Raw genomic sequence first — 57,671 nt, 5'->3', positions numbered from 1 at the left:
GTATTAGCATCTGCATTTTATCGTGCAGCGTTATCGCCGGCTAGTTTTTTCTTACGGCTATAGGCATCTGCAATATATTATTTAGAGCCGACTGCAATGGTCGTGCTATGGCTGCATCGCCCCCTGCTTTAGTGGAGCTAACGGACCGAGAGTACCTTATTTGATGGAAAATGGGGCTTTTCCGAAGACTATCGGACTAAGGATCCGTTATTCCTTCCAAAAGACCGCATTTACCTATACAAATCCTAAAATAACGGATCTGGTGTCCGTTATTTTAGTTTATGGTGCTTCATTCGGCAAAATAAGGGCCTTGGTGTCCGTTACATACGCAAGATTAACGAGGAAATGCTTTATGTCCAACCCTCACTGCACAATTCACTACTTCGTATCCAGTGATCGCTTATATGGCACCATCATCGTAAAAACAGATCCCTTCCCAAGCTCGGATTGGACCGTAATCTTCCCTTGATGAATATCGACGATCCGCTTCACGATCGATAATCCAAGCCCGCTGCCACCCGCAGCGCGATTACGCGATTTGTCCGCTTTGTAGAAGCGTTCGAATATATGCAGCTGGTCCGACTCCGACATCCCAACCCCCGTATCCGTCATCGTAACCTCGGCTCCGTCTTCCCCTGCCTTCAGCACGATTGTGATCATACCGCCTTCCTGCGTGAATTTGATGCTGTTGTGCAGCAAGTTGGTCCACACTTGACTCAGCAGATCCTCTGTGGCCTCAATCTCTACCTTAGCGAGATCCAGATCCACCTGAATCCGTTTCGCCAGCCACTGCGGCTCATGCGCCAAGACGACCGCACGCAGCTGCCCGTCGAGCCGGTAACGAGCCCTTTCGAATGCCGGCTGCTCTCCTTCCAGGGATGACAGCTTTAACAGATTGTCACTCAGCTGCGACAAGCGGCGGCTCTCTCCTTCGATGATCTCCAGGTAACGGGCTCTCTTCTCCTCCGTGAGGCGGGGATTTCGGAGCGCCCTTGCAAACCCCCGAATCGAAGTAAGCGGGGATTGAATTTCATGGGACACATTGGAGATGAAATCCTGACGCATGGTCTCCATCCGCCCCAATTCGCCGGCCATGTCGTTAATGCTGCTGGCGATCATCTTGAACTCCCCGCGCCATTCATTTTCGTTCATCTTTACCTTGAAGTCTCCCTGCGATATCCGGCGCATGGCATCCGTAATGGAATTCAGCATGGCCATTTGCCGATGCTTGAAGAACATGCCCACGACCAGCATGCATAGGAAGAAGATGATGACGCCAACAAACAAGTTGATCAGCTGGACGACATAATCCCAACGCGGCGTTCCAGTCCAGGTGTAAATAAACCGCGTCACATAGGTCGCCGCCGTCCATGACGCGCCTAAGACAGCAAAGACCAAGATGGTCTGAAGCGTTTCCCGAACGATCTTCCACCATATTTTGTGCGTTTTCTTCATTAACCTTCACCTGCCTCCAGGCGGTAACCTAGACCGCGCACCGTCCGAATCCTGAACCGGTATTTCTCCTCCGGGAATCGCTCCCGCAGCCGATTCACGTGGACGTCCAGCGTCCGTTCGTTTCCTTCAAAGTCATATCCCCATATATCTTCGATCAGCCTGTCGCGCGGCAACGTGCTCCCCGGATAACTGGCCAGCTTGAAGAGCAGCTCAAACTCCTTCAGCGGCAGGGTAAAAGCCTCATCACCCGCCTTGACTTCATAGGTTCTGCGGTTCATCTGCAGCTTGCCGATGGTCACCGTCTGCGATGCGGCTACCTGATACCGCTTCAGCAGCGCTTTGACGCGCACAACGAGCTCCGCTGGTTCGAAGGGCTTCACCAGATAATCGTCGGTACCCAGCTCAAAACCCTTCACGATCTGCCTCGTTTCCCCTTTTGCCGTCAGCATCAGCACCGGAATACCGGTGTTCCTCCGGATCTCCCGGCATAGCTCCCATCCGTCCATATTCGGCATCATGATATCCATCACGACCAGATCGACGGATGTCTGATCCATGACGGACAAGGCCTCGATGCCATCCGAGGCTTCGAATACCCCTTCCATCCCCGCTTCCTCCAGAAATACCTTTATGAGTTCGCGGATATTCGGGTCGTCGTCCACTACCAATATTTTTGCCATGGTGGCCATCCCTTCTTCCCCAGCATTTCAAGGCGCGCTTAGGCCTCAATCGTTTCATTCATCTGCAGCTGCTGTACGGCAAACTCTCTGTACATGTCATGCTGCTCAATCAATTCATCATGCGTTCCCCGTCCGGTTACCGTTCCTTTTTCAATGAAAATAATCTGATTCGCTCCTACAACCGTGGATAACCGGTGCGCAATAATAATCGTCGTCCGGCCAGCCATCAGGTTCTTGAGCGCCTTCTGTACTTCAATCTCGGAACGGCTGTCCAGACTTGAGGTGGCTTCGTCCAGCATCAGAATCTTCGGATCCCGCAGTAAGGCTCTGGCGATGGCAATCCGCTGCCGCTGACCGCCGGAGAGCTTCACGCCCCGTTCGCCTACATCCGTATCAAAACCATGCGGCAGCTCGTCGATAAATCCATCTGCATAGGCCATTTCTGCCGCTCTTCGGATCTCCCCATCGCTCACTTCCCGGTCCATCCCATAACATAAATTGTCGCGAATGGTTCCCGCGATCATTGGACTATCCTGTGAGACATAACCAATCAGCCCGCGCCATGAGCGTAAAGAGAACGTATCAATCGCCGCCTTGCCCAATCGGATCTGTCCTTTTTGCGGAAGGTAAAAACGCTCCAGCATGGAGAACAGCGTCGTTTTGCCTCCGCCACTCGGTCCAACCACTGCCGTGACCGTGCCCGGCTCCATCTGAAAGCTGATATCATGCAGTACCAGCTCATCCGGTTTGTAACCAAACGACAGATTCTCGATGGACACCCGCTGATTCGCGTTCACCACATCGCTACCTTCCGAAATGGACTCTTCCTCTGCATCCAGTGTTTCCAATATTCGCTCGGTTGCTCCTTTGGCCTTCTGAAATTGGGTAAAAAACGTCGTTAACTGCGTCATCGGCATCACGATCTGAATCAGATACAGGATAAACGCAACCAGCTCGCCGGCGGTCAATGCCCCTGTGGATACCTGAAGTCCGCCATACCCGATGACCACCACCAGCAGCATCATCAGCACGAAAGACATCAGCGGTGCGATCCAGGCGGATACCACGCCTTCCTTGATCCCGAAATTCAGCAGATTGGTGATCCCTTTATGCCCATTCTCATACTCTCTGTCCTCAGCGTTTGATGCTTTCACCAAACGAATCTCCGACAGCACCTGACTGATATTCGCCGTAAACGTAGCCGTCTCATCCTGCATGCCAAGCGAGATTTTATACATTTTCTTGCCAAGCGGCACAAGAATCAGCGCTGCAATCGGAATGACGATAAACATCGTCAGTGTCATCTTCCAGTTTAGATAGAGGAGTACCCCAATGGAACCGACAATAGAAATAATCCCGCTAAAAAATCCGGCCACATGGTCCGATATGAGACTTTTGATCACTCCTGTATCATTCGTCATCCGGCTGACCGATTCCCCTGAACGGTTATGATCGAAGTAGCGGATCGGCAGCACCAGCAGCTTTTTCCACAGCCGTTCCCTAAGGGCGGCCACCATCTTCTGTCCCGTATAACTCAGCAAGAAGATCGAAACCCCGGCGGCTATCGTCTGCACCACAAATGCGATCCCAAGTCCGATGATATGGGAGCGGTTCATATCCGTTAAGGAGAAGCCATCCACCAGGCTCTTCGTAAACATCGGAATGACTAGCCCGACCAGGGTTGATACCACATTCAGCAAGATGGCTCCAATCAGCAGCAGCATCGGCGGTTTCGTTTCTTTTAACAGCCGGAAGAAGGCCTGCGAACCTGCTTTGCTGCTGCCGGCCGGCCTTTCCTGAGCAATTTCCTGTATCGAAGTATGATCCGTTTCTCTCATCGTGTTCTCTTCCCTTCCATCCCTGTTTATTGTCTATAAGGAAAGAATATATCAACAAGTTAAACTGAAGTTAAACGAAGGCTTACTTCTAGGGAAACAACCGAAAATAACCCCACCAAGTGGAACCTAAGCTACATGCTTATTCCAAATACTTTGCGGGGACCCCATTGAAACTTATACATCCAATATGTTGAAAAAGAGCGGATTTCTCCGCCCCTTCTCGAAATCTATTCATATGTACGCACGAAAACCAAGCGAGAATCCAGCAACAGAAGACCTTGATAGCAAAAAAAGCCTTGCAGTAACAAGACTTTTCTTAAACTTCAATCACGGTGATCCTTATTGGTTCTCGAGTTCCTCTTTGCTCACCAAGTTCACGAGTGAAGTAACCGCTTGCTCCGCGTCGGCTCCCTCAGCACTAATGTAAACTTCCGTACCAGAGCTGATCGCAAGGCTCATAATTCCCATGATACTTTTGGCATTAACTTTTTTATCATCTTTTTCAACGAAGATTTCAGATGAGTATTTATTCGCTTCCTGAACGAACAGCGCGGCCGGTCTGGCGTGAAGACCCGTCTTTAACCGAACGACTACCGGGTGCTTTGTCATGAAAATTACCCCCTATCTAATAAATCTGCTGCATTGAAAGCGCGATTGACATTTTATAATATTATACCATTTTACCATACAGGACACTAGAAGAAAAAATTCTTACCCATTCCGAATCTTTTCGGCCAATTCGTCGATTTTGCGCAGGCGGTGATTAACGCCTGATTTGCTGACGGTTCCTTTAAGCAGCTCGCCGACTTCCTTCAGATTCATGTCCGGATGAGCCAGTCGAATTTCCGCCACTTCCCGCAGTTTATCGGGCAAATTCTCAAGACCCATTTCCTTTTGGAGCAGCTTAATGTTCTCAATCTGACGGACGGCAGCGCCGATCGTTTTGTTCAGGTTGGCGGTCTCGCAGTTTACGATCCGGTTCACCGAATTCCGCATATCCCGCATAATCCGGACATCCTCGAACTTGAATAATGCCTGGTGGGCACCGATCAGATTAAGGAACTCGATAATTTTCTCGCCTTCCTTAATGTAGAAGATAAAACCTTTCTTCCGCTCGATGCAGCGTGCGTTCAGATGAAATTCATTCGCCAGATCCACCAGGGACTGGCAGTGTTCTTCATACATTGAGGCAATTTCCAGATGGTATGAAGACCCCTCCGGATTGTTCACGGATCCGCCAGCCATAAAGGCACCGCGCAAATAGGCGCGTTTACAGCAATTTTTGCGAACGATTTGTTCATCAATCCGCGATTGAAACAGAAAGCCCTCGGAAACGATACGCAGTTCATTAAGTATCTCCTGAACCTGGGCGGGAATACGAACGATATATACGTTATTCTTCTTCAAACGCATTTTTTTACGCACCAAAAGTTCGGTATGTGCCTGGAAATGCCTCTTAATTAAGGAATAAATACGTCTTGCAATCGCGGCATTTTCCGTTGAAATATCCAGGATTACCTTTTTGTTCGAAAGCTGAACAGAACCGTTCATCCGAATGAGCGCGGACAGCTCGGCTTTTTCACAGCAGTTCTGGCTTTCGATCATTGTCAGTTCTTTCTTCGTCTGTGCCGCAAAGGACAAGGTACTCACCCCTTTCGTGTAATCCAATCCTGTACCAGCTGAAAAATATGATTGCTCAGCTTGTCAGCGTCATGTCTTAAGTATGTTCTAAATAGCACAAGCTTATCTGCAATGAGTTTGTACCCTCTGCTGGTCACCTCATCACGATCCAGGAACACGGGCTTTGCACCCTTCTGAGCATACTTATCCTGAACCTGCGGCGGGATTTCGCCATCATTTACAATAACATAATCGAACAGATGAAGACCAATATGATCGTAAACGGCCTGTAAATGATCGCTCACCGTATAATTATCGGTTTCTCCAGGCTGCGTCATCACATTGCACACGAACATTTTGATCGCCTCAGAAGATACGATGGCTTCAGCAAGCTTGGGAACAAGCAAATTGGGCAATATACTGGTATATAGGCTTCCCGGACCGATCAGAATCGCATCGGCCTGCTGAATCGCCTCCAGCGCTTCCGGCAGCGGCTCAACATGCTCAGGCTCCAGGAAGATCCGCTTAATGCGGCGCCCAGCCTCCGGGATTTTGGATTCACCGGTCACGATGGAGCCGTCTTCCATCTCTGCATGCAAAATAACGGCTTCACCCGCAGCGGGCAGCACCTGTCCACGAACAACAAAAACCCGGCTCATCTCCTTGACTGCCGTGACAAAATCACCGTGCAAATCCGTCATGGCAGCCAAGATTAAATTGCCGAGGCTGTGCCCGGCCAGTCCCGAGCCATTCTTAAAACGGTATTTCAATATATCGGATAACAGCGGTTCCACATCGGCGAGCGCTGTAAGTACATTTCGAATATCTCCCGGGGGCGGCATCTGCAATTCGCTACGCAGTATGCCGGAGCTTCCCCCATCATCAGCGACGGTAACGATAGCCGTAATATCAAGCGGCTTCTCCTTGAGTCCCCGGAGCATAACGGACAGCCCGGTTCCTCCACCCATCACGACGATGCGGGGACGCTTTCTAGCTTGCACAGCCACATTTATCACTTCCCTTAATTAATGCCGATCCCGATCGGAATCACGGTGACTCACCGATACCGTCTCCGTTTCGCTAACGCCCAGCATTTTGCCAAGGTATTCGGCTATCGCAACGGAGCGATGCTTCCCGCCGGTACAGCCAATGCCGATAATAACCTGGCTTTTGCCTTCCTTCCGATACTGCGGGATCAAGAAATGCAGCATATCGAGCAGTTTGGTTAGAAAGGCCTGCGTCTCCGGCCATTTCATCACGTATTCATACACATCACTGTTCTGGCCGGTATTTGGGCGCAGCTGCTCAACATAGTGCGGGTTGGGCAGAAAGCGCACATCAAACACCAGATCAGCGTCAATCGGAATCCCGTATTTAAACCCAAAGGATGTGATATTTACCGATAACGTGCTGCTCTCCAGATGTGTGAAACGTGAGATAATCTTCTCCTTCAATCGCACAGGCTTCATATTGCTGGTATCGATCACCTGGGTAGCCGAATTCTTCAGCTCATCCAGCATTTTGCGCTCCAACCTTATACCGTCAAGCGGCATGCCTTCCGGAGCGAGCGGATGGCGGCGACGGCTTTCCTTATAACGTTGTACTAGCACGGAATCCGTTGCATCCAGAAATAGAATCTCGCAGTGGATGGTAAAGTGGTCCTTGATGTAACTCAGAGACTCTGATAGAGCCGTAAAAAATTCGCGGCCACGCAGGTCGATGACCAATGCAACCTTGCCGATCTTACCCTTGGATTGATCGATCAGCTCCGCGAATTTGGGAATGAGCACCGGAGGCAGGTTATCGACGCAAAAGAATCCAAGATCCTCCAGACTTTGTACGGCCAAGGTCTTACCTGCTCCCGACATCCCGGTGATGATGATCAGGGTGGCCATGGATGATGTGTTGCTGCCACGGTTGGCTGCTTCCAGCATCAGCTTTCCCTCCCTTATAAGTTTAGATCAGACGATGTATGGTGAATTATGACTACGAACGCAAATGCAGTCCGGCGGCGCCTACAACGCCGGCATCATTGCCGAGCTCAGCCGAAACGATGCGCACACCTCGCTGAAGGGGCTCTGGTGTCAGCTTCGCAAATACAGCGCGGACCTCATCAAACAGAATGTCGCCGGCTTTGGATACGCCGCCGCCGATAATAAAAGCTTCCGGATTCAGCACGGCCGCAACGGCAGCCATAGATTTGCCCAGGTAATAAGCTGCGCGATTCACGATCCGAACGGCAACTTCATCGCCGGCCTTTGCAGCATCAAACACTTCCTTCGCCGCAATGGTCTCTACATGGGCAAGGGAAGTACGGTCCCCACGCTCTACGGCATCCTTCGCCATACGGATAATGCCGGTTGCCGACGAAACCGTCTCCAGGCAGCCCATTTCACCGCATCCGCATTGAATCGCTTCCAAGTCCGGCACAACCGAGATATGTCCAAGCTCGCCAGCCATGCCGCCGAAGCCTTGATAAATTTTGCCGTTAATAATAATACCTCCGCCAACACCGGTACCCAGCGTGTAGCATACGCAGTTCTCAACGCCGCGGCCTGAGCCGCTCCAGGCTTCACCCAATGCAGCCACATTGGCGTCGTTGTCTATTTTGACGGGCTTGCCGAGACGCTCTTCAAGCAGTGCGCGAATCGGTACATCTTTAAATCCTACATTCGGTGCCAGAATAATGATGCCTTCACGAATATTCGTAAAGCCGGCGAATCCAGCTCCCACACCAGCAAGTTGATCCCAGCTGAATGGCGATTCTTCCACAATGTGACGCACATATTTCTCAATGTTGTCAATAACCGTGTCAACGCCTTTGGCTGTTTCCGTCGGCCCCTCATACTTATGCAGAAGATGCCCCTCTTCATTGCAAATTCCAACTTTAATTGCTGTTCCGCCCAGATCGACACCGACGTAGATGTTCTCAGACATGTTTCAAGCCACCTTTTTCCTTCTATATTATAGATTGCTCCTACTGTACCCACTATAATTGAAGGCACTTCTGCGGTCAAGAGAACACCACGTGACAGGAAACCGTAAGCAGTCCTTTAATTTTGATTATGTAAGCGTATCCAAACATCCGCAAAACCTCCCTTGTTTATTCATCATCTAACTCCCCTCTCCCTATGGCAGATCCGACATGACAATTGTCACTCCGAAGTGGTGACATCCTTTACTAACAGGCATTCCTCCGCTTTCGTATGATGAATTCAGATCATTTCGATTACGGAGGAGCGATTCCATGACAAACCCAATTCAAGAACCTATTGCAGAGCTGCGGCAGGTAACCAAGATGTTCGGAAGCAAAAAAGCCGTCAACCAAGTGTCGTTTACGATAGAGAAAGGGTCAATCACAGCCATTCTCGGACCTAATGGAGCAGGGAAATCAACCGCCATCTCCATGATGCTCGGCCTTAAAGACGCGAGCCAGGGTGAAGTTCTTCTGTTCGGACGCAGTCCGAAGGACTTGAAGGTACGTGAGAAGATCGGCGCCATGCTTCAAGAGGTCAGTGTTATGGACGGATTGCGGACGCGCGAAATTATCAATCTCATCCGAGGCTATTATCCGAACCCGCTAACACTGGATGAAATCGCGAGCTTGAGCGGACTTACCGCTGAAGAACTGAATAAATGGGCTGTCAAAATGTCCGGCGGCCAGAAACGCAAGCTCAGCTTTGCGCTGGCGATTGCGGGCAACCCCGAGCTGCTGTTCTTCGATGAACCAACGGTCGGCCTGGATACTTCTGCCCGCCGGTTATTTTGGCAGACGGTACGCAAGCTTGCCGATCAGGGCAAAACGATTCTGTTCACCACGCATTATCTGCAAGAGGCGGACGATATGGCCGACCGCATTCTGCTGTTCCATCAAGGTCAGGTTGCCGCCGATGGCACGCCGGAAGCGATCAAAGCCAAGCTGACACGAAGGTCGGTTTCCTTTATCGTGGATGCGGACCACCAGCAGGTCAAGGAGCTGCTTCATGAAGTACCCGGCGTAACCGATGTGTATGAACACAACGGCCGGCTGAACGCCGTAACCGATGATACGGACACGGCGCTGGCGGCTCTGTTCCGGGCCGGGCTGGCTGTACGCGACATTCGCATTGATCAGGGAAGCCTGGACGAAGCATTCGACCAATTAACGATGGATCAAGGGGAGGCTGTATAACGATGACAACTTGGAAACTGATAACCTTGCAGTGCAAAATGGAATTACTCCGGATGGTACGCAATCCGTATTATATTTTCTGGTCTTTGGCCATGCCAATTCTGTTCTATTTCATCTTTACGCGGGTCGTGAATACGGGGGCCGATGATACCGGACAATGGCAGGCCCACTATCTCATGTCGATGGCGTCCTTCAGTGTCATGGGCACCGCCATCATGTCGCTCGGCATTCGCCTCGTGCAAGAGAGAGTCCAGGGCTGGGCTGTATATATGCGGGTAACGCCGCTTCCTGGCAGCGTGTATTTCTTTGGCAAAATGTTTGTGCAGACGGTTATGCATCTGCTCTGCATCCTCGTCATTTTTGTAGCCGGCTACCTGATTAACGGAGTCTCCCTCACCTACGGACAATGGCTGCTCAGCGGACTGTGGATTCTGATCGCATCCGTCCCGTTTCTTGCCATCGGTACCTTGATTGGATCCATGAAACGGGTCGACACGGCAAGCGGCGTCAGCAACGGCATCTACTTAGGGCTGGCCGTTACGGGCGGGATGTGGTTCCCGATCGAAGCGATGCCTTCCATCATGCAAGCCATCGGCAAGTGGATGCCCTCCTATCATTTTGGCGGAGGTGCCTGGTCAATCGTTCGCGGAGAAGCGCCGGGATTGGATAATTTCATGGTTTTAGCAGGATATTTGGCAGTATCTATGTTACTATCCACCTATATTCGGAAAAAACAACAAGCCGATTAAGGGGATAGGATGATGGCTTCATGAAAAAATTGAAAGACGCGAAATCCGCAGGGTTTGAGGTTTTTCCAACGCAATTGGGGTTTTTCCCCTATCTGTGGCTCATTTATATATCTCTGCCCGTAATCAACATGATGAGCGAAGAAGGCTGGAAGATGGGGATTGGATATACGCTGATTGCCTTGTTTCTCCTCACATACCGCCAGCTTTACTTCGCTGCTGGCACGCCTCGTTTTTTCTGGTGGCTCGGCATTCAGATGTCCATCATTTTCATTCTCTGCATGTGGTACCACCCAACCTATATGTATATGGGGTTCTTCACTGCCAATTTCATCGGCTGGTATACCGACCGGCGCAAATTCACGATATCCCTTGTGACGTTTGCCATCATAGAGGTTGTTCCCTTAATCAAAAACGCAAGCATGCTGGGATGGAAGGATCTGGTCTTTATGATTCCTTTCTTTCTCATCATGCTGTTCTCACCCTTCGGCATCCGCTCTCTAAACCGGCGGCAGCAGCTGGAGAAGGAGCTCGCGCAGGCTAACGAGCAGATCCGCAATCTGATTAAAGGCGAAGAGCGGATGCGTATCGCCAGAGATCTTCACGACACCTTGGGTCATACCCTGTCTCTCATCACGTTGAAGAGCCAGCTTGTGGAGAAGCTGGCGGTAAAGGATCCCGAGAAAGCCCAAATGGAGGCCCGGGAGATTCAGAACACCTCGCGGGCCGCGCTCCGCCAAGTGCGTGAGCTGGTATCCGACATGCGGACCGCCACCTTGGCCGAGGAACTGGTCGAGGCCCAGATCATTCTGGAGAGCGCCGATATCCAGTTTAGCTGTGCCGGCAATCCGAAGCTGGAGGGAATTTCCGACCTGGCCCACAATATTCTGAGCCTCTGCTTGCGGGAAGCCGTAACCAATGTGGTGAAGCACAGTCAGGCGAGCCAGTGCCGGATTGCCATCGAGTCGCTGGGCAATGAGTGGCGGCTTGAGGTGGCCGATGATGGCGTTGGTCTTCATCGCAAGGAAGAAGATCCATCAGCTTCATCCAACAGTAATGGCCTGAAAGGCATGGCTGAGCGGCTGTCCCTCATCGGGGGCACCGTTGAGGCCAGCTCCGAGCAACAAGGCACGATATTAGTAATTCGTGTTCCGATCATCATCAAGAACCGGAAGGAGGACACTTCCCATGAGCATCAAAGTGCTGATCGCCGAGGACCAGAGAATGCTGCGCGGCGCTCTGGCTTCCTTGCTTGATTTTGAAGACGATATTGATGTGATTGGTCAAGCCGGCGACGGGGATGAAGCGCTGTCCCTGATTGCCTTGCATCAACCTGATGTATGCCTGCTCGATATCGAAATGCCTGCGCGCAGCGGTCTCGAAGTGGCAGAGGAAGTAAAGCTGCGCGGTTATCCCAGCCGGGTCATCATCCTGACCACTTTCGCTAGGCCTGGTTATTTCGAACGGGCCGTGCAGGCGGGCGTTCAGGGATACCTGCTTAAGGATGAGCCCAGTGAACGGCTTGCAGAAGCCATCCGCCGAGTCATGGATGGACGGCGGGAGGTCTCCCCTGAGCTCGTATTCGGTACGCTGTCAGGTGCGGGTGCCAATCCGCTGACCGAACGCGAACGGGAAGTGCTGCGATTGGCTGCCGACGGTAACAGTTCTAATGAAATTGCGTCGAAGCTCCACTTATCCTACGGGACTGTCCGCAACTATATGTCCGAGATCTTAAGCAAACTGAGTGCCAAGAACCGGATCGAGGCCATCTCAATGGCAGAGGAGAAGGGCTGGATATAGGCCCCTCACGGCTTGCTCACACACCTCCCCCCGTCTCTTTAAGACGGGGGCTTTTTGTACTTCACATCGAAAACAGGCCTACGTTGGCCTGTTTTTTATTTTTTTGGTTGACACATCTTTCCACTTGGCATTATAGTATGTTACAAGACTAACATACCGACAGGGTGATATCATGAATTCCAGGTTTGACGAAGGACAGCCGATTTTTCAGCAAATCGCAGATATGATTGAGGATGACATATTGAACGGGACATACCAAGCGGATGATCAGATTATCTCGATGTCGCAGTTCGCGAGTACTTTTCAGGTCAATCCCGCTACAGCTGTAAAAGGCATTGCCCTGCTTGTCAATGAAGGGATCTTGTACAAGAAAAGGGGGCTCGGCATGTTTGTTGCAGCAGATGCCAAACAGATCATATTGACCAAGCGGCAGGACCGGTTTTACAACGAACTCGTATTGAAGCTGCTTGATGAAGCGGAAAAGCTTGAATTGACCACCGACGACGTTATAGAAATGATCAAACAGAGAGATAGGAGATGAGCACGATGAACGCAATACTTACCTGTTCCAACCTGAGCAAGAGTTACGGGCGTACGGAAGCGGTCCGAAAGCTGGAGCTCCAGCTTGAAGAGAATACGATCTATGGCCTGTTGGGCCGCAATGGCGCCGGAAAGACCACGCTGCTTAATATGATGACCGGGGGATCTTTTCCCGACTATGGCAGCATCCAGATCTCGGGTGTCAAGCTTAAGCATGGGGAAACTCCGAAAGGGATCTGTTACGTAAGAGAGAAGAATTTGTTCTTCGGCGGTGCCAAGGTGATTGAAGTGCTGCGCTTAGCATCGGTCTTTCACGAGAACTGGGACTGGGATTATGCCCAGAGCCTGCTGAAGACTTTCAAGCTGAACCCGGACAAAAAAATCCGCCAGCTGTCACGAGGAATGGAGTCTTTGGTCGGTAACATTATCGGTCTGGCCAGCCGGGCCCCGATTACCGTATTTGATGAACCGGTGCTGGGATTGGATGTGCTCATGCGAGAGAGATTTTATCGCGTTCTGGTTGAGGATTATGCCAATCATCCCCGGACCATCCTGCTCTCGACCCATCTGATTGATGAGATCGCAACCGTTGTTGAGAAAGTTTACATCATGGATTCCGGCGCTATGTTATTGCATGACGATGTTGACCATATCCGTGCCAATTCTCATCTGTTGACCGGGAACCAGGAGCAAGTCGAACTGTTTACGAAGGATCGCCACGTGATCTATAAAGAATCTTATGGTAAAGGTTCCTTAACCGCGATATATGGAGCTATCCATGAGGCAGACCGTGCACAAGCCAACAAGCTTGGTATCGTTATTGACGGTTTACCGCTGCAAAAGTTTTTCTCCTATTTGATCGAAGGAGGCCAATCCATTGAATAAAACCACTGCGCTCATGAGGGCTTCATTTCTTCAGCTTCGACCTTATCTCCTGGTGATGCTGGGCACTGTTGCGATAAGTATGATTACAAATGTAATCGTAAGCCTGTCTCTTGGAGACAGTACGGAGAATACGCAGGTGTCTGCGGCCAATCTCCTCATCGTGTTCCTTATATTTGTAGGCAGCGTGCTCCCGGCAGGCTTGTTCCGGCGGGTAATGAATTTAGGAGCTACACGAAAAGAATATTATGTTGGCATGCTTCTGGTTTACTCCATATGGTCCGCCATTTTTGCTGTCCTCAATATCGTCTGGTTACAGGTGGAGATCAGCTTTATACGACAATACGAGAATACCTTCAACATCCTTGAAATCTTTGGGTGGACTCAATTTGGAATCGTTGGCATGTTCTTCTATCAATTCGGCGCGTACCTGCTTCTTATTTCACTACTGAATCTGTTGTTTTCCGGTCTGCGTCACATCATGGGCTGGGTGATCTGGGTGGTATTTATTGCGGCAATCCCGATCTTTACCTCCATTCCTTCACTCCGGCATACGCTGGCTGACGGCTTGCTGGCCCTTCTCTTCAACGATTCGCTGCTACAAGGGCTTGGGCTCACGCTGATTATCTCCCTCGTTCTGCTTGCAGGAGGCTGGTGGTTCACGGCCAGACGCACCATCGTTTAAACTTGTTTCTCCTAACAACGTGTTATTGTATCACTCTAGCACGAAAGGAATGATGAATCTTGAAAAAGGATGCTATCCCCTCTGAGGTGTTCCAGTCCTTTCTGTTATGGATCATTGCCATCGGTGCAGGAGTATTCGAGATGACTCTGGCTGTCATCGATTCGATATCCAGCCAAACGGGTGCTGGAATTGTCGGTATTCTCACTCAAGTCGCAGCACGAACCATGATGTTCGCAGTCCTTGTCTACATCATGGTCAGAATGCTTCGTGGTAAGAATTGGGCGCGTATCACACTCGCTTTGTTTTTAGGCGGGTTTGGCATTCTCTCCCTTATCATTGACCCCATCAAATGGCTCATAAATGGCGGTTCCCTTTGGGACGCATTTGCTAATGCAGACAATATTTCCATCCTGTTTGCCTCCAGCCGTATCCTTCATATAATCGCCGTTGTTGCAGCCTTGATGTTTATGTTCCGACCCGCGGCGAATCGGTACTTCAAAGCTGAATCGTAAGTCTCAGCACCCGCTTGATCTTGGAATCGACAAAGCAACAGCCCCTGACCTATTCAAGGCCCGGGGCTGTTTCATATTGATCAGATCACTTCAACCATTCTTCTTCGATGAACTGCATCATTTCAAAAGCACCATCAGCGGCATTGGAAGCCACTACAAGGGTATGACCGGTGGCCGGATAATAAGCAGACCGAAAATTCACCCCCGGATCATAGCCCATGACGTGGTATTTAAACACATTCTCATTTTTCTTGGTAATCCACACGCCAAGCCCATAATGCAGATCACTGCCCGGGACTTGTATATGTGAAGCCAGCAGCTTCTCGGTCATGGATGCGGTGAGCATCGTGTTGTTCATCAGCGATCTCCATAACTTGATCATATCCGGTGCCGTCACATAGGCCCCGCCATCGGCATAACCTTGAATCGGAATGGCATACTGGTTCGTTCTCCACGTGCCGTCTTCCTCATCAATATACCCGTAAGCCGTATTCGCGGGCAGACGATCCAGCGGAAAATATCCCGAATGCTGCATGCCGCACGGCTCCAATACAAACTGCTGGACATAGTCGCGAAACGGCATTCCAGTCTGCTGTTCAACGATCAGGCCAAGCACCACAAATCCTGCGTTGTTGTAATGGAATCTTTCACCGGGCTGAAATTTCATACGCTCATCCTGGAACAGAGGAAGGAAATCCCTTCCGTTACGGAGTGTATACATGGGAATTGTCTTCCACAGATCCTCGAAGTCGTCCATAACCTCTTCATCAAAGTAATCCGGGATACCCGAGCTGTGACTCAACAAATGAGAAACGGTAATCTCCGGGCTAAAATTAGGCAGCGGAATATCCAGACAATCGCTTAGCTTGCTGTCCAGCGACAGCTTGCCCTGTTCGATAAGCTGACAAACCGCAATCGCGGTGAACAGCTTACAGCCTGAGGCAATGCCAAACCGGGTGTCTGCTTGATTCGGGATCTGATCGGCCCGGTTTGAATAACCGAAGGCACCGTTCCATACGATGTTGTCATTTTCGTCGGTTACGAGCACAGCACCCGAAAAACGAATGCTGGCAGCAAATTCTTCTATTATATGTATCATAGCGAACCCCATCCTTTTCTAGTTAGGGGTATTTTACCATGCATCCTGAATGAGAGTCTCGGTACAAGATCAATATAATGAAATAATCCCCCTCATCACTTGATGAACGCTTCAATCAGTCTTCCAGTGGGGGATTTATACCAATGTTGATTCGCTTCGATTCTAATATCTCCACATCATGAGCAGGATCACCGGGACTGCAAAAATAAGCAACCCGGCACCAATCATCGAAGCGACCTGCAGCATGAATCTGTGCTTGGTTGGACCGGGCGTCTGCAGCATTCCGCATTGAGCGCATCTGTTAGAGGCAGGGTATACCTCGCCGCCGCAGCTGACACAATTCCCATTATTCCTCATGAATAACGCTCCTTTACTTGGAAAGACAACATCGACATCTAAACATCGCTACCATTTGTGAATATTATCACATAAATGTGATGACAAGTAAAGGCATAAATGATTCATATTCCACCTCAACCCTTCGCTCCGCCATAGTAAAGTTGCTCCGTGTCAACCTAAAAACAGGAAGCACGCGGCTCCCTGTTTTACATTTTCAAGCTTATTCTTTTCTGCCCATGAATACCGCTACGATAAGCCCCAGCAGCAAGGTTCCTACACTGGTAGCCATCATCCCCGTTCCGGATGGAATACCCGGAAACACGATAACAATAGATCCTAATATCAATCCAATAATCACGGCATACGTCATATATGGGAAACGGTCAAGCAAGTACCGAATCAACCGGCTGCTAACTACAAAGCCAACCACCACTCCCGCACCAATGACAGCTATAATTCCTATATTTAATGAGGAAAGAGCTGAAATGGCAGTAGAATATACGCCTAGAAGGAGAAGTACAAATGACCCGCTAATGCCAGGCAGCAGCATCGCCATGCTGGCTAACCAGCCGGATAAGAACAGTCCGATCCCGTTGGACCAGGTCAGGACCGTTATCGGATCGGATGTGGCATCCGTTCTGAGAAAGGCCGTCGAAGCCAATAAACCGGCTGCTACAATCAACACGACCACATGCACGGCTTTGAATTTGGTTCTTGCCTCCGCTTTACGTAGAATAAGAGGCAACACCCCTAAAATCAATCCGGTAAAGAAAAACTGGGTGGGCTCATAATAGCTTGCCAGCAGGTATTCAATCAAGCGACTCAGCAGCAATAGAGCTGCTCCAATTCCAACGCCAAGCGGAATCAAAAAGCCCAGCTGCTTCTTCCATTCCCTGCTGAAAAATCCGCTGATAGCCGCCAACAAACGATCATAGATACCGAGCACGACAGCAATGGTGCCGCCGCTTATACCTGGTATCAGGTCACTGACTCCCATCAGCACACCCCGATAAAGGTTCTTCCATTCTATCAAAATCATAATCCTCCTGCCTTACAAAGTGAATCTTATCGTGATAGCCCTGCGAAGGAGATTTTACTTGTTCTTGGCATGCAAAACCAAGTTTCCTACTCCACCAATCGCAAACAACAGTGAAACGACTCCAAATCCCCACTGCCAAGAGCTTCGATCCGTAATGAAAACAACCACCAAGAACGCTATCGCAGCCAAAAAATTAAGCAGCGCAACGATCAAAAATTCCTTTTTCTTCATTATTCATCCTCTACATTCCTACAGAATCAAATCGTCCAGTCTATAACCCACTGTGGTGATCATATCATATTTTTGCCGATGAAGGATGACCGTTTATATAAACTTACGGTACAAAAGTAACCGTCTGCTCCGTCCACACTGCTCTATCAAATGCCTTGGCCACTCCCTGCTGATCAATCTTCGCCTTCAGCACATATTTCCACTTCACTGAAGCCGACCATGCCTGTTCGAACAGAAATGGACGCAATTGAATCTCATGCTCGCTTGCCCAGGACGCCATGACCTTTTCCCCATCGATTGACATATCGAAGCCCTCTTTGAACCAAGGATGCTCCTGATCCTTGGGAACACCGGGTGCATTCATGTTTACATAGAGCGAGATATCATCGCACAGCTGCAGCAGGCCAAACTGCCTGTTAACCACATCTTCATCGGGAAATGAAAACTGTTCACGCAGTCTTTTTTGCCGTTCCGTCTCCGAACGGTAGAATTCTACCAGCGGGGCTTCCGCCGCATTTTTCATAAACGACGCAAAATGAAGGCTGCAGAGATACCCTGCATAAGGACTCATCGCTTCGATCTCATCAACACCCTTGGTATACATTAGCATTTTCGGCTGGACCGGATAATCGATAAAAGTATACGGAGTCCGGCTCTCGTCATTCCAAATCGGCGTGTCATCCATCCTAAGCCAAGCGCGATCATGCTCGGTAATAGCCAGCAGTACTTCTTCCAATACAGACTCATCCATAAACAGCTCTCGCCGGAAGCCCCGGGCAACATCGCCCGAGAATCGGCCATGGTCGTCCTGGGTAGTCATCACAAAAGCATCCTCTGTCTCGCGAATGATCATCAGATCGTCTCCCCTCTATTCATTCTCTACCCCAGATATGCCCTTCGCTTCATCACGGCAATGATGTCTCTGGACTGGCCTTGATGCACGCTCGTATCAAAGCACGAGATCAATTCCCAGCCGTCAATTCCGTAGCTGTTCAATAAATCCTCGAATTCCTCCTCGTTCACCTTGCCTCCGAGAAATCCTCCGGTTTTGTATTTCAGCGTTTTGTATTCCCATTGATCCATACGCGGCATCCTCCATCCTCTCATTTGAATTTGGATCACAAACTTGAACACTTTCTATAGATAAAATCAGTTCGTATCGCCAACATAGCAAACCACGGGGCGCGCAGCCTTATCCTGAAGCGGCTTAACCAAGGAGCGAGGGTATACTCTAATGTCATCCAATGCGGGCAGATCGATCCATTCCACACCCACCTGGTATTCATCCGGGTTATGGCCAAGAAAGGTATCCCCTGCATCCGCCAAGTTGCACTCAAAATAAAACTCCACTTGGTGCACATCGGAATCCCATTCCGCAAACTCGTGGTTGGACCCTATGTATTCACGGACGTGCAGCAGATCGCGAACTTCCACCTTACGCCCGATTTCCTCCTGGCACTCTCTGATCACCGCCTGTACCAAGGTTTCCCCTTTCTCTTGTCCGCCGCCAGGGAACAGATAGAAATCCCCCAAATGATCTACGTTTTTCGTTAGAAGAATTTGATGATTCCGCATAATGACGGCCTTGGCCGAGTTTCGTATCGGTTTCATGAGCTGTCTCCTTATCGTATCGGTTTCTAGTTCTGTATTCTATTGTAGCAAATATAAATCCTCCATGAGTCAGCCTGTAATTCGTACAAATACATGAATGTAATAAGCCGGTGTCCTATGAGCATGCTCAAAGAATACCGGCTCTGTTATAAACACATCGTGAATAAGTGCCCAACTCCCGAAGCCATCTAGCGCCTATATGAGCCACTCGCCCGCTTCTTGCGAACAACGGCCGCCACGCACACAATGATCAGCAGGATGAACCCCGCCGCAATCCAATCCTTAATATTCTCCCACGGAACAGCGTGATCAGCGTTATTTTCATTAGCACTCCATGCGATGGAAGTTTGCCATGGTCCACCTCGGATTTCAGAGTCATGTACCTTCATACGTAACGGGAGGCTACTTCACCTGCTTGCTCCTGCCATCGACGATCAACTCGATGCCTGGCTCGTTTATTCCGCCCGAAACACCGTATGAAGCATCGATTTGCTCTGTCGAACCCTCAAAGGTTTCTTCGACCTGCACCACCCCTCGTGGCCGAACCGTAACCACCTTAGGCTCGAAATCAACCATCTTCCCTCCAATATCAAGGCTTAGCGGGCGTACCGTAACCTGCTGCTCGGTACCATAACTGTAAATTTGAATCTGGCAGCGTGCCAGAATAGCCTCGTTCTCTGTACGATAATCGCATTTGCTGTCTTTTTTGGTATAGGCGACGCTGGATATTCCGCTCGAATTATAATTCACAACATACATCACAAACTCTGATATGAATGGGAAAATAACGATCCATGCAACACAGCCAATCATCACCCGGCTCATGATCTTCGGATAATGCGGGCGATAAATGCTCGTTACCCACAGAACGCCGATCGCCAATAAGATAAGACCTGCAATAACGGGCAGATGAAGACCTAAGTTGCCTTGCTTAGTCCATGGCGAGATCCCTGCCCAGCGAAACAGATCATCCCCGAACGAATAGCCCAGATGCTGATTGGAAATAAACAGCAACCCCATGATGATTGCGGAAATGGAGAGGATTTTACCTTTCAGTTATATCTCCCCCTTGGCGAACCCGTTTCCCACATTATAACAAATAAGAGACCCTGTGGTAACCTTAATTAATCCGTCTTGGTTAATGGTTTATTCTCTACAATACCCAGCCTCGTTCCGCTCTTGGCTTCATGCAGCAGCTTCCGGTCACGATGGATGAGACATAACAGCATGTGAAGGAACACAACGCCGTCCAGCAGCAATATCCCCAGCGCGTACATCGCAAGCAGGACATGAGAGCCGGTGACATTAACCGTAATGAACAGGGCATGGAACCCGCCCCATACCACATACAGCAGGCCGTTGCGAACAATCACTTCCTTCAGCTTCAGATGTTCGCCCGCTCCGCGGATCTGAACCCGGACGACCCATTTCCCCAGCGTCTGTCCCTGCATCATATAAGGCAGCACGATATGATATAAAATGACGACAATAAAATACGCACCCCTCACGTTCAGTACGGTCAACACGCCGATGATCGGCAGCACGACCCCTGCATCAATGCCAAAAGCGATCGCCCGGCGCGTATAACTGACCCGTTTCTGCGACAGATCCACCGTCTCGTCCAGTCGATCAAGGCGTGGCAGGTGATTTTTCATCCAATCCGCGAGCAAGAATCCCATCATCCCACCCATGGTATTCAACAGCAGATCGTCCACATCAAACAACCGGTAAGGGTGATCATAGATGCCGTAAATGCCGGTCACCTGGGTCACCTCGAAGAACAGCGAGAGTCCGAATGAGGCCACCAGGCACGTAACCCAGGATGCCCGAGCGTAATAACGCAGGAACATACCGAACGGAACCACGAGAAATACGTTAAACACGACCTGCAAGAAGGCTCTTTCCTTCAACAAATGCAGGTAAGTCGAGGGTACGCCCCATACCACCTTGGTCTCCTTCAATATATCCTGTATAAAATTCAGCGGAATCCACTGCATGACCGAGGCCACATTCATCGGGGCATTATGCCGCGAGGCAGGCAAAGGAAGGAGCACCAGATACACCGCGTTCATCATGTAGAGAAGAAATAGATACAGCAGAAATCCCCGGAATTTATTAAAATAACCATATTTGCGATACTGCACGATCAGAAAGGGAACTGCGCACAGCAAAGCCGCTATGGGAAAGGTTAAAAATGCATAAGATATAGGAAACAGATAGGCTTCCAGCATGCTCTTCGTTCACTCCCTCTGTGATGTTCTACTTATAAGTTACAGGATCAAGTTTAAATGACGGGGATTCCTATGTTTAAAATGCGTTTAAAAAAACGCACACCCGCGTCATAATCGGCCCTGCTGTTAACCCGGGGGTTTCCGGTTATACCCCAAAACCGAATAACCCACACCAGCAGTGTGGGCAGGATCACCGTATGCAAGAAGCATTTGTGTGAATGTCATCGGAAAAGCATGGTCATTGTTCCTACCTTCACGCATTGGTTGACGGGAGCCAGCCCCAGTACAGCTTCCATGAAGTCCCGTTATTTCTTCTGCTTACGCGCATCTTTTCCAAAGCTGATCTTCCTGGGAAGTCCCAGCGTGAACTGCTCACGATGCCCGTTCCACTCTATCTTTAGGGTTAGATCCTTGTTAGGGTTCATCATATCAAGCAGATGCTCCAAATCAAGCTTCCCTTTGGTTTCCTTCACGGCAGCATAGTCGATCCCCACGACGATTCCGCCCTCCATAAAGTGGCCCGCCATATCCTCCAGCCGATAGTCTACTTTGCCATGGTCGAGAGGTTCCTTTCCTAAGTACTGCAGCTTCAGCTTTCCGCCAAGCGAATCCTGAAGCACGGTAAACTTCGCATTGATCTTATCCTGATGGGTAATGGCATAAGTTGCTTTCCACTTCTCACCCTTGCCTGTTAAGGTCATGGTTTTATTTCGATTCACGTGGACACCCCTCCTCACCCAGCACAACCGGTTATCCCGATTAGGCTCATATCATAATAACGAGGATGCACAGGGAATGGTTTTTCAATTTTGCAAATAATCGATAATCTCAAGCAAATCGGTAATCTCCCCATCCTTGGCGAAGTCCGGATCATAGTAGGGATCTCGCTTCCAGATGCCCTTCATGCCGATACGCCGGCTTGCGGTTACGTCGTTGTCCGGATGGTCTCCGACATAAATCGATTCTTCGGCCTTTGATTTAAGACGACTTAATGTATTGGCAAAAATCCTTGGATCGGGCTTGCGTAAACCCTCCCATTCCGAAATCGCGATAAGATCAAAATAAGGCTCGATGCCAAGTCCCTTGATATTGTTATATTGAAATTCGCCGTAACCATTGGAGATCAGTCCGAGTTTTATTCCCTTACCTTTCAAGCTGTCCAACGCTGCATACAGATTGGGGAAACCGACGCAATGATGATGGAACTCGGATATGTAATCGGCCAGGAGGGTATCCCATGGCAGAGGTAGAGCAAACTCCTCGATTAGCTGACGATATACTTGATCCTTCCATACATATCCCCTGCGATCCAGCTCAACAAACCGTCTCACATACACCTCTCTGTCCACTGACGCATCATGGAGCAATAAACGATCATATTGGTCTTGTACGAAGCGAACCAGTGATGTATCGCGGTCAAGCAGGGTCCCGTCCAGATCAAAAACAACGGTAGTAATCATAGCGTCCATCCTTTCTCTGAGAATACAGGTAATAGCTTAAACGATAACCCTGCAAGCTTAGGAGAGTTGCCGCACCATCATCCTGTTATTTAATCCTCCGCTTTCCGGTATACCCGTTCCGGCCTGCCTACCGTGCCATAGGAAATATCCGCCACGAGGACGCCCTTCTCCACGAAGTACTCCAGATATCTTCTCGCCGTCGTTCGGCTAAAGCCTCCACGTTTGCCCAGTTCCTCCGCGGTCCACACGTCCCCGGACTCCTCGATGTAGGATAGGATTTTCTCGCTCGTCAGTTTATCGATGCCTTTTGGAAAATATACTTCCCTGTCCATCCGTTCACCGGCACGCCATAACAGCTGGTCAATGCCCTGTTGATCGATCTGCTTGTTCGCGCCGCCGAGCTGCTTCATCTGCTCGTAATATTTCCGATAAGCTTTCAGCTTCTCCTGGAAACGGTCGAAGACCACCGGCTTGATCATAAAATCGTACACTCCGCCGCGAATCGCCTCCCGCACCGTATCGAATTCCTTGGCTGCCGTTATAATAATAACATCGGTATTCGGATATCCCCGTTGAATATGCTGCAGCAGATCCAATCCCGACATATCGGGGAAATACAAATCCAGCAGCACCAGATCAGGTGCCAGAATATCCAGCTGCTCATGCGCCTGGGCCCGATCCGTTGCAATGCCGACGACCTCGAAGCCCTCTACCTTCTCAACGAACCGTTGATTAATGCTGGCAATACGCACATCATCCTCAATGATTGCTACCCGAATCATGAACATCTCCCCTTGTTTTTGGTATCTTGACCGTGAACACGGCCCCGCCTTCAGGTTGGTTGCGGAATGCAATGGTACCCTGCAGCTGCTGTATGGTCCCGTTGACGATCGATAGGCCAAAACCTCGATTGCGTTCCCCCTTGGTGGAGTAACCCAACTCAAACAGTCGATCCGTTCCAGCCTCGGCAATACCGGTCCCGCTGTCGGATACTTCGATCATTAATTCATTGGCCTGATCGTGTAACTCTATCCTAACCCATCTATTCTCCGATTTGGATCCCATTGCTGCCTCCATGGCGTTGTCGATCAAATTACCGATAATAGTAACGAGCTGGTTTCGGCTAATATGACTGGGAATGTCTTTAAAGGAACTGCTCCGGTCGATCTCAACCTTCACCTTCAACTCGCTTCCGCGATTAAACTTTCCAATAAGAATGCCGCCGATGATGGGATCGGGAATCTCCTGCAGCAGGAATTGAATCAGGTTCTGGTGCACATCGGTCTCATGCGTAATCAGATCCATCGCCTCCTGGTACGATTCCAGCTGAATCAAGCCGTATATCGTATACAGCTTATTGGAATATTCGTGCGTCTGCGCGCGCAGCGCTTCCGTATATCTCTTCACCTGCGTGAGCTCTTCGGTCAAGTGCAGCAGCTCGGATTTGTTTCGAAAGCTGGAGACCGCCCCTACAATCCGATGCTCATGATCATAGATAGGCAGCCGGTTCACCACAACCGCATGATCGTTAATGACCATCTCTTGATCTTTCTCTGCTACCCCGGTTTGCATCACCTCCAGCAGCCTGGTGCCCGGGATAACGTCGTGAATATACTGTCCGGCGATCACCCTGCGCTCCTCCGGATCAATCAGCATCATGGCTGTATGGTTGGCCAAGGTTACGATGCCCTCCCGATTGACAGCGATAATGCCTTCATGAATCGTTTCCAGAATCGCCCGTTTCTCTTGATATAACAAGCCGATTTCCTTGGGCTCCAGCCCGTGAATGGATCGCTTGACGCTGGACGATATCCATATAGCGCCGCCACATCCCAGGATTAACGCAATTCCTGCAAAGAACAGGACACGATTGCGATACGATTGTGCCGATATCTCGATATCCTTCATTAAAATGCCGACCGATACGATACCGATGATTTCATTCTTATCATTGTAGATCGGCGTCTTCCCCCGAAGCGAGGGTCCCATGGAGCCAATCGCCTTCGATGTGATGCTCATGCCCTGTAATACCGGGCCGTTGTCGCCACCGACCATCTCTTTGCCGATCCGATCGGCGAGCGGATGCGCATAACGGATCCCTTCTCGATTACCGATGACGATATATTCCGCGTCTGTCTCCAGCCGAATTTCCTCCACCACAGGTTGAATGATGGCAGACGGGTTCTCTTCCTCGAACGCGTCCTGAATGACGTCCATCTCCGCCACGGCCTTCGCCAGCTTTAATGCCGAAGCGCCAATGCTCTTCTCCAGCGTTGTGACGAGCAGCCGCTCAAAACTGAAGGTCAAGGCGACAATAACAGAAAACAAAAGGGTGCCTATAAGCAGAATCAATCTAGTCTGTAAACGCATTCATATTCCTCCATAAGGATTGTCGCCATAAACGTTGCTCTGATTTCCCTATTGTATTCTAGATCACACCTGTAACAATAGTCTCTGAAAAAAATCGGCCGTGAATTTTATGAACAAAATTAGCGAAATGAAGCTTTTTCAACTTATGTCGCAATTCTATTCAAGCCAGATTCTCGATGATAGTATAGAGGAACCCTATAAGGTAAGCGCTTACAGTAATTACGAGCATTGGTTATCCATAAAGGAGGAACTTATTCATGCTGAAACGAACCGGCTTCAAAATCATAGCTTCTGCACTTGTCCTGGCGATGAGCCTGACAGCCTGCAGTACTTCCGGAAGCAGCACCGGCGATTATCCGAAAAAACCATTTATCGTGACCGCGCCTTCAGGCGCCGGCGGTGGGTGGGACAAAACGGCCCGTTCCCTCACCAAAGTATTAACGGAGACGAAGCTCATCGAACAGACCATGACCGTTGAGAATAAACCCGGCGGCGGCGGGACCGTATTTCTCGCGGAATATGTAGCAAAAGACAACGAAGATCCCTACAAGCTATTCGTGAGTTCTCCGCCAATTCTCATTAACAATCTGAAAAAAGAAGGGAACAGTCCGTTCGGCTACAAAGACGTGACACCGCTCGCCCAAATGACCAAAGACTATGGAGCGATTGCAGTACCGGCAAACTCCAAATTCACCGACCTGCAATCGCTGATCGACGCGATCAAAGCCGATCCCACTTCAGTCACGCTAGCTGGTGGCTCCGCTCCGGGCTCGATGGACCACTTGATCAGCGTTCTGCCTGCATTCAAATCCGGCGTGGATCCGAGAACCGTGAAGTACTTATCCTATGATGGCGGCGGCGAAGCCATCGCGGCCCTCCTCGGCAACAATGCCGACGCGATCGGCACGGACATCTCTTCGCTCGGCAGTTACTTGAAAGCCGGCAAGATCAAAATTCTGGCCGTTACTTCAAGTGAACGCCTGGGCGGAGACTTCGCAGATGTACCGACCCTGAAGGAGCTCGGTCTGGATGCCGAATTTACGATCTGGCGCGGCGTATTCGGTCCGAAGGGACTGACGGAAGAACAGCTGGCCTTCTGGGATAAAACGCTGAAGGCCCTCTCCGAGAACGAAGCATGGCAGAAAGAGCTGGTTGCCAACGACTGGGCAAGCGAATACCGAAACGCTGCTGACTTCAAGGCATTCCTTGAAGAACAGGAGCGAGACGTGCAGGAGCTGCTCACAGCGCTGGGTATGCAGAAGTAAGCCTTGGAGTTGAGGGAGCGGTGCGCTCCCCTCTCCCGTTTCATCCTTGAGGAGGTGTCCACCTTGAACAGAACGTTTGACCGCTACGCCAGCATCGTATTTCTGCTCCTTGGCATCGGCTTTATGTGGCAGAGCGCCAAGATCAGCTCATCCGCGTACGGAAGCACCGTTGGCCCTAACATATTCCCGTTCGGCCTCGGGCTGGCGCTTGTGCTGCTGAGCATTCGTTTGTTTTATGAAGCCCTGAAAGCCAAGCCGACGGAGAATCGTACAGAGAAACTGGACTACAAACGGTTCTTCATGATTTTTGCGGCAGCCTTTCTCTATGCCTATTTCCTGGAATTCATCGGATATATCATCGGTACCTTCCTGTTCCTCCTGTTTGCGTTTCAGACGCTGGAACGAGGCAAGTGGCTGAAATCCATTCTAATCTCCGCGCTGTTCTCCGGCGGCGTGTACGTCATCTTTGTCGTCTTGCTGGAAGGCTCCATGCCGGGCTTCCCGTCTTGGCTATCATGAGCATGGGAGGAATCTACAATGAATGTTCTGGATTATCTGGCGGACGGCTTTATGACCGCCTTGCAGTGGCATAACCTGCTCTTCGCCTTTTTAGGCGTGCTGATCGGCACTTCGGTCGGGGTGCTTCCCGGCATCGGTCCGATGAGCGGCGTCGCGCTTCTGATCCCCGTCACTGCCTCGTTGACTAGCGGCTTGCCGGCGGAAGCGGCAGCAACCAGCTCAATCATTCTGCTGGCAGGCGTTTATTATGGAGCCATGTATGGCGGATCTACAACTTCGATTCTGCTGAACACGCCCGGAGAGTCCTCTTCCGTCGTTACGACGCTGGACGGCTACCAGATGGCGAAGCAAGGCAGGGCAGGCCCCGCCTTGTCCATCGCTGCAATCGGCTCGTTCGCAGCCGGGCTCTTCGCGCTTGTGGCGTTGATCGCACTGGCGGAGCCTTTATCCAATGTAGCGATTAAATTCGGCCCAGCTGATTATTTCTCGCTCATGCTGCTGGGACTCTGTGCAGTAAGCGGGCTTGCAGGCAAATCGATCACCAAGGCACTCATTATGACCGTATTCGGTCTGCTGCTCGCTACCATCGGCATGGATACCGTATCCGGCGTCGCCCGATTCACCTTCGATATCCCCATCCTGTATTCCGGACTGGAATTTCTAACGATTGCCGTCGGTTTGTTTGCCCTTGGCGAAGTGTTTAAATCCATTCTGGAGAGGGACTACGCAGCGGGTCCAACTTCCAAGATCGGCCGCATCCTGCCGACACGCCAAGACTTGAAGGATAGCGCAGGACCGATTGCCCGCGGCTCGATCCTCGGCTTCTTTATCGGCATCCTGCCGGGGGCCGGCGCAACGCTTGCTTCCTTCTTCAGTTATATCGTTGAGAAAAAGGTTAGCAAGCATCCCGAATCCTTCGGCAAAGGCAACATCGCTGGCGTTGCTGCACCCGAGTCAGCCAACAATGCGGCATCCGGAGGCGCTATGATCCCTCTGCTGACACTGGGTATTCCGGGTTCCGGAACAACTGCCATCCTGATGGGGGCACTCATCATGTACAACATCCAGCCAGGCCCGCTGCTGTTCGAGGAGCACCCTCAAGTTGCATGGGGACTGATCGCCAGCATGCTCATCGGTAACCTGCTTCTGCTTGTACTGAACATGCCGCTGGTTAAAGTATTTGCCAAGGTCATTCAGACCCCGGCCAAATATCTCATACCGATCATCATTGCCATCTCCATCTTTGGCGTTTACGCCGTTCAAGCACAGATCTTTGACCTGGTCCTGCTGCTCATCTGCGGCATTGCCGGCTTCCTGCTGGCCCGCAATGACTTTCCGCTCGCGCCGCTGGTGCTCGGGCTCGTGCTGGGTCCCATGATCGAGAACAATATGCGCCGGGCGCTGACCACATCCAACGGCGACTTTATGATCTTCCTGCAGAAGCCGATGTCGCTGGCATTCCTCATCATCGCCTTGCTCTGGATTATCGTTCCGATTCTACTCAAGCGAAGAGGCAAGGAAGTTGTCGTGAACGAAGAAGGCTAACCCATCATACGTATATCGATAAGCCAAGGAGGCAGTCATGAATACCAGCAAACTAGGCGGCAAAAGTGTCATCGCAAGAATCGAAATGCATACGGAAGAAGCAAGCTTCGGCGAAGTAACGGCCGCCATCTTCGAGGCGGGAGGCGATATCGTGGCCATTGACGTTATTCAGACGAGCAAGCATACCACGATTCGCGACGTTACCATCACAGTGATCGACACTATCGACATCGACATTATTGCCGAGCGCATTCGCACCATGTCCGGCGTTCAGCTGCTGCATCTATCTGACCGCACCTTCCTGCTCCATCTTGGAGGAAAGATTGAAACCAAGCTGAAAGCTCCGATCCAGAACCGCGACGACCTCTCCCGCGTCTATACGCCGGATGTTGCTCGCGTATGCATGGCAATCCACGAAGAACCGCGTAAAGCCTTTACGCTCACCGTCAAGCGTAACACCGTAGCTGTCATCTCCGACGGCAGCGCCGTCCTGGGACTTGGCAATATTGGCCCCTATGCGGCCATGCCGGTGATGGAGGGTAAGTCGATGCTCTTCAAGCAGCTAGCGGATGTGGACTCCTTCCCAATCTGTCTGGATACACAGGATACCGAAGGCATCATTACGGCGATCAAAGCGATCGCTCCCGCGTTTGGCGGTATCAATCTGGAGGATATCTCCTCGCCGCGATGCTTTGAGATTGAGCAGCGTCTGCGCGAGGAATTGGACATCCCGGTGTTCCATGACGACCAGCATGGAACCGCCGTCGTCCTGTATGCAGCCTTAATCAATGCGCTGAAGGTCGTCGGTAAATCCGTAGAGAATCTGAAGGTTGTCGTCTGCGGCATTGGCGCCGCCGGCGTTGCCTGCAGCAAAATACTTATGTCGGCGGGCGTGAAGAACATCATCGGCGTCGATCGCCTCGGCGCGCTGACCGCCGATCAGACGTATGACCATCCCATGTGGCAATGGTACGCCAGCAACACCAACCCCGAACGGCGCTCCGGTTCACTTCAAGACGTCATCCAGGGCGCCGACGTATTCATCGGCTTGTCTGCCGGCGGAATCCTGAAGAGAAAGGATGTTCAGACGATGGCAGAGCGCCCGATCGTCTTCGCAATGGCCAATCCGATCCCGGAGATTCTGCCGGAGGAGGCGGAGGATATCGCGGGTGTCATTGCAACAGGCCGCTCGGATTACCCGAACCAGATTAACAACGTGTTATGTTTTCCCGGTATTTTTCGCGGTGCCCTGGACTGCCGAGCCTCCGCCATCAACGAGGAGATGAAACTCGCCGCGGCCGAAGCGATCGCATCGGCGGTCACGGACAAGGAACGGAGCCGGCATTACATCATTCCGAGCGTATTCAACCAGCAAGTCGTCAGCGGCATCCGGGACCTTGTCATCCAGGCAGCCATCCGAACCGGGGTCGCGCGCCGTATTCCAAGGGAATACCGCTAACGGTTACGATTCATGAAACGGGAAGTATTCGCCAAGCACCAGTTGCAGCTGCAGCTCAAAGAGGATGGATCCCTAAGATCTATAGAGCGACCCATCTTAAACCATAGTGATATGAGTATTTAAAGAAAATGCAAAAGAGTACGGTTTCCTCTAGGACCGTACTCTTTTGCTTCCTACCTAAACTGAAAACTCAGCACGTGTAATCTTAGCCGCACCGGCCCATTCCTTTAATGCCCAATCTTTTTACTTTCGCTCTGCCCGATACTCCATAATCCAGCAGTCCCGCAGTTCACCTTCATGCTGTTCATGCTTCTCCAGCAGTCGGACCTTCCGGAAGCCGCACTTCTCGTAACAAGCAATCGCCCGTTCATTCCATGCCTGCGGGTCCATTACGATCCGATCAGCCTGCCTCTGAAACACGAGATACTCCACCATGGAAGTCATGAGCTTCGTACCGATGCCTCGATTCCAATAATCCGGCTCCCCGATGAATTGATCCGTGGCGAAGGTTCTGCAGTCTGCATCACTCTCGTTATATCCATACTCGCCTAACGTCTCTTCATCCAGAAGATAAAACTGAATATATCCGATCGGTTTCCCCTCATGCTCAATGATGCAGCGAGTCTCATCATCATCCACGTAAAAATGCTCCCGCACCCGCTCCACGTCGTGAGGATTGTCCCGTCCCTCATAATACTGCAGCACATCCGGATTGGACAGCCATGAAGCCAAGGATATTTCATCCTGCTCCTCCAGCTCGCGAACCGTAATCGGTCCAGCCTCGTACACCAGCATCGCGATCCCCCCATCTTCCCTTATTAGATCCCCAATTCTCATTCTTCAGATTACATCCGCAAGCATCGTGATAGAGGTTCCGCTCATGCCCACCTCCTGGAATCCGAACCGCTCATATAATTTCATAGCGGCCGTATTCTCCGGAGCGACGCTTAACGATACCTTTTGAATTCCCCGCTCCTTCATTCCTCTGAACAATTCCTTCATCAGGGCCGTTCCGAGCCCTTGCCCGCGGGATTCCGGCAGCAGCGCCATGCCCAGTTCCGGAATGTCGTCACTCACGTAACCGAACCCTTTGTTCCCTTCATCAAAATAACGGATCGTAATTGAGCCTGCCGGCTTCCCTGCGGCATTCACGGCAATATAGCCTAAATCGCCCTCTCGCCCCCAGTCCTCCACATATTTTTTCATGAACGGCTCTTCGAGTATGTCCCGACTGAAAGGCTCCTCTCCCTCGGGCACATACAGGGACTCATACAGCATTTCCCGTAGAAAGGATTCATCCTCCCGGCCAGCGACTCGAATATGATATGAACTCATGTACATCTCCCTTTCCTCCTAGATACGATCCGTCAGTACAGTCCATAACGCCAATCTCTCCGGATCGAAATCGTTTCGGCCGTAATGGTCGAGAAAAATATCCTTGTAGTCATCGTTCCCCAGGTTATATCGCAGCGTCCATATCCCCCAATAGAGGTCGTAGTGAAGGTCTCCGATCCCGCCATAACCCAGATCGATAAAACCTTCAAGCTGGAAATCCCTCATTATCAGATTCGGCAGACAATAATCGCCGTGGAGCAGCACATCATGATCTGCCGTTCCTTGCAGCTTCTTAAGGCTTAATAGAGCCTGTTCTCTTCCGCCCGGAAACCCTTCGATATCTTCCGTTTTGTTCATGAAACTTTCCTGATATTCCTGGAGAAGTTCAGCCGTTCGATTCGGAAATGGACAATCGGCAGCAGATACAGAATGGAGATAACGCAAACTCTCCCCAAACACGGCAGCCAGCCGCTTCGGATCCTTCAGATGGCCTCCGGACACCCCATCATGCCCTTGCAGGGCGACGGTCAGCAGGTAGTCGTTCTCGCCATGCTGCTCATAAGCCAGCACCTTGGGAGCCAGGCCTTTTCCGTGCAGATAATCCGACATCATCCCTTCTCTCTTAAGTTCACCCCGTTTCGTTATCTTCAAAAACATCGGTTGGTTCGCTCCCTCGATGTACAGGGTTTTGGCCTGTTCCGATGAGCTGCTGTCATAGACGGCAGCGGTTTGGATATATGGCTGCAAGCTGGCAGGCAGCGCCTTGATGTCGAATGGAATACGTACTTTTTTCATCGTTCCTCCACACCGACCCCAATCGGTCGGCCTCAGTTCATATAGAATAAAGACGTCCCCATCGGAACGCCTTCGGATCTGTACTGTATGAATTGGCGCTTTGCCGGCCTAATCCTTCCCTACCAGCCGGTAATTTTTCGTTTAAACTATTTTTGATCCCTGTTATCAGAACGGAACTCCCTCGAAGTACACCACCTCGGCCAGACGAATGTGCAGCGCTTTATGATCCCCGACCGTCAATTGAAGATGATCCACCGCAACGCCGGATAAGATCCCATCGACTTTTCCCGCGGTGGTCATAATGACTACCTTGGCTCCTTTATGCCGGAGCAGATGTTCAATAAATACCGGTTCAACCAGCGCTGCGTAGTGGGCTGGCTGCGGAATTGCCGGGGTACGCGGCGCGTAATTCGGCGGTATAGGTTGGGGCGGGGGATAGGCATAGTAACCCGGTGCATAACCCGCAGGCGGGGCTGGATAACCAAAATGATTATGGTTGTTCATGAAAGACCTCCCATGCCAATATTATTCCTACACCCTTATGTATGTCCCGGGAGGGGCCGCTATGTTAACAATCCTCATATTTATATTCGTAAAAGCAAGAAAACCGCCCAACCTCCCTTCCATTACGCCTTCTGCGCAATCAACTTACTCATCGCATGCCGGTGCGGGATACCCGATGAGTTACAATCAAAAATCACCTCCGGGCAGCTGTGAATCAACCAATCGTGATAATGCATCATAAGCTCCCCGGATTTCCAGTCGTAAGCGTACGGCTCATCCTCGGGAGGAGGCGCAATGAACGGCTTTTGTACGAATACATTAAGGCAATGAAGCCCCTCGGCCGACGTGAATTTTTTATAATTAGCAAAGATCTCTTCACGGTACTCGGGTCTGATATAATGCAGAACGCCGCTGGAATACAGCACGTCAAACTCCGAATCCAAACGGTAATCCGAAATATCCGCCTTAAATACGTTCACGTGAACCCCAATATGATCGGCCAAACGCTTCGTTTTCTCAATCCCCGCATCCGAAATGTCGAATGCTGTGACATCATAGCCGTTACGCGCAAAAAACACGGCATCCTTCCCTTCCCCGCAACCGATATCCAGCAGCTTCACCCTTCTTGTGGGAGGGATCATTTCTAGCACCTGATAACAGGCTGCATTCGGCTCCGTGCCCCAATAGTACTCCGGTGTTTTGTACTCCTCTTCATATATGCTGATTGGCTTGCCCGTCACAGAATAACCAAACAACTTATCGATGCTGACATCAAGCAGCAGTGACAGCTCCGGAAGCAGCGCAATATCGGGCATGGTCTGTCCCGTTTCCCACTTGGACACCGCCTGGAACGTCACGCCCAGCTTGTGGGCCAACCCCTCCTGGGTGAGCCCCCGTTCTTTGCGGTATCGATGAATATTTTTGGCTAACATGTCTCTCATATGAATCACGCTCCTATATAACCACATTGTAGGGGCGCTGCGTAAGGCATACAATAACCTGATTATTGAATACCGGAAGAATTCAACCGTCAGTTGAGAAATCATCCAAATCCAGGAATTCGATGGCCCGGCATGTTACAATAAACCTGTTTTTATAATTACTATAGATGATAATGAGGGAGAAACTCGTGAACATTAGAAAGCTGAATACTCATGAAAAACCCCCAATGGACCTGCTGCTGCTTGCAGATCCATCGGTAAGGCTCGTGGAGGACTATGTAAAGCGCGGTCATTGTTATGTCGCTGAAGAGAACACGCATCCCATTGGGGTCTACGTCCTGCTGCCTACAAGGCCTGATACGATCGAGCTCGTTAACGTTGCCGTAAGCGAGAATCTGCACGGCCAGGGATATGGCAAACAGCTTGTGAATCATGCCATCGGGCAGGCCCGAGAGCTCGGATATTCAACCATTGAAGTCGGAACAGGGAGTACGGGCGTCGCGCAGCTGGCGCTGTATCAGAAATGCGGATTTCGGATGACAGGCATCGACCGGGACTTTTTTGTCCGTCATTATGATGAAGAAATCTACGAGAATGGCATGCGGCTGCGCGATATGGTGCGGTTGTCGCTAGATTTGTAAGGTTTAGGTCTGGGCAGATGCACCATTTCTCCATCCGATGAATAGGCTATCGCATATTGATTATGGAGGAGAATCTACTTGAGCATGAGTCAAAATCCGAGGCATCTCGCTTGGCATGAAACGTTGGAGATTCATGAATTAACCGCCTTTCAGGCAAATAACCTGATGGGGTTCAAGATGTCATTGCATGATATCAAGGACCCGGAGCTCCATGGGCTGTATACTGAAGCGATAAATGGAGTAGAACAGAACCTGAGGGAGCTCCTGCCTTATTTTTCACAAGCGCCCACAGGAACCCGCAGTCTTTCCGGTGCCGATTTGTTTGCGTATTACGCAGGCCATCTGCTGGGCTTCGCCAAAACCTCTGTCCGCAGCTACGCCATTGCGATTACCGAAGCCGCAACGCCAAGCGTAAGAGAAACCCTGCAGAAGCAATTGAACAAAGCCATTGAACTGCACGGCAAGGTCTTCTATTTCATGTATGCTCGCGGTCTGTATCCTTCCTACAATTTGAAGCAGCTGCTGGAGAATGACGTGAAGAATGCCAACAAGGCATTAAGCCTGTAACCTCAGCAAAAAAAGCCCCGGGCTACACAAGACAGGTTAGGTACGAGATGTTAGTCTCGCCAAAACCGTCAGCTGTATAGCTCAGAGGCTTTTTCTATTTCACATATCATCCCCTAAAAGTCAGGGATTATTTATTCAGCGTTTCGCTCCAGTCATGCACCATATGGCCTTCGAGATATTTCTCGCAGTCCATAGCGGCCATACAGCCTGTGCCTGCGGCCGTAATCGCTTGGCGGTAACGTGTGTCCTGGACATCGCCGCAAGCGAACACGCCCGGGATGTTCGTCTCTGTCGTTCCCGGTTTAACCAGGATATAGCCTGTCGGATCGGTTGTAATCTGATTGCCAAGGAAGCCCGTATTCGGCGTATGGCCGATCGCCACGAATACGCCTTCCGCTTCAATCAGTTCTTCTTCTCCCGTTTCATTGTTGCGGACCTTCAATCCTTTTACACCAGTTTCGCTGGTAACCACCTCAACCGGCGTACGGTCCAGAGCCCACTGGATCTTCTCGTTCTCGCGCGCGCGATCCTGCATGATCTTGGATGCACGCAGCTCGGTGCGGCGATTCACTACCGTAACGCTGGAAGCAAAACGCGTCAGGAAGCTGGCTTCCTCCATCGCGGAATCGCCGCCGCCGATGACAATGATTTTTTTCCCGCGGAAGAAGAACCCGTCGCAAGTGGCGCATGTGCTTACGCCGCGACCAACGTTCTCCTGCTCTCCCGGAATTCCGAGATACTTCGCGGAAGCTCCCGTCGAGATAATCACGGACTCAGCCAGAAGCTCGCCCATGCCCTCAACATTCACCTTGAACGGACGCTCGGAGAAATCAACGGACTCGACCCAGGCGCTCTTGAACTCCGCACCGAAGCGCTCCGCTTGTTGACGCATATTATCCATCAGCTCGGGGCCCATGATTCCTTGCGGAAATCCGGGGAAGTTCTCAACCTCGGTCGTTGTCGTAAGCTGACCGCCCGGCTGCATTCCTTCGATAACGAGCGGCTTCAAGTTCGCCCGTGCCAAGTAGATGGCTGCCGTCAATCCGGCAGGTCCTGTTCCGATTACGATTGATTTGTACATAGATACGGCCTCCTTTAAGGTGTCGATTTCTGTTACGTGCTACATCCTATTCAGGACTTATGGAATCTTCATGTACCAAGGTCTCCTAAGTATCCGAATATGGGTTCTTACTTAAATGTTTTCCGTAAATGGCCGGAAATTATCATCCGGCTGTGCTTTCGTTTCACATACGCTATCCATTTGACGTGCGTAACGGCTCACCGTTGATGGCGAAATGCCGTAACGGACAGCTACCTGTTCATAGGTCAGAGTTCTTCCACGCTTCTTGGCCGTCAAATATTCCAATGCCGCTGCCCAGCCCTCCACATTCCGAATGTTCGGAATATCAGGGTACAGCCGGCTCAGGAACTCGGACCAGAGATTCTCCATCTCTTTTTTCCAAAAAGCATCTACCCGCATGTCCATAGTCTGCTCTGCCCTCTCCAACACCGCCTTCCAGGAAGGCAGCCAATCCGGCAGCACCTCGCGGGTCTTGCTGCTGGATATATCGCGATCGTCGCGGCGTTCCTTCAGCCGATTGCTTGCGGCCTCCATCTGCTGAAGCACCAGGCGGGCGGCATCCTTCAGCTCCGCATCCTCTCCCGGTTCCTGCAGGAACGATTGCAGCGCGTGCTGCACCTCTTCATCGGCAATCAATTCCAGCGTCCGGATCACCTGCAGCTTGGTATGGGGATCGCCATGTCGGAGCGCCCAGAAGAACGAAGAACGAATCAGCGGATTCTGCTTCGCTTCCTCCGTCAATTTGTCGCCGTCATGCTCCCAGCGTTTGAACTGCTCTTCGAACGGAAGATGATAGTGATAACTCACCTTCATCTGTTCCGTACCGGTCTCTTTACGCTTTTGCAGCTGTGCCAGATAGAAATCCGGAATCACCGAATCCCCATCCAGCTTCAATGCTTGCCGCCAATATTTCTCGGCCCTGTCATAATAACCGCTATTGCATGCCGCAACGGCCGTGTAATGATACAGGCTAGGATCTCCGCTAAACTCCTCATCCTTCAACAACCGGCGAAAATGACCGTAGGCAATTTCGTGCTGCCCCAGTATTCCCATCGTTGTCGCCAGCTTAAACACATGCTCCTGATGGAAAGGAACCGTCACCGTTAGCATGTCCATCAATCGGTCACGCTGCTCCTGATTTCCTTCATGCTGAAAGAAGATAGCCAGATTGCATAGACCGTGCAGATTGCCCGGCTCCTGATCCAACACCTCGCCAATGGTGCGCTTCGCGGTATCAAAGCGTCCCATATAATAATAGGCTAGAGACAGATTGTTGCGCGCAGCCAGAAAATCCGGATTATCCTTGACGATTTCCCCCAACAGCTTGACCGCTTGTGCGAATTTCCCTTCCTCAAGCAGTGCCCGCGCATGCTCATGCTCGACCACGCCTTCACGACTCTTGATCCGGTTCAGCTTGGCTGGACGATTCAGCTCGTAATGAAGCAGCTCCATCATCTCCTCAGCCTCATCCAAAAACTGACCGCTCGGGTCTTCCTCCAGATAGGTAACAAGCGCTTCTTCCGCTTTCTCGAATTGCTCCATATTGGCGTAATTGTTCGCCATATAGAAGTAGCACTCCGTCATCAACGGGTCAACCTGCTCCAGAATGTGAGCCAGCACATCGTTGGAAGCTTTATAATCTCCCGTCTCTGATAATATACCCGCCATATTGCAATGATTCACCGGATTATCCGGTTCATATTCAACAGCTTTGCGAAAATATTTCAGAGCCTTGTCATATTGGAAACGATCAAGCGAACGAACCGCGCGATCGAAGAAGAAATTGGCATTCATCTCGATAGATATAACATTGTGGGGGTCACTGGACCCATATGGATGACCATTCACGAAAAGCAAGGCACCTCCTTTAACTTGCTCCTCTATCCACAACAGTATAACACAAGTTTCAACGTCATTTGCAGAAAAAAGACACCAGTTTACACACCGGCGTCTTTGAACAAAGTGGCGATCGATCCGCCCTCGATAATAATATGGGTTGCCTGGGCCAACATGGGCGCTACGGACAGCACCTTAAGCCGCATTTTGCAGTGATGGTCCGGGAGCACAATGGAGTCTGTGACCACGATTTCCTCGATATGTGCATGGTCGAGACGGTCAAGTGCTTCACCGGAGAAAAGACCATGGGTCGCGCACACAATGGCATCATTGGCTCCCCGATCCTTTAAGCTTTCCACCACTTGCACGATGGTGGTTCCCGTATCAATCAAGTCTTCGATAATAATCGGCGTGCGACCCGCTACATCCCCTATAACATGGGTAATAACCGCTTCGTTATGGGCAGGACGCTGCTTGACCATCATGGCAAACGGCGACCCCAGGCGGCTCGAAAGCTTCTCGGCCGTCTTCGCCCGACCGGCATCGGGAGAAACGATAACCGGATTCTCGATGTTCTTGGACTTCAGATACTCCGTAATCAAATCCAGCGCAGTCAGATGATCCACCGGTATATTGAAGAAGCCCTGAATGGCTGGCGCATGCAGATCGATGGTTATCACGCGGTTGGCACCGGCTGTGGTCAGCACGTCGGCTACCATTTTGGCCGATATCGGTTCACGCGGCGCTGACTTTCGTTCCTGTCTGGCATAACCGTAATAAGGCACAATGATATTGATCGTTCTGGCGGAAGCGCGCTTCGCGGCATCAATCATCACCAATAGCTCCACGAACATTTCATTGATAGGGTGAGAAAAGGACTGCAGCAGGAAAACATCGCAATTGCGGATGCTCTCTTCAAAGTGCACATAAACTTCGCCACTCTGAAAGCGGGAAATCTTGATCTTTCCCGGTTCAACTCCCAACTGCTGACTGATATTTGCGGCAAGCGTCGGATTTGAAGTGCCGGCGAACAATCGTAATGAACGATTCATGAGGACCTCCTGACGAGAGTGGTTGATAATGTCGGCTGATGCAGCGATCTCGTTGAAAGCGCTATCGTCAAATCAGGCCGTTCCCGCCTCCGTCAACCTCTTCGAAGAAGAGTCTCTAGGAGTAGAAAACAGCCGTCTGCAATAAACCTGTTTGCAATTAGTGCTTTTCTTTATTATACATGGTTTCCCTCAACATTCAAAAGCACCATCTCCCGCTTCCGGTTACGGAAGGTCGCAACCTCCCGAACGCCAAGCTCCGATAGCAGTGCCCGGGCCTGATCCAGATGCTCGCCCAGCTTCATCGGCTGGTGGGCATCCGACCCTAAAGTCAACGGAATGCCAAGCTTCATCGCTTCTTCCAGCATGCGGCGGCTTGGAAACATTTCCTCACAGGCCTTCGATAAGCCGGAGGCGTTCAGCTCCATGGCTTTTCCGCTTTGGGCCACGGCCGCAAGCGCTCCTTGCTCCAAAGCGATCACTTCCGGCTTCTGCTCGGGGCCCGGCCCATAACCGAAACGCTTGATCACGTCCAGATGACCCATGATATCATAGAAGCCGGTCGCGGCGGCTTTCTGCACCGCATCATAATATCGTCTATAAACCTCAAGCGGAGCCTTGCCGTCCCAGCCTTGGGTCTGACGGTAATCCGTAATATCCCATTCACCAAGAAAATGAACGGAGCCAATGACATAATCCCATGGATAGTCATTCACAATCCGCTCAATCTGTTCTTCATAACCCTCGATATAATCGCCTTCGAGTCCGATCCGAATGTCAATCTGCCCTTGGTAGCGTTCCTTCAGCAGCAGGCACTCTTCCACATAACGCGGCAGCTCGTCCATCGGCATGGCCATCTCCGGATAGTACGCCTCCGGATCCACGTGTATCAAGGGCATATGATCCGACAAGCCCAATTGATCCATCCCGAGTTCAATGGCGCGCCGTACATACTCCTCCAGCTGCCCCTCGGCATGTCCGCACCGGGCATGGTGGGTATGGTAATCAATATGCATCGGTAAGCCTCCTAATCGCGGCGCGGCCGTTCATGGCGGCGGCTTAGCTCATCCATGATCTCATCCAGCGGGAGCTTCCGCTCCTGGAGAAGTACCAGCAGGTGGTAGATCAGATCGCTGATTTCTAGCTTAAGCTCGGCGTTGTCTTTATTTTTGGCGGCGATGATTGTTTCCGAAGCTTCTTCGCCCACCTTCTTAAGGATTTTGTCTACCCCTTTATCAAAAAGGTAAGTCGTATAGGCTCCTTCAGGCCGCTCCACTTCACGCTGGGCAATGACCTCTTCCAGCTCGGCAAGCACCGCAAACCGCCCGCTCTCTGCAGCTGCATGGTTGTTCACAGGCTCGCTCTTCTGCCCCTGAACCGTAATCTCATTGAAGAAGCAGGTCGTTTGTCCGGTATGACAAGCCGGTCCCTTCGGATTCACCTGCAGCAAGAGGGTGTCTCCATCACAGTCGTACGTCATGGAAACCACGGTTTGAACGTTCCCGGAAGTTGCCCCCTTATGCCACAGTTCCTCGCGCGAACGGCTCCAGAACCAAGTTTCCCCGCTTTCCAGCGTCAAGCGGAGAGACTCCCGATTCATATAAGCCATCATCAGCACCTGCTTGCTCTGTGCATCCTGTACAATCGCCGGCACCAAGCCCGAGGCATCCCAACGGATATGCTCGCTGACCTGCTCCAGGGATAAATCCTTCAACATATCTTCGCTCACCGTATATCCACTCCTTTTTGACTAAGCTGCAACTTCAGATGAGGAATCGAAATCTCTTTATAATGAAAAATCGTTGCGGCAAGACCCGCATCCGCCTTGCCTTTGGTAAACACGTCATAGAAGTGATCCTCTTTGCCGGCGCCGCCGGATGCGATGACCGGGATCTGCACCGTCGAAGATACGGCAGAGGTTAGCGACAGATCGAACCCATCCTTCGTTCCGTCCGCATCCATGCTGGTCAACAAAATCTCGCCCGCACCCAGGCTTTCCGCCTGCTTTACCCAATCCAGCGCTTTGATGCCGGAAGGCGTACGTCCGCCGTGCGTGTACACTTCCCATTCTCCCCACGCTTCGTTGTACTTGGCATCGATGGCCACAACGATGCATTGGGAGCCGAATTTTCGTGCTCCGGCCGAGATGAGCTCCGGCTGCTTGACCGCTGCCGTATTGATCCCGATCTTATCCGCTCCCGCCCGCAGAATCCGCTTCATGTCCTCGACGGACGAGATGCCTCCACCCACGGTAAAAGGGATGGCAATTTCTCCTGCCGTTCTCCGCACGACTTCCTCCATCGTCGCCCGGCCTTCGACCGATGCCGAAATATCCAGAAAGACTAGCTCGTCTGCGCCTTCCCGGTCATAGAGTGCCGCCAGTTCCACGGGATCGCCCGCATCGCGGAGATTCACAAAATTTACGCCCTTCACCACCCGGCCGTCCTTCACGTCCAGGCAAGGTATGATCCGTTTTGCCAGCATGCCTTTCCCCTCTTCCCCTATGAACTCTGTCGATCAATCGCTTATTTGAACGGAACCTTGGTCCGGCCTCACTTGATTCGCGTAATGGCCTCGTTCAGATCAATATTGCCTGTATACAGTGCCTTGCCTACGATTGCTCCGCCTACACCGTCACCGCTGTGCGCGCTGAGCGCCAGCAAATCGTCCAGCTTCGTCACGCCGCCCGAAGCGATGACCGAGCGGCCGCTGGCTTTGGCAAGCGAGACAATCCCCTCCACGTTAGGCCCCTGCATCATCCCGTCACGGGAAATATCGGTAAAGATGAAGGTTTCCGCTCCTTTGGCTGCCAGCTCCTTAGCCAACACCTCGGCTTGAACCTCGGACGTCTCCAGCCAGCCCCTGGTTGCCACGTATCCATTGCGCGCATCGATCCCGATGGCCACCTTATCCCCGTACTTGCCCAGCACCTCTTCCGTGAAGACACGGTCTTCAATCGCCGCCGTACCGATGATCACCCGGCTGACGCCAAGCGACAGCAGCCTCTCCACATCCGCCAGCGTGCGCAGGCCTCCGCCTACCTGAACCGGAACTTGGACGCTGGCTGCGATCTTCCCGATGATATCGTCATTTACCGGATGGCCTGCCTTGGCTCCGTCCAAATCCACGAGATGAATAAAGGTGCCGCCCTGCTCTTCCCATGATTTGGCTACCTCCAGCGGATTATCATTGTATACCGTTTCTTGATTATAATCGCCTTGCACGAGTCTGACGCATTTGCCGCCACGAATATCGATTGCCGGATATATGATAAAAGAGGACATCCCCATTCCCACTTTCCTTCTGGTCTATTTGATCGCCTTACATTACGTTAAAGCCAAGAAATTACGAAGCAGGCTCATCCCAAGCTCCCCGCTCTTCTCGGGATGGAACTGCATGCCGTACACCGAACCGCGGCCCACGATGGCCGTCACTGGCTGACCGTAATCAGTAACCGCCAGCAAATCAGCCTGAACCTCAGGAAGAACATGATACGAATGGACAAAATACACATGACCTTCCTCAAGTCCCGCAAACAGCGGATGCTCCCGCTTCCCGAACTGCAATGAATTCCAGCCCATATGCGGCACCTTGTAGTCACCACCCGTAAACCGAACAACCGATCCGGGCAAAATATCCAGCCCTTCAAACTGGCCATGCTCCTCGCTCCGGCTGAACAGGAGCTGCATGCCGAGGCAAATTCCCAGCAGCGGCTTCCCTGATTCCGCAGCATCCTTCATGACCGAGTCCAGCGAGGTTTCACGCAGCTGCTCCATGGCATCGCCGAACGCGCCGACGCCCGGCAGAATGATGCCATCCGCCGCCAGAATCTCCTCCCGCTTCCCCGTGACGAGCGGCTCATACCCAAGCCGCTCCACTGCTTTGCTCACGCTGTGCAGATTGCCCATGCCATAATCCACGATTGCAATCGCCATCGATTAGAGCACTCCCTTCGTGGAGGGCACGCCGGTCACCCGCGGATCCACGGTAGTCGCCTCATCCAATGCACGGCCGAGCGCCTTAAATACCGCTTCAATCATATGGTGGGTATTGTGTCCGTAATGAACGATGACATGCAGCGTAATACGGGCTTCCAGCGCCAACTTCCACAGAAATTCATGAACAAGCTCGGTATCAAAAGAGCCTACTTGCTGCGAAGGATATTCCGCTCGGTACTCAAAATGCGGGCGATTGCTGATATCTACAATGACTTGAGCAAGCGCTTCATCCATCGGTACAAATACGCTGGCATATCGCTTAATACCCTTTTTATCGCCCAGCGCCTCGCGGAACGTCTGCCCCAGGCAAATCCCGATATCTTCCACCGTGTGGTGGTCATCGATCTCAATATCTCCCTTCGCTTTCACGCGAAGATCAAATTGGCCATGCTTCGTAAACAAATCAAGCATATGATTCAGAAACGGCACATCGGTCTCCAATTCCGAGATCCCGGTTCCATCGACATTGAAATCCAAGGCAATATCGGTTTCATTGGTTTTGCGGCTCACGCCGGCTGATCTTGCTGCTGCATCCAAACTGCTCACGTTGACTGCCTCCTCTATACGTATCTAATATAACGAATCATTGATGCTCCTCTTTATTGATTAACGCTCCTGCTCCAGTCGAATCTCGATCGCCCGGGCATGGCCTTCAAGCCCTTCTCGCCGGGCCAGCTCCATAATCTGCTCTCCGTCGCGCAGCAGCGCTTCCTTGCTATAGTAGATCAAGCTCGATTTCTTAATGAAATCGTCCAGATCCACCGGCGACGCAAACCGTGCCGTCCCATTCGTCGGGATGATATGATTCGGCCCTGCAAAATAATCACCTACCGGCTCCGAGCTATATGGCCCGAGGAAGATTGCGCCTGCGTTCTCGATCTGGCCCACGATGGCCATCGGCTCCGCCGTCACGATCTCCAGATGTTCCGGCGCCAAACGGTTAATAACTTCTATCCCTTCGTTAAGGGATTCCGTGATGATCACCGCGCCGTAAGTGTCCACGGAGGCCCGGGCGATGTCGCGCCGCGGCAGCAGCTCAAGCTGCCGCTCTACTTCGGCGGCAACGGCCTCACCCAGCTTGCGTGAAGGCGTTACGAGAATGGCCGAGGCCATCTCGTCATGCTCTGCTTGGGAGAGTAAATCCGCCGCAATATACGAAGCATCCGCGCTGTCATCGGCTAATACCGCAATCTCGCTCGGACCGGCCAGGCTGTCAATATTGACCGCACCATATACTTCTCGCTTGGCCAGCGCAACGTAAATATTGCCGGGACCGCAAATTTTATCAACGGGGGAAATGGTCTCCGTACCGTAGGCCAACGCCGCAATCGCCTGAGCTCCTCCAACGCGGTAGATCTCCGTAACGCCGGCCTCGGCCGCGGCTACCAGGATATAGGGATTAATCCCATCCTTCCCGCCGGTTGCCGGGGGAGTGACCATGACAATCTCAGGCACGCCTGCCACTTGCGCCGGGATCACGTTCATCAGCACGGACGAAGGGTAGGCTGCCTTTCCTCCGGGCACATATACACCCACGCGTTTCAACGGACGAATGATCTGCCCCAAGATGCTGCCGTCGGCTTGAAGATCCATCCAGGAATTCCGCTTCTGCTTCACATGAAAAGCACGTATGTTATCCGCGGCAGCCTGAATCGCCTTTACAAACGAAGGCTCCACATGATCATAAGCTGCTTTGAGTTCTTCATCCGTTACGCGAAGCTGATCTGCGGTCAGACGGACACGATCCAATTGCTCGGTATGCCGCAGCAAAGCAGCATCTCCTTCGGATCGAACATCCCGCACAATCGCTTTCACAACTTCATTCTGCTCTGGTGTGCCGTAATCATTTTCCCGTTTCAGCTGAAAGTCCCGTGCTGATACAACCTTCACCTTAATCTCCCCCAATCCCGCTGCTTGCATCACATTCTGTTTTCGATATACGCATATCGTTCCTAACTCAATCGATTATCAATCTGTCCGATCACCATGCTCATCCTGTTTGTACCTGTGTTTCTTAGCGCTGTTTATTCGCTCCCTCAGACATAATGACCGTTTGCAGGCGATCGCATAATGCCTGAATTTCATCATTCTTCATCCGATAGCTGACGCGATTGGCAATCAGGCGACTTGTGATCTCAAAGATGCTGGTCATTTCAATAAGTCCGTTCTCCTTGAGCGTTTGGCCTGTTTCCACCATATCCACGATCCGGTCCGCCAACCCGATAAGGGGTGCAAGCTCAATCGAACCGTTCAGCTTAACCACCTCAACCTGCTGGCCTTGTTCACGGAAATACTGCGAAGCGACATTCGGATATTTGGTAGCAACCCGCTGACGAATGCCCGGCTTCCAGTCCGGCAAGCCGATAACCGACATCCGGCACCTTGCGATGCCGAGATCGAGCAGCTCATAAACGTCCTTGTTCTCTTCCATCAGCACATCCTTGCCAACGATGCCAATATCCGCGACACCGTATTCCACATAAGTCGGCACATCCACCGGCTTTGCCAGAATAAATTCCATTCCTGCCTCCGGCAAGGGAATGACCAGCTTGCGCGTCTCATCCACATCGAGGGGAATCGGAAGTCCGGCTGAACGGAACAGCGCGGATGCTTTTTTATATATACGCCCTTTGGGCATCGCTACTTTCAACGTTTCCGCCACGTTCAAATCCTCCTGACCTTGACCTATATAAAATAGGGTGATATATCAACGTTCTATCGAAGGGTAATGATCTCCTGGTAGCCTCTGTTAAGCAGACTGCCGGATACGACGGGCACGCCTTCACCGCGAATATTTGCCGAATCCGGAATGATCGAGGTGATGACGGTATGGCCCTGCGCCCGCAGTTGTGACGCTTTTGCCAAACCTTCTTTGCGATAGGAAGCCGTGTAACGGATCAGTATGGGCAGCTCTTCCGCAATCTCTCCCCCCTGAACCCCATCCAGAATGCGATTGGTCTTAAGCGCAAAGCCGGTTGCCGGAACCGCACGGCCAAACTGCTGCAGCAGCTTGTCATACCGACCGCCGCTCGCTACGGGTGAACCAAGTTCAGCAGCATAGCCTTCAAACGTCATACCGGTGTAATAGGAGAAGTCTCCGAGCATCGTCAGATCAAACAGAACATGCCTGGAGACATCGTATGCCTCCAGCACCTCCCATACTCTGCACAGATGCTCAATAGAAGCTCTTGCGAGATCGTTGCTGCTAATCTCAAGTGCCTGCCCGGCAATCTCCCGGCCCCCGCGCAGCTTCAGGATTCCCTCCAGCTGGTCCTGCTGTGTCTCCGTAAGGAGCAGACTGGCAATGGTGTTACGGTATCCGACATAGTCGCGGTTCAGCAGGTCCTGCTTCAGGCTCTCTTGATCCTCCGTCCGCTCAGGCAGCACTTCCTGGAGCAGGCCATTAAGGTAACCCATATGCCCCATCGCGATTTTGAATTTCTCCACGCCTGCCGCCTTCAGGGATTCGATCGCCAGTGCAATCACTTCGGCATCGGCCTCCGGCGTATCGTCGCCTACAAGCTCTACTCCCGTCTGGAAAAATTCAGCCTCCCGGCCCGCCTCCTCTTCGATTGCGCGAAATACATTCGCATGATAGGACAAGCGCACCGGTAACGGCTCATCCTTCAGCAGCGACGACATGACCCTTGCTATGGGGGCGGTTAGATCGGACCGCAGCACCATGGTCGTTCCGCGCTTATTCAATAATTTAAACAGTTTTTGGTCCGACGTAGAGCTTGCCACGCCTACCGTATCGTAATATTCCATCGTTGGTGTCATAATCTGCCGGTATCCCCAGCGGTCCATACATGCCAGCACTTCACGTTCAATCCGGCGCAGCTTCGTGACCGCATGAGGGAGATAATCACGAACACCTGCCGGTTTCTCGAAGCCTTTCGGTTTAGACATGACGCTCCACCTCAAATTCAGAAAAGTCTTTAATATGGTAAAGTGGTACCTTGCTAATAAATTAAAGGATATTGGCTATATTACCATGAACTCTGCCCGATCGTCAATGCATCGTGGAGGCTTCCTGCTGTGTATCGTTCTCTGTTGTTCTTCACCTTAGCCGCCAAAGAATTCGCTTAACTTCTGGGTATAATTGTAACACAAGAACAAGCTGGAGTGGCTTGCTTGTCTGTGGATTGAATCTCTCATGTCTTTAGCGGCATAAATAAAAATACATTAGATGGTATCGTATGGTTAGGCCACCCCGTAATCTCTAGATCGCTAATCATACAAAAAAGCCGCCCGATTGCCGGACGGCTTTGCTTCATAATGTCTGGTATGAATAAAGAATATGCCTGCTATGATTATAGATCAACTGATTTCTTGCTGTCGCCTGCAACGGTGTCTTTTCTCTGCGATGGCGCTTTTGGAGCTTTGGATGATGGCTTCAATGATCGTGGAACGCTGCCAAGCAGCACCCAGGAGCCTGGAATCCATCGGAACACCGTTTGTACGACCAGCGCACTAACAATCAGCGCAGTTACCATGCCGCCATAAATCCAGATGAGATAATCATCGGTTACCGGATTCAGCTTGAGATCGTACTCCCGATACAGGAACAGCCAGAGAGGATGCACCAGATAGATCGCGAAGGACAACTCGCCAATCCGCGTCAGCACCTTCACGATGAGTCTCCAACCGCTGTTATACAGCCAGCTGGCCAGCTGCATCAGCACAATGGCGGAGAAAACCGTGTGCAGATTCCATAACAGCTCGTACAACAGGGAGTCGTATTTGGCACCGTGCAATCTCTGATTGTACCAAATCTGCACGTGCGTCAGCGCCATCGCGAGCCAGCCCGCCCATAACACGACTGTACCTGCTCTTTGACCTGACGTCTGCTTTTTCCAAGATGACGTAAGCCAGCCCTTGAATTTGTCGTAATTCATCGCCAGATAAGCACCCAGCATATAGTAGGCTAAATACGAGATCGCCAAGCTTCCTTTAAACGTGTAGTGCAGCTCGTATTTATTCCATATGATAAAGCCCCATTGCAGCAGGAACCCGATGGGAACCGCCCACCGTACGAGAAACCGGGACGATTTGAACAGCTTGAGGAAGATCGGAAACAGGATGTAGAACTGCAAGCTAATAAACACAAAGTATAAGTGCGTATAGTTCTGCCCCCGAATCAAGCGTTCAAAGAATATCGGCATCTGTGCCCATAGATCAAATGAGCTGTTGAGCAACCCGTTCTGATACATCCGCACAAAGAAATAGATGATCGAGAACAACACATAAGGCAGCAGAATGTACAAGAGCCGCCGTTTGTAGAAGTTTTTGATCAGATCCTTAGTCAGCGGCCGATCCGCATAGTTATAGAACAGCACAAAGCTGCTTAGGAATATAAACGAGGGTGTGCCGTATTTAAAGAAAATATTCAAAAAATTAATAATATAATAGAATCGCGAATCAATCGCATCGACCGTTGCAAATGAAGTCGCATGAACGTGAAGCACGCCCAGGATGGCCAGCGCGCGATAAATATCGAGCTGCGGGAGCCTTTCCTTTTTGTTCAGCGTTGCACTCATGTCAGGCGTCGCCTCCTTGTTTTTCAAGTTTTTTCATAGAGTCATTGTATAAGGATAGGCGGGCAAAAAAGTCCCTCAAGGCTATCATACCCAGGGGACTATTGAATCGCTTTGTGTCATGTTATCCTCTACTCATTCTACAATAATTCAGGTAGCTTGAGAACCTAACTTGTCACATTACCTCAAATTGACTCACTTTCCGTTGATGTCCTCTTCAGCTCTTGCAATGGATTGCCGCCTACAAAAACACCCGGTGCCACATCTTTATGTACGACAGACCCTGCAGCAACAACCGCTCCATCTCCGATCGTTACACCAGGCAAAATCGTGGTGTTCGCGCCGATGAGTACGTTCTCCCCGATCCGCACTTCACCCAGACGATATTCCTTTATTAAATACTCATGGGCAAGAATCGTTGTATTGTAGCCGATCACCGAATTCTCGCCGATGGATATTTTCTCCGGAAAAAACACATCCACCATGACCATCAATCCAAACGCGGTATGCCTCCCCACCTTCATCCCGAGCATATGGCGGTATATCCAGTTCTTCAAGGGCAGAATAGGACAATAGCGGGCCAACTGGATAAAGATGAAGTTCTTGACGCCCTTGAACGGGCTCACGGTGCGGTAGATTTGCCATAACGCGTTGGGCCCTTCTACAGGATAACGGGTAATCTTTCTGGCCATGCTGCCAAAACTCCTATTCCTCTTGAAGTCCTACGATCTCATACAGGTCTTTCATATCCTTTAAAACATAATCCGGACCATACTCCATCAGCTTCTGCTCACCCTTCAGGGACCAAGCTACAGCTGCGGCCTTCACGCCCGCCGCCTTGGCAGATTGAATGTCGACCGGGCTGTCCCCGATCATCAACGTCGTAGCCGGATTGGCGCCGAGACGCTCGATCGCCGTCAGAACGGGCTCAGGATGCGGTTTCGGATGCTCGACGTCGTTCACTGTCACAATCGCCGACATGAAGCGCTCCAGATCGTACTTCTCCAAAGTCATCATCGTGGAGGGGCGGATCTTCGTGGTTACGATCCCCAGTGAAAGCCCATGACGATGAAGACGCTCCACGACTTCATTTACATGGGGGAATGGTCTAACCATCTCATCATGATGAAGCGTGTTGAAGGAGCGGTATGCTTTGATAAGCGGACTAACGTCATCAACGCCCCCCGAGAAAGCCTGCAGCTGCTGCTCCAGCGTGGTTCCCATATGTGGAATGATCTGCTCCCTGGTTAGCGGTCCTGGGGCCTGAGCCTCAAAGACATGCAGAAACGACGAGATAATCAATTCATTCGTATCAATAATGGTTCCGTCCAAATCAAACAGTACGGTTTCGATCATGCTGCAACTACTCCTTTTTGTCCTCCGTATCTGGTTTTATTGCCGGAGTATCTTCTACTGGGGACGGTTTGACTTCCGTCTCCTGGACTTGGGTTAGAGGGCTTTTGTCAGCCGTCTCTGCTGGCTCTGCTGCCGGTTTGTCCTGCTTAACAGGTGCCTGCGCAGATGACTTCGCGGCTTTATTGGTCTGAAGGTCCGCTTCAGGCGTAGGACCTGCTCCGGTCTTCGTTGACACGATGGGGTCCAAATAACGCACATTGGCGCGACCCGTTACACGGCGCACAATGATCAGTACGATGCCTCCAATGACAATCAATACAGACAGCAGCTGGGAGATCCTAATATTGCCGTAAGCCGGGTCCAGATGGCCCAGTTCAAAGCCCATCCAAGTCATCGGTGCCCATAACGTATTGTTAATGAAGTCGGCAAGTCCGGCTGCGCCTTGGAACGCCAAACTGTCCGTGCGCACCGCTTCAATGAAGAATCGGCCGATGGAATACCAGATGAAATATCCGATGAAGAGCTCGCCTGCGCGCAGGAATTTCTGTCTGCGAAGAATAAGCAGGATGACAATACCGACCAAGTTCCATAAGGATTCATATAGGAAGGTAGGATGATGGAATACGCCTTGTACATTCATTTGATTGACGATGAAATCAGGCAGGTGCAGCTGCCCGCGTAAAAAGGACTCGCTGACAGGACCGCCATAGGCCTCCTGGTTAACGAAATTCCCCCAGCGACCAATGATTTGGCCGGCCAACAGAGACGGAGCACAGATATCAGCAATCCGCCAGAATGAGTAGCCTCTTCTACGTACAAAGATCAAAGCGCAGATAATGGCCCCGATGAGAGCACCAAATATCGCAATCCCGCCATTCCATGTTTTGAACACGTCCAGGAAGTTGTCCTTATAATCTTCCCATTTAAATGCTACATAATAAATACGTGCACCAATAATTGCCGAAGGTACGCCAAGCAATACCAAATCCATAAAGAACTCCTGCGGAATGCCAAAACGCTTCCCCTCGCGAATGGCCAGCAACAGCCCCACCAAAGCACCCAGCCCTAAAATCAAGCCATACCAATGAACACGCAGCGATCCGATGGAGAACACCACCGGATCGATGAGCAATGTTTGCATCACTTATAACCTCCCTAGTCCTAGTCCAAATCGTCCATATCTTCAGCAATCGTAGCTGTCAGTTTGTTCGTAAACTGCAGCGCAGCATTCAGTCCCATTTGTTTCAGTCTGTAGTTCATAGCTGCCACTTCAATAATAACCGCAAGGTTACGTCCTGGACGAACCGGAATGGTGACCAGAGGGATGTCCGTCTCAATAATTCGTGTTGTTTCTTCATCTAACCCCAGACGATCATACTGTTTATCCTGCTGCCAGGCTTCCAATCGCACAACAAGGGTAATCCGTTTATTGTTTCGAACGGCGCCTGCACCGAATAACGTCATTACATTAATAATACCGACTCCGCGAATCTCCAGAAGATGGCGAATGAGCTCCGGCGCCGTACCGTGCAGCTGAAAATCCGATGTCTGACGTATCTCCACCGCATCGTCCGCAATTAATCGGTGTCCGCGTTTGACGAGCTCCAGTGCCGTCTCGCTTTTCCCGATACCGCTTGAGCCTGTTATCAGCATCCCTACGCCATAAACATCGCACAATACCCCGTGGATGGTTGTAGTTGGTGCAAGTTTGCGTTCCAGAAAGCTTGTGAATCGGCTTGTCAGAATGGTTGTTGCCATGCTGCTGCGCAGTACAGGCAAACCTCTCTCATTCCCGAGTTCCACCAGTTCTTCCGGCACCTCCAAGGAACGTGTTACCACGATGCAAGGTGTTTCTTCCGTGCACAGGCTGCGCATACGCTCTTTACGCTCTTCCGGCTTCAGCATTCCGAAGAAAGCCAACTCGGTGCGCCCCATAAGCTGAACCCGTTCCCGCGGATGGTATTCAAAATACCCGGCCATTTCCAATCCCGGGCGATTCAGATCGTCCGTTGTAATCTGACGTTTCAAGCCTTCCTCACCTGCGATGACCTCCAGCTGAAACTGCTGGACCAGCTCGGATACCTTCACTTTCTTGGCCATGGTCTTACCCCTCTTCTTCCATTGTATGTTGACATCACAACGAAACCGTCATATGGCACGGCCCGTCTTGGATGATATATTCCATCATTCAGCTATTCCTAAAGAACACTACTGTACACTTACCTGCGATCTTGGAAATTACCATGAAATATGCTCAACATCCCATATGTTCAATACGTATGTATGCCTTGCTTTGTGCTTATCTTATCGAAAAAAGCCAATGAATGCAATTCTAACCGACTACTCCATTGCGACATTAGGCTTATATAGGGGTGTACTTTAAATAGATTGCTGCCCATGGAATACCTCAATTGGCATCGGCAAAGGATATCCAAACCTTTTCCCAGGGCGTGAATGCTAGCGTGATATTGTCTTTTTCTCCTAAAAAAAACCGCCCCTTGAGGGGGCGGTTTTCAAGAGATCCCGATTGCTGAAGATTAGTCTTCGAGCAATACGTTCAATTCAGACTCTTTATCAAAGATATGAACTTTGTTCATGTCGAGTGCCAATTTCACATTGTCGCCTTCGCGAGTAGTCGAACGTCCGTCTACACGGCCGATAACCGTATCGGTACCCAAGCCGCTCAGGTACAAGAGCATTTCGTGACCAAGGTTCTCGGTTACATCGACTTTTGCAGAGAAGATCGTATTCGGGGAAGCTTCCAGGAAGACTGGCTCTTCATGAATATCTTCCGGACGAACACCCATGATCACTTCTTTACCAATCATGGATTTATTTTTGAGCAATTGTGCTTTACCACCTGGTACTTGAACGTTCAAGCCCTGGGAAGTGAAGTATACGCCACCGTTTTGTTCGGACAATTTACCGTTGATGAAGTTCATGGTTGGGGAACCGATGAAACCAGCAACGAACAGGTTGTTCGGATTGTTGTACAGTTGCTCTGGTGAATCCGCTTGTTGAATGATGCCGTCTTGCATAACAACGATACGATCACCCATCGTCATAGCTTCTGTTTGGTCATGCGTTACGTAGATACAAGTGGTTTCAAGACGCTTAACCAGCTTGGTGATTTCGGCACGCATCTGACCGCGGAGTTTCGCATCCAAGTTGGAAAGCGGCTCATCCATCAAGAAGACTTGTGGATCACGGACAATCGCACGACCCAAGGCAACACGCTGACGCTGACCACCGGACAGAGCTTTTGGCTTACGCTCAAGCAAATGCTCGATATCCAGGATTTTTGCTGCTTCACGTACACGCTTATCGATTTCGTCTTTCTTCACTTTACGGAGTTTCAAACCGAATGCCATGTTCTGATATACGTTCATATGTGGATACAAGGCGTAGGATTGGAATACCATCGCGATGTCACGATCTTTAGGTGCTACATCGTTAACAACACGGTCGCCAATGTAAAGTTTACCCTCAGAAATTTCCTCAAGACCCGCGATCATACGCAGTGTCGTGGACTTACCGCAACCGGAAGGACCTACCAAAACCAAAAATTCTTTATCTTTAATATCCAAATTAACGTCAATTACAGTTGCTTTATCCGAACCTGCATACTTTTTGTAAATATGCTCTAAGCGTACACCAGCCATGTGCATTTGCCCCCTCATATGAATGTTATGAAATCGAATACAATTAATTTATAATCTTATATTACCCCATAGGCACCTGACTTGCTATACACAATCTGCACAAAAAACCTATTTCCTTTTCGTCACTTTATACAATAGAAGCGTTATTTTCACTAAAACCGCATCACTGAAGCTCCGAACATCTAACCCCGTCTCCTGTTTAATCTTATCCAGCCGGTACAGCAGCGTGTTGCGGTGGATATACAGGTGCTTGGCCGTCTCACTCACGTTACAATCCAATTCGAAAAAAGACTCGAGCGTTGACAATGTCTCGCTATCCTCGAACAAATCGGTATGGCCGGCAGCGTACTCGCGCAGGAATTGATTGCGCTGGTACTCGGGAATGCTATAAACCAGACGCTCCAGATGAAGCCCGGTCGATAGATGGATATGTTCCTTGACCTGGAATGTACGGCCGATGGTCATGGTCTCTCTTAACATGCTAACAGTCTGTGGCAGAGCATGCAGCGCATTAACCGCCGGTATCGCCGAGATATGGAAATCCCCCACCCATTCCGTTGAAATCAGCTCGTAGAGCCCCATACAGAATAAGGAGAGCAAATCCTGGTCGCCGTCCAACGAAGTATCCTCTTTATCATCGGTCGTTATACCATCCAGCAATTCTTGGTTCGCTAAGATAATCCATTCCTTATCAAGCAGTGGCACCAGAATGATGTCCCCGCCAAAATAGCTGCGCAATAACCGATGCAGCGCCTTATAGCTTGGAGTGGGAGCATGCTCGCTCTCATGAATTAGAAGAAAGGGAACCATGTCCTCAGTCAAACTTGTTCGAATCAACATTTCATCTGGTAATTCAGCAAGCAGTTCACCGGCTTGCAGGCGTTCCTTTAACCAGCCACCCAACTGTTGGGCGCGTCGTTCTTCTTCAACCTTACCAGTATTCTTGGGCACTCCCCCTGGCATCGTATCCTGCAGGCTCGACAATAGTAGAGTTATAAGCCCAATCTCCGACTCCGTCAAAGCACCCTGATCCGCTACGATTACCTGGCTAGGATCCTGTGGATTCACTGGAATCCAAATCTCACCCAGGTCCTTGCGAGCATAGGCGCCGTTAACCTTTCGGGATTTGTGCGAGATTCCGTTTTCTCCACGGTTATTGGACCCCTGAACTCCTACCTCTTGACCAATCCGATCACCAAATGGCGGTGAGGTCGCCATTGATTTTGTTAACCATGCCGCTTCCTGATCATTCAATGTTTTTAAACCGAGTGAGGTACCCAAGGTCTGCTCTAGTTTCTGAACGATGTGCTCCATCTCCACCATTGATGACTCCACCACTTTATCGTTTTTTCTTATTTTAGCATAAGACCCAGTACAAGCGACAATGCCTTCTCTCTAAGCCCATTTACATTGGACAAAAACAGCCTAAAACAATACAAAAAGAGCCGTCAACAACGTTGACGACTCTTCGGATGAGCCATGAAGGACTCGAACCTTCGACACCCTGATTAAAAGTCAGGTGCTCTACCAACTGAGCTAATGGCTCTTATTACTGGTGGAGGATGATGGATTCGAACCACCGAACTCGGACGAGAACAGATTTACAGTCTGCTGCGTTTGGCCACTTCGCTAATCCTCCAGGATATAAAGGTGGCTCGGGACGGAATCGAACCGCCGACACGAGGATTTTCAGTCCTCTGCTCTACCGACTGAGCTACCGAGCCTTATATACATGACATAAAAATAAAGTTCGGCATCCCACTTTAATTTGTGGAAAACCGACTATTTTTATTCCTTAAAATTAATAATGGCGGAACTGACGGGATTCGAACCCGCGATCTCCTGCGTGACAGGCAGGCATGTTAGGCCTCTACACCACAGTTCCACATTATTAAAAATGGTGCCGGCGAGAGGACTTGAACCCCCAACCTACTGATTACAAGTCAGTTGCTCTACCAATTGAGCTACACCGGCATGGTAAGGTGATAAAAATAGTACATGGTGGAGGCTGAGGGGATCGAACCCCCGACCCTCTGCTTGTAAGGCAGATGCTCTCCCAGCTGAGCTAAGCCTCCAGGTATGTATGGTAGCGGCGGAGGGGATCGAACCCCCGACCTCACGGGTATGAACCGTACGCTCTAGCCAGCTGAGCTACACCGCCATATAAACCTATTTGCGTTCAAGTTATTCAAATGGCGGAGAGAGAGGGATTCGAACCCTCGCACCGCTTACGCAGTCTAACCCCTTAGCAGAGGGTCCCCTTATAGCCACTTGGGTATCTCTCCATCATAACTTGTATGCAGTTACAGAGATTGATTCCCTGAAAACTAGATACGAAACGAAATTTGCGTTGATTAGAATCCGTAGCATTACCCGATGTGGTATCGGGGTCCCCGAAAAGTATTCGGTGTCAGCTTCAAAGCTTCACTTCACTTTTTGGGGTGATTTGGATAAGCCCTCGACCGATTAGTATTGGTCAGCTCCATGCATTGCTGCACTTCCACCTCCAACCTATCTACCTCGTCGTCTTCAAGGGGTCTTACTAATTGGGAAATCTCATCTTGAGGGGGGCTTCACGCTTAGATGCTTTCAGCGCTTATCCCGTCCGTACGTAGCTACCCAGCCATGCTCCTGGCGGAACAACTGGTGCACCAGCGGTACGTCCATCCCGGTCCTCTCGTACTAAGGACAGCTCCTCTCAAATTTCCTACGCCCACGACAGATAGGGACCGAACTGTCTCACGACGTTCTGAACCCAGCTCGCGTACCGCTTTAATGGGCGAACAGCCCAACCCTTGGGACCTACTTCAGCCCCAGGATGCGATGAGCCGACATCGAGGTGCCAAACCTCCCCGTCGATGTGGACTCTTGGGGGAGATAAGCCTGTTATCCCCAGGGTAGCTTTTATCCGTTGAGCGATGGCCCTTCCATGCGGTACCACCGGATCACTAAGCCCGACTTTCGTCCCTGCTCGACTTGTAGGTCTCGCAGTCAAGCTCCCTTATGCCTTTGCACTCTTCGAATGATTTCCAACCATTCTGAGGGAACCTTGGGGCGCCTCCGTTACTCTTTAGGAGGCGACCGCCCCAGTCAAACTGCCCGCCTGACACTGTCCCCGTACCGGATTACGGTACCAGGTTAGAACCTAGATACGATCAGGGTGGTATCCCAACGTCGCCTCCACACAAGCTGGCGCTCATGCTTCTTAGGCTCCCACCTATCCTGTACAGATCGTACCCAAATCCAATATCAAGCTGCAGTAAAGCTCCATGGGGTCTTTCCGTCTTGTCGCGGGTAACCTGCATCTTCACAGGTATTAAAATTTCACCGGATCTCTCGTTGAGACAGCGCCCAAGTCGTTACGCCATTCGTGCGGGTCAGAATTTACCTGACAAGGAATTTCGCTACCTTAGGACCGTTATAGTTACGGCCGCCGTTTACTGGGGCTTCGGTTCACAGCTTCGGGTTTAACCCCTAACCGCTCCCCTTAACCTTCCAGCACCGGGCAGGCGTCAGCCCGTATACTTCGCCTTACGGCTTCGCACAGACCTGTGTTTTTGCTAAACAGTCGCTTGGGCCTTTTCACTGCGGCCCCCTCGGGCTATTCACCCTACCGAGGCACCCCTTCTCCCGAAGTTACGGGGTCATTTTGCCGAGTTCCTTAACGAGAGTTCTTCCGCGCGCCTTAGAATTCTCTTCTCGCCTACCTGTGTCGGTTTGCGGTACGGGCACCTTCACCTGACTAGAGGCTTTTCTTGGCAGTGTGAGATCATGACCTTCGCTACTATAATTTTCACTCCCCATCACAGCCCAGCCTTATCGATGTGCGGATTTGCCTACACATCAGCCTCACTGCTTGGACGGACATCCATCAGTCCGCGTCACTACCCTCCTGCGTCACCCCATCGTTCATAACGGTTTACGGTGGTACAGGAATTTCAACCTGTTGTCCTTCGATTACGCCTTTCGGCCTCACCTTAGGTCCCGACTTACCCTGAGCGGACGAGCCTTCCTCAGGAAACCTTGGGCTTTCGGCGGATCAGATTCTCACTGATCTTTTCGTTACTCATACCGGCATTCTCACTTGTGTACTCTCCAGCGCTCCTTACGGTACACCTTCAACGCATACACAACGCTCCCCTACCCCTGATGCATACACATCAAGCCATAGCTTCGGTGGTGTGTTTAGCCCCGTTACATTTTCGGCGCAGAGTCACTCGACCAGTGAGCTATTACGCACTCTTTAAATGGTGGCTGCTTCTAAGCCAACAT

General features: G+C 50.9%; 60 protein-coding genes, 8 tRNA genes and 1 rRNA gene (1 of these 69 running past the window's edge). 14 read left to right on the top strand and 55 right to left on the bottom strand.

Annotated features, from left to right (window positions below; translation table 11 throughout):
• Positions 1-378: 378 nt before the first annotated feature.
• The 8 genes from BJP58_RS20925 to BJP58_RS20890 all read right to left on the bottom strand — a co-directional run bounded on the left by BJP58_RS20925 (position 379) and on the right by BJP58_RS20890 (position 8,530).
• Positions 379-1,455, bottom strand: a complete 1,077-nt coding sequence (locus tag BJP58_RS20925) for a HAMP domain-containing sensor histidine kinase (RefSeq protein ID WP_194540398.1) — start codon at positions 1,453-1,455, stop codon at positions 379-381.
• Complete coding sequence (locus BJP58_RS20920) at positions 1,455-2,135, bottom strand: response regulator transcription factor (protein WP_194540397.1); 681 nt, start codon at positions 2,133-2,135, stop codon at positions 1,455-1,457. Before BJP58_RS20920 ends, BJP58_RS20925 begins: the two co-directional genes overlap by 1 nt.
• 38 nt (positions 2,136-2,173) lie before the next feature.
• On the bottom strand, positions 2,174-3,973 hold the full coding sequence (locus BJP58_RS20915) for an ABC transporter ATP-binding protein (protein WP_194540396.1): 1,800 nt from the start codon (positions 3,971-3,973) through the stop codon (positions 2,174-2,176).
• Between the two features lie 339 nt (positions 3,974-4,312).
• The gene (locus BJP58_RS20910) at positions 4,313-4,582 is read right to left on the bottom strand and encodes an HPr family phosphocarrier protein (protein WP_006207570.1); all 270 of its coding nucleotides are present in this window, start codon (positions 4,580-4,582) and stop codon (positions 4,313-4,315) included.
• Positions 4,583-4,684: 102 nt separating this feature from the next.
• Positions 4,685-5,614 (bottom strand): DNA-binding protein WhiA, encoded by a 930-nt coding sequence (gene whiA / locus BJP58_RS20905; RefSeq protein WP_194545011.1) that lies wholly within the window; start codon positions 5,612-5,614, stop codon positions 4,685-4,687.
• Between the two features lie 5 nt (positions 5,615-5,619).
• Positions 5,620-6,561: a gluconeogenesis factor YvcK family protein gene (locus BJP58_RS20900; protein ID WP_181469905.1), complete on the bottom strand. Its 942-nt coding sequence runs from the start codon at positions 6,559-6,561 to the stop codon at positions 5,620-5,622.
• Between the two features lie 57 nt (positions 6,562-6,618).
• Positions 6,619-7,527, bottom strand: coding sequence for an RNase adapter RapZ (gene rapZ, locus BJP58_RS20895; protein ID WP_071219481.1), 909 nt, complete (start codon positions 7,525-7,527; stop codon positions 6,619-6,621).
• Between the two features lie 52 nt (positions 7,528-7,579).
• Positions 7,580-8,530, bottom strand: coding sequence for an ROK family glucokinase (locus BJP58_RS20890; protein ID WP_194540395.1), 951 nt, complete (start codon positions 8,528-8,530; stop codon positions 7,580-7,582).
• A gap of 310 nt (positions 8,531-8,840) precedes the next feature.
• Here BJP58_RS20890 and BJP58_RS20885 point away from each other — a divergent pair, with 310 nt between their 5' ends.
• The 8 genes from BJP58_RS20885 to BJP58_RS20850 all read left to right on the top strand — a co-directional run bounded on the left by BJP58_RS20885 (position 8,841) and on the right by BJP58_RS20850 (position 14,929).
• Positions 8,841-9,764, top strand: a complete 924-nt coding sequence (locus BJP58_RS20885) for an ABC transporter ATP-binding protein (RefSeq protein WP_194540394.1) — start codon at positions 8,841-8,843, stop codon at positions 9,762-9,764.
• 2 nt (positions 9,765-9,766) lie between these two features.
• Entirely contained in the window at positions 9,767-10,513 is a 747-nt protein-coding gene (locus BJP58_RS20880) for an ABC transporter permease (protein WP_194540393.1), read from the top strand.
• A gap of 20 nt (positions 10,514-10,533) precedes the next feature.
• The gene (locus BJP58_RS20875) at positions 10,534-11,766 is read left to right on the top strand and encodes a sensor histidine kinase (protein WP_194540392.1); all 1,233 of its coding nucleotides are present in this window, start codon (positions 10,534-10,536) and stop codon (positions 11,764-11,766) included.
• Complete coding sequence (locus tag BJP58_RS20870) at positions 11,699-12,310, top strand: response regulator transcription factor (protein ID WP_071219477.1); 612 nt, start codon at positions 11,699-11,701, stop codon at positions 12,308-12,310. The genes BJP58_RS20875 and BJP58_RS20870 overlap by 68 nt, the downstream gene beginning before the upstream one ends.
• A 172-nt stretch (positions 12,311-12,482) precedes the next feature.
• Positions 12,483-12,851 carry a GntR family transcriptional regulator gene (locus BJP58_RS20865; RefSeq protein WP_071219476.1) on the top strand — a complete coding sequence of 123 codons (369 nt, stop codon included), beginning with the start codon at positions 12,483-12,485 and terminating at the stop codon, positions 12,849-12,851.
• Between the two features lie 5 nt (positions 12,852-12,856).
• A complete protein-coding gene (locus BJP58_RS20860; protein ID WP_194540391.1) occupies positions 12,857-13,735 on the top strand; it encodes an ATP-binding cassette domain-containing protein in 879 nt (292 codons plus the stop codon).
• Positions 13,728-14,417 (top strand): hypothetical protein, encoded by a 690-nt coding sequence (locus tag BJP58_RS20855; protein WP_194540390.1) that lies wholly within the window; start codon positions 13,728-13,730, stop codon positions 14,415-14,417. The genes BJP58_RS20860 and BJP58_RS20855 overlap by 8 nt, the downstream gene beginning before the upstream one ends.
• Before the next feature lie 59 nt (positions 14,418-14,476).
• Positions 14,477-14,929 (top strand): hypothetical protein, encoded by a 453-nt coding sequence (locus tag BJP58_RS20850; RefSeq protein WP_194540389.1) that lies wholly within the window; start codon positions 14,477-14,479, stop codon positions 14,927-14,929.
• Positions 14,930-15,014: 85 nt separating this feature from the next.
• Here the strand turns inward: BJP58_RS20850 and BJP58_RS20845 are convergent, their stop codons facing one another.
• The 14 genes from BJP58_RS20845 to BJP58_RS20780 form a co-directional block, all read right to left on the bottom strand.
• Positions 15,015-16,028, bottom strand: a complete 1,014-nt coding sequence (locus tag BJP58_RS20845; RefSeq protein ID WP_194540388.1) for a serine hydrolase domain-containing protein — start codon at positions 16,026-16,028, stop codon at positions 15,015-15,017.
• Positions 16,029-16,190: 162 nt separating this feature from the next.
• Entirely contained in the window at positions 16,191-16,385 is a 195-nt protein-coding gene (locus tag BJP58_RS20840; protein ID WP_194540387.1) for a hypothetical protein, read from the bottom strand.
• A gap of 202 nt (positions 16,386-16,587) precedes the next feature.
• On the bottom strand, positions 16,588-17,397 hold the full coding sequence (locus BJP58_RS20835) for a DUF368 domain-containing protein (RefSeq protein WP_194545010.1): 810 nt from the start codon (positions 17,395-17,397) through the stop codon (positions 16,588-16,590).
• A gap of 63 nt (positions 17,398-17,460) precedes the next feature.
• Complete coding sequence (locus BJP58_RS20830) at positions 17,461-17,637, bottom strand: hypothetical protein (RefSeq protein WP_164762893.1); 177 nt, start codon at positions 17,635-17,637, stop codon at positions 17,461-17,463.
• A gap of 103 nt (positions 17,638-17,740) precedes the next feature.
• Positions 17,741-18,490: a DUF3891 family protein gene (locus tag BJP58_RS20825; RefSeq protein ID WP_194540386.1), complete on the bottom strand. Its 750-nt coding sequence runs from the start codon at positions 18,488-18,490 to the stop codon at positions 17,741-17,743.
• Between the two features lie 26 nt (positions 18,491-18,516).
• Positions 18,517-18,720 carry a DUF4177 domain-containing protein gene (locus BJP58_RS20820; protein WP_006207549.1) on the bottom strand — a complete coding sequence of 68 codons (204 nt, stop codon included), beginning with the start codon at positions 18,718-18,720 and terminating at the stop codon, positions 18,517-18,519.
• 66 nt (positions 18,721-18,786) lie between these two features.
• Positions 18,787-19,248, bottom strand: coding sequence for an NUDIX domain-containing protein (locus BJP58_RS20815; protein WP_194540385.1), 462 nt, complete (start codon positions 19,246-19,248; stop codon positions 18,787-18,789).
• Between the two features lie 188 nt (positions 19,249-19,436).
• Entirely contained in the window at positions 19,437-19,637 is a 201-nt protein-coding gene (locus tag BJP58_RS20810; protein WP_194545156.1) for a hypothetical protein, read from the bottom strand.
• A 13-nt stretch (positions 19,638-19,650) separates the two neighbouring features.
• On the bottom strand, positions 19,651-20,268 hold the full coding sequence (locus BJP58_RS20805) for a hypothetical protein (protein WP_233354705.1): 618 nt from the start codon (positions 20,266-20,268) through the stop codon (positions 19,651-19,653).
• A 104-nt stretch (positions 20,269-20,372) separates the two neighbouring features.
• Positions 20,373-21,479, bottom strand: coding sequence for a VanZ family protein (locus BJP58_RS20800; protein WP_194540384.1), 1,107 nt, complete (start codon positions 21,477-21,479; stop codon positions 20,373-20,375).
• 305 nt (positions 21,480-21,784) lie between these two features.
• A complete protein-coding gene (locus tag BJP58_RS20795) occupies positions 21,785-22,198 on the bottom strand; it encodes a hypothetical protein (protein WP_194540383.1) in 414 nt (137 codons plus the stop codon).
• Between the two features lie 84 nt (positions 22,199-22,282).
• Positions 22,283-22,939 (bottom strand): HAD family hydrolase, encoded by a 657-nt coding sequence (locus tag BJP58_RS20790; protein WP_194540382.1) that lies wholly within the window; start codon positions 22,937-22,939, stop codon positions 22,283-22,285.
• An 89-nt stretch (positions 22,940-23,028) separates the two neighbouring features.
• On the bottom strand, positions 23,029-23,721 hold the full coding sequence (locus BJP58_RS20785; protein WP_194540381.1) for a response regulator: 693 nt from the start codon (positions 23,719-23,721) through the stop codon (positions 23,029-23,031).
• On the bottom strand, positions 23,699-25,309 hold the full coding sequence (locus BJP58_RS20780; RefSeq protein WP_194540380.1) for an ATP-binding protein: 1,611 nt from the start codon (positions 25,307-25,309) through the stop codon (positions 23,699-23,701). The genes BJP58_RS20785 and BJP58_RS20780 overlap by 23 nt, the downstream gene beginning before the upstream one ends.
• A gap of 257 nt (positions 25,310-25,566) precedes the next feature.
• Here BJP58_RS20780 and BJP58_RS20775 point away from each other — a divergent pair, with 257 nt between their 5' ends.
• From BJP58_RS20775 to BJP58_RS20760, 4 genes are all read left to right on the top strand, one after another.
• Positions 25,567-26,574: a Bug family tripartite tricarboxylate transporter substrate binding protein gene (locus BJP58_RS20775; protein WP_194540379.1), complete on the top strand. Its 1,008-nt coding sequence runs from the start codon at positions 25,567-25,569 to the stop codon at positions 26,572-26,574.
• A 63-nt stretch (positions 26,575-26,637) separates the two neighbouring features.
• Positions 26,638-27,093: a tripartite tricarboxylate transporter TctB family protein gene (locus tag BJP58_RS20770; RefSeq protein ID WP_194540378.1), complete on the top strand. Its 456-nt coding sequence runs from the start codon at positions 26,638-26,640 to the stop codon at positions 27,091-27,093.
• An 18-nt stretch (positions 27,094-27,111) separates the two neighbouring features.
• Positions 27,112-28,638, top strand: a complete 1,527-nt coding sequence (locus BJP58_RS20765; protein WP_194540377.1) for a tripartite tricarboxylate transporter permease — start codon at positions 27,112-27,114, stop codon at positions 28,636-28,638.
• A 37-nt stretch (positions 28,639-28,675) separates the two neighbouring features.
• The gene (locus BJP58_RS20760) at positions 28,676-30,097 is read left to right on the top strand and encodes an NAD-dependent malic enzyme (protein ID WP_194540376.1); all 1,422 of its coding nucleotides are present in this window, start codon (positions 28,676-28,678) and stop codon (positions 30,095-30,097) included.
• Between the two features lie 243 nt (positions 30,098-30,340).
• Here the strand turns inward: BJP58_RS20760 and BJP58_RS20755 are convergent, their stop codons facing one another.
• The 5 genes from BJP58_RS20755 to BJP58_RS20735 all read right to left on the bottom strand — a co-directional run bounded on the left by BJP58_RS20755 (position 30,341) and on the right by BJP58_RS20735 (position 33,672).
• Entirely contained in the window at positions 30,341-30,892 is a 552-nt protein-coding gene (locus BJP58_RS20755) for a GNAT family N-acetyltransferase (RefSeq protein ID WP_194540375.1), read from the bottom strand.
• Between the two features lie 45 nt (positions 30,893-30,937).
• A complete protein-coding gene (locus BJP58_RS20750) occupies positions 30,938-31,438 on the bottom strand; it encodes a GNAT family N-acetyltransferase (protein WP_233354704.1) in 501 nt (166 codons plus the stop codon).
• A gap of 12 nt (positions 31,439-31,450) precedes the next feature.
• Positions 31,451-32,227, bottom strand: a complete 777-nt coding sequence (locus tag BJP58_RS20745) for an aminoglycoside 3'-phosphotransferase (protein ID WP_194540374.1) — start codon at positions 32,225-32,227, stop codon at positions 31,451-31,453.
• 165 nt (positions 32,228-32,392) lie between these two features.
• Positions 32,393-32,731: a DUF2642 domain-containing protein gene (locus tag BJP58_RS20740; RefSeq protein WP_194540373.1), complete on the bottom strand. Its 339-nt coding sequence runs from the start codon at positions 32,729-32,731 to the stop codon at positions 32,393-32,395.
• A 122-nt stretch (positions 32,732-32,853) separates the two neighbouring features.
• Positions 32,854-33,672, bottom strand: coding sequence for a methyltransferase domain-containing protein (locus tag BJP58_RS20735; protein ID WP_194540372.1), 819 nt, complete (start codon positions 33,670-33,672; stop codon positions 32,854-32,856).
• 188 nt (positions 33,673-33,860) lie between these two features.
• On the opposite strand from BJP58_RS20735, the gene BJP58_RS20730 reads away from it, so the two are divergent.
• The gene (locus BJP58_RS20730) at positions 33,861-34,313 is read left to right on the top strand and encodes a GNAT family N-acetyltransferase (protein WP_194540371.1); all 453 of its coding nucleotides are present in this window, start codon (positions 33,861-33,863) and stop codon (positions 34,311-34,313) included.
• Between the two features lie 84 nt (positions 34,314-34,397).
• Entirely contained in the window at positions 34,398-34,880 is a 483-nt protein-coding gene (locus BJP58_RS20725; RefSeq protein ID WP_194545007.1) for a spore coat protein, read from the top strand.
• 127 nt (positions 34,881-35,007) lie between these two features.
• Here the strand turns inward: BJP58_RS20725 and trxB are convergent, their stop codons facing one another.
• The 28 genes from trxB to BJP58_RS20585 form a co-directional block, all read right to left on the bottom strand.
• Positions 35,008-35,961 carry a thioredoxin-disulfide reductase gene (gene trxB / locus BJP58_RS20720; RefSeq protein WP_071219455.1) on the bottom strand — a complete coding sequence of 318 codons (954 nt, stop codon included), beginning with the start codon at positions 35,959-35,961 and terminating at the stop codon, positions 35,008-35,010.
• 111 nt (positions 35,962-36,072) lie between these two features.
• Positions 36,073-37,809, bottom strand: coding sequence for a tetratricopeptide repeat protein (locus BJP58_RS20715; protein WP_442953928.1), 1,737 nt, complete (start codon positions 37,807-37,809; stop codon positions 36,073-36,075).
• 89 nt (positions 37,810-37,898) lie between these two features.
• Entirely contained in the window at positions 37,899-38,849 is a 951-nt protein-coding gene (locus BJP58_RS20710) for a ribose-phosphate diphosphokinase (RefSeq protein ID WP_194540370.1), read from the bottom strand.
• Between the two features lie 173 nt (positions 38,850-39,022).
• On the bottom strand, positions 39,023-39,862 hold the full coding sequence (gene hisJ / locus BJP58_RS20705; RefSeq protein WP_194540369.1) for a histidinol-phosphatase HisJ: 840 nt from the start codon (positions 39,860-39,862) through the stop codon (positions 39,023-39,025).
• A gap of 11 nt (positions 39,863-39,873) precedes the next feature.
• Entirely contained in the window at positions 39,874-40,575 is a 702-nt protein-coding gene (hisIE, locus tag BJP58_RS20700; RefSeq protein WP_194540368.1) for a bifunctional phosphoribosyl-AMP cyclohydrolase/phosphoribosyl-ATP diphosphatase HisIE, read from the bottom strand.
• Positions 40,572-41,330 carry an imidazole glycerol phosphate synthase subunit HisF gene (hisF, locus tag BJP58_RS20695; RefSeq protein WP_071219450.1) on the bottom strand — a complete coding sequence of 253 codons (759 nt, stop codon included), beginning with the start codon at positions 41,328-41,330 and terminating at the stop codon, positions 40,572-40,574. The genes hisIE and hisF overlap by 4 nt, the downstream gene beginning before the upstream one ends.
• A 68-nt stretch (positions 41,331-41,398) precedes the next feature.
• Positions 41,399-42,130, bottom strand: a complete 732-nt coding sequence (gene hisA, locus BJP58_RS20690) for a 1-(5-phosphoribosyl)-5-[(5-phosphoribosylamino)methylideneamino]imidazole-4-carboxamide isomerase (protein ID WP_194540367.1) — start codon at positions 42,128-42,130, stop codon at positions 41,399-41,401.
• Between the two features lie 42 nt (positions 42,131-42,172).
• On the bottom strand, positions 42,173-42,781 hold the full coding sequence (gene hisH, locus BJP58_RS20685; protein ID WP_194540366.1) for an imidazole glycerol phosphate synthase subunit HisH: 609 nt from the start codon (positions 42,779-42,781) through the stop codon (positions 42,173-42,175).
• Between the two features lie 3 nt (positions 42,782-42,784).
• Positions 42,785-43,390, bottom strand: a complete 606-nt coding sequence (gene hisB / locus BJP58_RS20680; RefSeq protein ID WP_194540365.1) for an imidazoleglycerol-phosphate dehydratase HisB — start codon at positions 43,388-43,390, stop codon at positions 42,785-42,787.
• Between the two features lie 60 nt (positions 43,391-43,450).
• Positions 43,451-44,734, bottom strand: a complete 1,284-nt coding sequence (gene hisD / locus BJP58_RS20675; RefSeq protein ID WP_194540364.1) for a histidinol dehydrogenase — start codon at positions 44,732-44,734, stop codon at positions 43,451-43,453.
• 124 nt (positions 44,735-44,858) lie between these two features.
• Positions 44,859-45,506, bottom strand: coding sequence for an ATP phosphoribosyltransferase (gene hisG, locus BJP58_RS20670; protein WP_194540363.1), 648 nt, complete (start codon positions 45,504-45,506; stop codon positions 44,859-44,861).
• 53 nt (positions 45,507-45,559) lie between these two features.
• Positions 45,560-46,753: an ATP phosphoribosyltransferase regulatory subunit gene (locus tag BJP58_RS20665; RefSeq protein ID WP_194540362.1), complete on the bottom strand. Its 1,194-nt coding sequence runs from the start codon at positions 46,751-46,753 to the stop codon at positions 45,560-45,562.
• A 404-nt stretch (positions 46,754-47,157) separates the two neighbouring features.
• On the bottom strand, positions 47,158-48,384 hold the full coding sequence (locus BJP58_RS20660) for an acyltransferase (RefSeq protein WP_113060479.1): 1,227 nt from the start codon (positions 48,382-48,384) through the stop codon (positions 47,158-47,160).
• Positions 48,385-48,566: 182 nt separating this feature from the next.
• Positions 48,567-49,073: an acyltransferase gene (locus BJP58_RS20655; protein ID WP_071219443.1), complete on the bottom strand. Its 507-nt coding sequence runs from the start codon at positions 49,071-49,073 to the stop codon at positions 48,567-48,569.
• Positions 49,074-49,086: 13 nt separating this feature from the next.
• Positions 49,087-49,737 carry a pyrophosphatase PpaX gene (ppaX, locus tag BJP58_RS20650; protein ID WP_194540361.1) on the bottom strand — a complete coding sequence of 217 codons (651 nt, stop codon included), beginning with the start codon at positions 49,735-49,737 and terminating at the stop codon, positions 49,087-49,089.
• Positions 49,738-49,744: 7 nt separating this feature from the next.
• Positions 49,745-50,878, bottom strand: coding sequence for a prolipoprotein diacylglyceryl transferase (lgt, locus tag BJP58_RS20645; RefSeq protein ID WP_194540360.1), 1,134 nt, complete (start codon positions 50,876-50,878; stop codon positions 49,745-49,747).
• Between the two features lie 20 nt (positions 50,879-50,898).
• Positions 50,899-51,837, bottom strand: coding sequence for an HPr(Ser) kinase/phosphatase (gene hprK, locus BJP58_RS20640; RefSeq protein ID WP_071219440.1), 939 nt, complete (start codon positions 51,835-51,837; stop codon positions 50,899-50,901).
• A 437-nt stretch (positions 51,838-52,274) separates the two neighbouring features.
• A complete protein-coding gene (locus BJP58_RS20635) occupies positions 52,275-53,399 on the bottom strand; it encodes an ABC transporter ATP-binding protein (protein WP_071219439.1) in 1,125 nt (374 codons plus the stop codon).
• 108 nt (positions 53,400-53,507) lie between these two features.
• A complete protein-coding gene (locus BJP58_RS20630) occupies positions 53,508-54,722 on the bottom strand; it encodes a PucR family transcriptional regulator (RefSeq protein WP_194540359.1) in 1,215 nt (404 codons plus the stop codon).
• A gap of 150 nt (positions 54,723-54,872) precedes the next feature.
• Positions 54,873-54,945: transfer RNA gene (locus BJP58_RS20625), tRNA-Lys, on the bottom strand.
• A 7-nt stretch (positions 54,946-54,952) separates the two neighbouring features.
• Positions 54,953-55,038, bottom strand: a tRNA-Tyr gene (locus BJP58_RS20620).
• A 12-nt stretch (positions 55,039-55,050) separates the two neighbouring features.
• A tRNA-Phe gene (locus BJP58_RS20615) sits at positions 55,051-55,123 on the bottom strand.
• A gap of 84 nt (positions 55,124-55,207) precedes the next feature.
• Positions 55,208-55,284 (bottom strand) — tRNA-Asp (locus BJP58_RS20610).
• Positions 55,285-55,297: 13 nt separating this feature from the next.
• Positions 55,298-55,373: transfer RNA gene (locus BJP58_RS20605), tRNA-Thr, on the bottom strand.
• A 25-nt stretch (positions 55,374-55,398) separates the two neighbouring features.
• Positions 55,399-55,474, bottom strand: a tRNA-Val gene (locus BJP58_RS20600).
• Between the two features lie 9 nt (positions 55,475-55,483).
• Positions 55,484-55,560 (bottom strand) — tRNA-Met (locus BJP58_RS20595).
• A 32-nt stretch (positions 55,561-55,592) separates the two neighbouring features.
• Positions 55,593-55,684: transfer RNA gene (locus BJP58_RS20590), tRNA-Ser, on the bottom strand.
• A gap of 161 nt (positions 55,685-55,845) precedes the next feature.
• Positions 55,846-57,671: ribosomal RNA gene (locus tag BJP58_RS20585) — 23S ribosomal RNA — on the bottom strand (it continues 1,104 nt past the right edge of the window).

The sequence above is a fragment of the Paenibacillus sp. JZ16 genome (genome assembly GCF_015326965.1).
Lineage (GTDB): Bacteria > Bacillota > Bacilli > Paenibacillales > Paenibacillaceae > Paenibacillus_AQ.
This window is presented reverse-complemented; position numbering and strand designations above follow the sequence as displayed.

Coding starts and splice junctions, on each gene's coding strand:
- BJP58_RS20925 (WP_194540398.1), bottom strand. CDS start 1,455: ATGAAGAAAACGCACAAAATATGGTGGAAGATCGTTCGGGAAACGCTT.
- BJP58_RS20920 (WP_194540397.1), bottom strand. CDS start 2,135: ATGGCAAAAATATTGGTAGTGGACGACGACCCGAATATCCGCGAACTC.
- BJP58_RS20915 (WP_194540396.1), bottom strand. CDS start 3,973: ATGAGAGAAACGGATCATACTTCGATACAGGAAATTGCTCAGGAAAGG.
- BJP58_RS20910 (WP_006207570.1), bottom strand. CDS start 4,582: ATGACAAAGCACCCGGTAGTCGTTCGGTTAAAGACGGGTCTTCACGCC.
- BJP58_RS20900 (WP_181469905.1), bottom strand. CDS start 6,561: ATGGGTGGAGGAACCGGGCTGTCCGTTATGCTCCGGGGACTCAAGGAG.
- rapZ (WP_071219481.1), bottom strand. CDS start 7,527: ATGCTGGAAGCAGCCAACCGTGGCAGCAACACATCATCCATGGCCACC.
- BJP58_RS20890 (WP_194540395.1), bottom strand. CDS start 8,530: ATGTCTGAGAACATCTACGTCGGTGTCGATCTGGGCGGAACAGCAATT.
- BJP58_RS20885 (WP_194540394.1), top strand. CDS start 8,841: ATGACAAACCCAATTCAAGAACCTATTGCAGAGCTGCGGCAGGTAACC.
- BJP58_RS20880 (WP_194540393.1), top strand. CDS start 9,767: ATGACAACTTGGAAACTGATAACCTTGCAGTGCAAAATGGAATTACTC.
- BJP58_RS20875 (WP_194540392.1), top strand. CDS start 10,534: ATGAAAAAATTGAAAGACGCGAAATCCGCAGGGTTTGAGGTTTTTCCA.
- BJP58_RS20870 (WP_071219477.1), top strand. CDS start 11,699: ATGAGCATCAAAGTGCTGATCGCCGAGGACCAGAGAATGCTGCGCGGC.
- BJP58_RS20865 (WP_071219476.1), top strand. CDS start 12,483: ATGAATTCCAGGTTTGACGAAGGACAGCCGATTTTTCAGCAAATCGCA.
- BJP58_RS20860 (WP_194540391.1), top strand. CDS start 12,857: ATGAACGCAATACTTACCTGTTCCAACCTGAGCAAGAGTTACGGGCGT.
- BJP58_RS20845 (WP_194540388.1), bottom strand. CDS start 16,028: ATGATACATATAATAGAAGAATTTGCTGCCAGCATTCGTTTTTCGGGT.
- BJP58_RS20840 (WP_194540387.1), bottom strand. CDS start 16,385: ATGAGGAATAATGGGAATTGTGTCAGCTGCGGCGGCGAGGTATACCCT.
- BJP58_RS20830 (WP_164762893.1), bottom strand. CDS start 17,637: ATGAAGAAAAAGGAATTTTTGATCGTTGCGCTGCTTAATTTTTTGGCT.
- BJP58_RS20825 (WP_194540386.1), bottom strand. CDS start 18,490: ATGATCATTCGCGAGACAGAGGATGCTTTTGTGATGACTACCCAGGAC.
- BJP58_RS20820 (WP_006207549.1), bottom strand. CDS start 18,720: ATGGATCAATGGGAATACAAAACGCTGAAATACAAAACCGGAGGATTT.
- BJP58_RS20815 (WP_194540385.1), bottom strand. CDS start 19,248: ATGAAACCGATACGAAACTCGGCCAAGGCCGTCATTATGCGGAATCAT.
- BJP58_RS20810 (WP_194545156.1), bottom strand. CDS start 19,637: ATGAAGGTACATGACTCTGAAATCCGAGGTGGACCATGGCAAACTTCC.
- BJP58_RS20805 (WP_233354705.1), bottom strand. CDS start 20,268: ATGGGGTTGCTGTTTATTTCCAATCAGCATCTGGGCTATTCGTTCGGG.
- BJP58_RS20800 (WP_194540384.1), bottom strand. CDS start 21,479: ATGCTGGAAGCCTATCTGTTTCCTATATCTTATGCATTTTTAACCTTT.
- BJP58_RS20790 (WP_194540382.1), bottom strand. CDS start 22,939: ATGATTACTACCGTTGTTTTTGATCTGGACGGGACCCTGCTTGACCGC.
- BJP58_RS20785 (WP_194540381.1), bottom strand. CDS start 23,721: ATGATTCGGGTAGCAATCATTGAGGATGATGTGCGTATTGCCAGCATT.
- BJP58_RS20780 (WP_194540380.1), bottom strand. CDS start 25,309: ATGCGTTTACAGACTAGATTGATTCTGCTTATAGGCACCCTTTTGTTT.
- BJP58_RS20775 (WP_194540379.1), top strand. CDS start 25,567: ATGCTGAAACGAACCGGCTTCAAAATCATAGCTTCTGCACTTGTCCTG.
- BJP58_RS20765 (WP_194540377.1), top strand. CDS start 27,112: ATGAATGTTCTGGATTATCTGGCGGACGGCTTTATGACCGCCTTGCAG.
- BJP58_RS20760 (WP_194540376.1), top strand. CDS start 28,676: ATGAATACCAGCAAACTAGGCGGCAAAAGTGTCATCGCAAGAATCGAA.
- BJP58_RS20755 (WP_194540375.1), bottom strand. CDS start 30,892: ATGCTGGTGTACGAGGCTGGACCGATTACGGTTCGCGAGCTGGAGGAG.
- BJP58_RS20750 (WP_233354704.1), bottom strand. CDS start 31,438: ATGTACATGAGTTCATATCATATTCGAGTCGCTGGCCGGGAGGATGAA.
- BJP58_RS20745 (WP_194540374.1), bottom strand. CDS start 32,227: ATGAAAAAAGTACGTATTCCATTCGACATCAAGGCGCTGCCTGCCAGC.
- BJP58_RS20740 (WP_194540373.1), bottom strand. CDS start 32,731: ATGAACAACCATAATCATTTTGGTTATCCAGCCCCGCCTGCGGGTTAT.
- BJP58_RS20735 (WP_194540372.1), bottom strand. CDS start 33,672: ATGAGAGACATGTTAGCCAAAAATATTCATCGATACCGCAAAGAACGG.
- BJP58_RS20725 (WP_194545007.1), top strand. CDS start 34,398: ATGAGTCAAAATCCGAGGCATCTCGCTTGGCATGAAACGTTGGAGATT.
- trxB (WP_071219455.1), bottom strand. CDS start 35,961: ATGTACAAATCAATCGTAATCGGAACAGGACCTGCCGGATTGACGGCA.
- BJP58_RS20710 (WP_194540370.1), bottom strand. CDS start 38,849: ATGAATCGTTCATTACGATTGTTCGCCGGCACTTCAAATCCGACGCTT.
- hisJ (WP_194540369.1), bottom strand. CDS start 39,862: ATGCATATTGATTACCATACCCACCATGCCCGGTGCGGACATGCCGAG.
- hisF (WP_071219450.1), bottom strand. CDS start 41,330: ATGCTGGCAAAACGGATCATACCTTGCCTGGACGTGAAGGACGGCCGG.
- hisA (WP_194540367.1), bottom strand. CDS start 42,130: ATGTCCTCTTTTATCATATATCCGGCAATCGATATTCGTGGCGGCAAA.
- hisH (WP_194540366.1), bottom strand. CDS start 42,781: ATGGCGATTGCAATCGTGGATTATGGCATGGGCAATCTGCACAGCGTG.
- BJP58_RS20665 (WP_194540362.1), bottom strand. CDS start 46,753: ATGTCTAAACCGAAAGGCTTCGAGAAACCGGCAGGTGTTCGTGATTAT.
- BJP58_RS20660 (WP_113060479.1), bottom strand. CDS start 48,384: ATGAGTGCAACGCTGAACAAAAAGGAAAGGCTCCCGCAGCTCGATATT.
- BJP58_RS20655 (WP_071219443.1), bottom strand. CDS start 49,073: ATGGCCAGAAAGATTACCCGTTATCCTGTAGAAGGGCCCAACGCGTTA.
- ppaX (WP_194540361.1), bottom strand. CDS start 49,737: ATGATCGAAACCGTACTGTTTGATTTGGACGGAACCATTATTGATACG.
- lgt (WP_194540360.1), bottom strand. CDS start 50,878: ATGCAAACATTGCTCATCGATCCGGTGGTGTTCTCCATCGGATCGCTG.
- hprK (WP_071219440.1), bottom strand. CDS start 51,837: ATGGCCAAGAAAGTGAAGGTATCCGAGCTGGTCCAGCAGTTTCAGCTG.
- BJP58_RS20635 (WP_071219439.1), bottom strand. CDS start 53,399: ATGGCTGGTGTACGCTTAGAGCATATTTACAAAAAGTATGCAGGTTCG.
- BJP58_RS20630 (WP_194540359.1), bottom strand. CDS start 54,722: ATGGTGGAGATGGAGCACATCGTTCAGAAACTAGAGCAGACCTTGGGT.